The 55,659-nt window shown below is 65.5% G+C and carries 57 protein-coding genes and 1 other RNA gene (2 of these 58 running past the window's edge); 43 read left to right on the forward strand and 15 right to left on the reverse strand.

What is annotated here, in order from left to right; all coding sequences use genetic code 11:
- From QRM89_RS12965 to QRM89_RS13015, 11 genes are all read left to right on the forward strand, one after another.
- A protein-coding gene (locus QRM89_RS12965; protein WP_285448193.1) for a cysteine desulfurase crosses the window boundary here: on the forward strand, positions 1 to 630 show its 3' portion. It extends 612 nt beyond the left edge of the window; only the last 630 of its 1,242 coding nucleotides appear in the window; its start codon lies beyond the left edge, outside the window; it ends in the stop codon at positions 628 to 630.
- Between the two features lie 149 nt (positions 631 to 779).
- Positions 780 to 1,319, forward strand: a complete 540-nt coding sequence (locus QRM89_RS12970; RefSeq protein ID WP_285448194.1) for a GNAT family N-acetyltransferase — start codon at positions 780 to 782, stop codon at positions 1,317 to 1,319.
- Positions 1,316 to 1,645, forward strand: a complete 330-nt coding sequence (locus tag QRM89_RS12975) for a non-heme iron oxygenase ferredoxin subunit (protein ID WP_014508448.1) — start codon at positions 1,316 to 1,318, stop codon at positions 1,643 to 1,645. Before QRM89_RS12970 ends, QRM89_RS12975 begins: the two co-directional genes overlap by 4 nt.
- A 343-nt stretch (positions 1,646 to 1,988) precedes the next feature.
- Positions 1,989 to 4,307 carry a TonB-dependent siderophore receptor gene (locus QRM89_RS12980; protein WP_285448195.1) on the forward strand — a complete coding sequence of 773 codons (2,319 nt, stop codon included), beginning with the start codon at positions 1,989 to 1,991 and terminating at the stop codon, positions 4,305 to 4,307.
- 48 nt (positions 4,308 to 4,355) lie between these two features.
- The gene (locus tag QRM89_RS12985; RefSeq protein ID WP_228944678.1) at positions 4,356 to 5,042 is read left to right on the forward strand and encodes a Fe2+-dependent dioxygenase; all 687 of its coding nucleotides are present in this window, start codon (positions 4,356 to 4,358) and stop codon (positions 5,040 to 5,042) included.
- Positions 5,035 to 5,793 (forward strand): tetratricopeptide repeat protein, encoded by a 759-nt coding sequence (locus QRM89_RS12990; RefSeq protein WP_285448196.1) that lies wholly within the window; start codon positions 5,035 to 5,037, stop codon positions 5,791 to 5,793. Before QRM89_RS12985 ends, QRM89_RS12990 begins: the two co-directional genes overlap by 8 nt.
- Before the next feature lie 5 nt (positions 5,794 to 5,798).
- Positions 5,799 to 6,443 (forward strand): PepSY-associated TM helix domain-containing protein, encoded by a 645-nt coding sequence (locus QRM89_RS12995; RefSeq protein WP_274347324.1) that lies wholly within the window; start codon positions 5,799 to 5,801, stop codon positions 6,441 to 6,443.
- A gap of 21 nt (positions 6,444 to 6,464) precedes the next feature.
- Entirely contained in the window at positions 6,465 to 6,980 is a 516-nt protein-coding gene (locus tag QRM89_RS13000) for a DUF2271 domain-containing protein (RefSeq protein WP_070690327.1), read from the forward strand.
- A gap of 151 nt (positions 6,981 to 7,131) precedes the next feature.
- Positions 7,132 to 7,935: a DUF4198 domain-containing protein gene (locus QRM89_RS13005; RefSeq protein ID WP_285448197.1), complete on the forward strand. Its 804-nt coding sequence runs from the start codon at positions 7,132 to 7,134 to the stop codon at positions 7,933 to 7,935.
- A gap of 218 nt (positions 7,936 to 8,153) precedes the next feature.
- Positions 8,154 to 9,128, forward strand: coding sequence for an FAD:protein FMN transferase (locus QRM89_RS13010; RefSeq protein WP_285448198.1), 975 nt, complete (start codon positions 8,154 to 8,156; stop codon positions 9,126 to 9,128).
- On the forward strand, positions 9,125 to 10,729 hold the full coding sequence (locus tag QRM89_RS13015; RefSeq protein WP_285448199.1) for a sulfite reductase subunit alpha: 1,605 nt from the start codon (positions 9,125 to 9,127) through the stop codon (positions 10,727 to 10,729). The genes QRM89_RS13010 and QRM89_RS13015 overlap by 4 nt, the downstream gene beginning before the upstream one ends.
- Positions 10,730 to 11,242: 513 nt before the next feature.
- Here the strand turns inward: QRM89_RS13015 and QRM89_RS13020 are convergent.
- Positions 11,243 to 11,839, reverse strand: coding sequence for a HutD family protein (locus QRM89_RS13020; RefSeq protein WP_228418916.1), 597 nt, complete (start codon positions 11,837 to 11,839; stop codon positions 11,243 to 11,245).
- Positions 11,840 to 12,077: 238 nt separating this feature from the next.
- On the opposite strand from QRM89_RS13020, the gene QRM89_RS13025 reads away from it, so the two are divergent.
- The 6 genes from QRM89_RS13025 (at position 12,078) to QRM89_RS13050 (ending at position 17,084) form a co-directional block, all read left to right on the forward strand.
- Positions 12,078 to 12,404: a hypothetical protein gene (locus QRM89_RS13025; RefSeq protein WP_285448200.1), complete on the forward strand. Its 327-nt coding sequence runs from the start codon at positions 12,078 to 12,080 to the stop codon at positions 12,402 to 12,404.
- Positions 12,405 to 12,449: 45 nt separating this feature from the next.
- On the forward strand, positions 12,450 to 12,986 hold the full coding sequence (locus QRM89_RS13030) for a hypothetical protein (protein WP_285448201.1): 537 nt from the start codon (positions 12,450 to 12,452) through the stop codon (positions 12,984 to 12,986).
- Between the two features lie 483 nt (positions 12,987 to 13,469).
- Complete coding sequence (locus tag QRM89_RS13035; protein WP_285448202.1) at positions 13,470 to 14,033, forward strand: hypothetical protein; 564 nt, start codon at positions 13,470 to 13,472, stop codon at positions 14,031 to 14,033.
- 186 nt (positions 14,034 to 14,219) lie between these two features.
- Positions 14,220 to 15,629 carry an Ig-like domain-containing protein gene (locus QRM89_RS13040; protein ID WP_285448203.1) on the forward strand — a complete coding sequence of 470 codons (1,410 nt, stop codon included), beginning with the start codon at positions 14,220 to 14,222 and terminating at the stop codon, positions 15,627 to 15,629.
- An 83-nt stretch (positions 15,630 to 15,712) separates the two neighbouring features.
- On the forward strand, positions 15,713 to 16,186 hold the full coding sequence (locus tag QRM89_RS13045; protein WP_153064896.1) for a hypothetical protein: 474 nt from the start codon (positions 15,713 to 15,715) through the stop codon (positions 16,184 to 16,186).
- A gap of 424 nt (positions 16,187 to 16,610) precedes the next feature.
- Positions 16,611 to 17,084: a hypothetical protein gene (locus tag QRM89_RS13050; RefSeq protein ID WP_285448204.1), complete on the forward strand. Its 474-nt coding sequence runs from the start codon at positions 16,611 to 16,613 to the stop codon at positions 17,082 to 17,084.
- A 218-nt stretch (positions 17,085 to 17,302) separates the two neighbouring features.
- Here QRM89_RS13050 and QRM89_RS13055 read toward each other — a convergent pair.
- Together QRM89_RS13055 and QRM89_RS13060 are read right to left on the reverse strand one after the other, a co-directional pair.
- A protein-coding gene (locus QRM89_RS13055) for an IS3 family transposase (protein ID WP_272910642.1) occupies positions 17,303 to 18,411 on the reverse strand; the annotation gives its coding sequence in 2 pieces (ribosomal slippage) (positions 17,303 to 18,150 and positions 18,150 to 18,411; 1,110 coding nt in all).
- Positions 18,412 to 18,694: 283 nt separating this feature from the next.
- On the reverse strand, positions 18,695 to 19,069 hold the full coding sequence (locus tag QRM89_RS13060) for a helix-hairpin-helix domain-containing protein (RefSeq protein WP_008572623.1): 375 nt from the start codon (positions 19,067 to 19,069) through the stop codon (positions 18,695 to 18,697).
- A gap of 157 nt (positions 19,070 to 19,226) precedes the next feature.
- Between QRM89_RS13060 and QRM89_RS13065 the strand changes: the two genes are divergently transcribed.
- From QRM89_RS13065 to murU, 4 genes are all read left to right on the forward strand, one after another.
- A complete protein-coding gene (locus tag QRM89_RS13065) occupies positions 19,227 to 20,720 on the forward strand; it encodes a M20 family metallopeptidase (protein ID WP_285448205.1) in 1,494 nt (497 codons plus the stop codon).
- A gap of 163 nt (positions 20,721 to 20,883) precedes the next feature.
- The gene (locus QRM89_RS13070; protein ID WP_011037910.1) at positions 20,884 to 21,156 is read left to right on the forward strand and encodes a GlsB/YeaQ/YmgE family stress response membrane protein; all 273 of its coding nucleotides are present in this window, start codon (positions 20,884 to 20,886) and stop codon (positions 21,154 to 21,156) included.
- A gap of 55 nt (positions 21,157 to 21,211) precedes the next feature.
- Positions 21,212 to 22,249, forward strand: a complete 1,038-nt coding sequence (locus tag QRM89_RS13075) for a phosphotransferase (protein ID WP_225042137.1) — start codon at positions 21,212 to 21,214, stop codon at positions 22,247 to 22,249.
- Complete coding sequence (murU, locus tag QRM89_RS13080; RefSeq protein WP_285448206.1) at positions 22,246 to 22,956, forward strand: N-acetylmuramate alpha-1-phosphate uridylyltransferase MurU; 711 nt, start codon at positions 22,246 to 22,248, stop codon at positions 22,954 to 22,956. Before QRM89_RS13075 ends, murU begins: the two co-directional genes overlap by 4 nt.
- 17 nt (positions 22,957 to 22,973) lie before the next feature.
- On the opposite strand, the gene hda is transcribed toward murU, so the two are convergent.
- From hda to QRM89_RS13095, 3 genes are read right to left on the reverse strand one after another with little or no spacing between them, the layout of a single operon-like run.
- On the reverse strand, positions 22,974 to 23,675 hold the full coding sequence (hda, locus tag QRM89_RS13085) for a DnaA regulatory inactivator Hda (protein WP_057671876.1): 702 nt from the start codon (positions 23,673 to 23,675) through the stop codon (positions 22,974 to 22,976).
- Complete coding sequence (locus QRM89_RS13090; RefSeq protein WP_012437783.1) at positions 23,672 to 24,838, reverse strand: AI-2E family transporter; 1,167 nt, start codon at positions 24,836 to 24,838, stop codon at positions 23,672 to 23,674. Before QRM89_RS13090 ends, hda begins: the two co-directional genes overlap by 4 nt.
- Entirely contained in the window at positions 24,835 to 25,947 is a 1,113-nt protein-coding gene (locus tag QRM89_RS13095; protein ID WP_042598094.1) for a DUF2066 domain-containing protein, read from the reverse strand. The genes QRM89_RS13090 and QRM89_RS13095 overlap by 4 nt, the downstream gene beginning before the upstream one ends.
- 129 nt (positions 25,948 to 26,076) lie before the next feature.
- Here QRM89_RS13095 and purM point away from each other — a divergent pair, with 129 nt between their 5' ends.
- The 5 genes from purM (at position 26,077) to QRM89_RS13120 (ending at position 29,813) form a co-directional block, all read left to right on the forward strand.
- Positions 26,077 to 27,102 carry a phosphoribosylformylglycinamidine cyclo-ligase gene (gene purM / locus QRM89_RS13100; protein ID WP_285448207.1) on the forward strand — a complete coding sequence of 342 codons (1,026 nt, stop codon included), beginning with the start codon at positions 26,077 to 26,079 and terminating at the stop codon, positions 27,100 to 27,102.
- 16 nt (positions 27,103 to 27,118) lie between these two features.
- Positions 27,119 to 27,577: a hypothetical protein gene (locus QRM89_RS13105; RefSeq protein WP_115577410.1), complete on the forward strand. Its 459-nt coding sequence runs from the start codon at positions 27,119 to 27,121 to the stop codon at positions 27,575 to 27,577.
- 34 nt (positions 27,578 to 27,611) lie between these two features.
- Positions 27,612 to 28,265, forward strand: a complete 654-nt coding sequence (gene purN / locus QRM89_RS13110) for a phosphoribosylglycinamide formyltransferase (protein WP_285448208.1) — start codon at positions 27,612 to 27,614, stop codon at positions 28,263 to 28,265.
- Positions 28,266 to 28,328: 63 nt separating this feature from the next.
- On the forward strand, positions 28,329 to 29,126 hold the full coding sequence (locus QRM89_RS13115; RefSeq protein WP_011037919.1) for a DUF3108 domain-containing protein: 798 nt from the start codon (positions 28,329 to 28,331) through the stop codon (positions 29,124 to 29,126).
- Positions 29,127 to 29,129: 3 nt separating this feature from the next.
- Complete coding sequence (locus tag QRM89_RS13120) at positions 29,130 to 29,813, forward strand: DUF3108 domain-containing protein (protein WP_285448209.1); 684 nt, start codon at positions 29,130 to 29,132, stop codon at positions 29,811 to 29,813.
- 294 nt (positions 29,814 to 30,107) lie between these two features.
- Here the strand turns inward: QRM89_RS13120 and QRM89_RS13125 are convergent, their stop codons facing one another.
- From QRM89_RS13125 to QRM89_RS13135, 3 genes are all read right to left on the reverse strand, one after another.
- Positions 30,108 to 30,431, reverse strand: coding sequence for a hypothetical protein (locus QRM89_RS13125; protein ID WP_014508471.1), 324 nt, complete (start codon positions 30,429 to 30,431; stop codon positions 30,108 to 30,110).
- A complete protein-coding gene (gene murA / locus QRM89_RS13130) occupies positions 30,428 to 31,702 on the reverse strand; it encodes a UDP-N-acetylglucosamine 1-carboxyvinyltransferase (protein ID WP_011037922.1) in 1,275 nt (424 codons plus the stop codon). Before murA ends, QRM89_RS13125 begins: the two co-directional genes overlap by 4 nt.
- Before the next feature lie 114 nt (positions 31,703 to 31,816).
- Positions 31,817 to 32,044 carry a BolA/IbaG family iron-sulfur metabolism protein gene (locus tag QRM89_RS13135; RefSeq protein WP_011037923.1) on the reverse strand — a complete coding sequence of 76 codons (228 nt, stop codon included), beginning with the start codon at positions 32,042 to 32,044 and terminating at the stop codon, positions 31,817 to 31,819.
- A gap of 53 nt (positions 32,045 to 32,097) precedes the next feature.
- On the opposite strand from QRM89_RS13135, the gene QRM89_RS13140 reads away from it, so the two are divergent.
- From QRM89_RS13140 to QRM89_RS13210, 15 genes are all read left to right on the forward strand, one after another.
- Positions 32,098 to 33,099 (forward strand): KpsF/GutQ family sugar-phosphate isomerase, encoded by a 1,002-nt coding sequence (locus QRM89_RS13140; protein WP_075285486.1) that lies wholly within the window; start codon positions 32,098 to 32,100, stop codon positions 33,097 to 33,099.
- A 48-nt stretch (positions 33,100 to 33,147) separates the two neighbouring features.
- Complete coding sequence (locus QRM89_RS13145) at positions 33,148 to 33,696, forward strand: HAD hydrolase family protein (RefSeq protein WP_075285485.1); 549 nt, start codon at positions 33,148 to 33,150, stop codon at positions 33,694 to 33,696.
- Entirely contained in the window at positions 33,693 to 34,268 is a 576-nt protein-coding gene (lptC, locus tag QRM89_RS13150; RefSeq protein WP_014508474.1) for an LPS export ABC transporter periplasmic protein LptC, read from the forward strand. Before QRM89_RS13145 ends, lptC begins: the two co-directional genes overlap by 4 nt.
- The gene (gene lptA / locus QRM89_RS13155) at positions 34,246 to 34,782 is read left to right on the forward strand and encodes a lipopolysaccharide transport periplasmic protein LptA (RefSeq protein ID WP_011037927.1); all 537 of its coding nucleotides are present in this window, start codon (positions 34,246 to 34,248) and stop codon (positions 34,780 to 34,782) included. The genes lptC and lptA overlap by 23 nt, the downstream gene beginning before the upstream one ends.
- A complete protein-coding gene (gene lptB, locus QRM89_RS13160) occupies positions 34,782 to 35,501 on the forward strand; it encodes an LPS export ABC transporter ATP-binding protein (protein ID WP_011037928.1) in 720 nt (239 codons plus the stop codon). Before lptA ends, lptB begins: the two co-directional genes overlap by 1 nt.
- A gap of 39 nt (positions 35,502 to 35,540) precedes the next feature.
- Complete coding sequence (locus tag QRM89_RS13165; protein ID WP_115540718.1) at positions 35,541 to 36,977, forward strand: RNA polymerase factor sigma-54; 1,437 nt, start codon at positions 35,541 to 35,543, stop codon at positions 36,975 to 36,977.
- Positions 36,978 to 37,064: 87 nt separating this feature from the next.
- The gene (gene raiA, locus QRM89_RS13170) at positions 37,065 to 37,382 is read left to right on the forward strand and encodes a ribosome-associated translation inhibitor RaiA (protein ID WP_011037930.1); all 318 of its coding nucleotides are present in this window, start codon (positions 37,065 to 37,067) and stop codon (positions 37,380 to 37,382) included.
- A 21-nt stretch (positions 37,383 to 37,403) separates the two neighbouring features.
- On the forward strand, positions 37,404 to 37,862 hold the full coding sequence (locus QRM89_RS13175; protein WP_011037931.1) for a PTS sugar transporter subunit IIA: 459 nt from the start codon (positions 37,404 to 37,406) through the stop codon (positions 37,860 to 37,862).
- Positions 37,859 to 38,809 (forward strand): HPr(Ser) kinase/phosphatase, encoded by a 951-nt coding sequence (gene hprK, locus QRM89_RS13180; RefSeq protein ID WP_016904610.1) that lies wholly within the window; start codon positions 37,859 to 37,861, stop codon positions 38,807 to 38,809. The genes QRM89_RS13175 and hprK overlap by 4 nt, the downstream gene beginning before the upstream one ends.
- A complete protein-coding gene (gene rapZ, locus QRM89_RS13185) occupies positions 38,806 to 39,678 on the forward strand; it encodes an RNase adapter RapZ (RefSeq protein ID WP_014508477.1) in 873 nt (290 codons plus the stop codon). Before hprK ends, rapZ begins: the two co-directional genes overlap by 4 nt.
- Positions 39,679 to 40,178: 500 nt before the next feature.
- Positions 40,179 to 40,571: a hypothetical protein gene (locus QRM89_RS13190; RefSeq protein ID WP_011037933.1), complete on the forward strand. Its 393-nt coding sequence runs from the start codon at positions 40,179 to 40,181 to the stop codon at positions 40,569 to 40,571.
- Positions 40,564 to 40,833 carry an HPr family phosphocarrier protein gene (locus QRM89_RS13195; RefSeq protein ID WP_011037934.1) on the forward strand — a complete coding sequence of 90 codons (270 nt, stop codon included), beginning with the start codon at positions 40,564 to 40,566 and terminating at the stop codon, positions 40,831 to 40,833. Before QRM89_RS13190 ends, QRM89_RS13195 begins: the two co-directional genes overlap by 8 nt.
- 58 nt (positions 40,834 to 40,891) lie before the next feature.
- Complete coding sequence (gene ptsP, locus QRM89_RS13200; protein WP_019237442.1) at positions 40,892 to 42,622, forward strand: phosphoenolpyruvate--protein phosphotransferase; 1,731 nt, start codon at positions 40,892 to 40,894, stop codon at positions 42,620 to 42,622.
- 143 nt (positions 42,623 to 42,765) lie between these two features.
- The gene (mgtE, locus tag QRM89_RS13205; RefSeq protein WP_011037936.1) at positions 42,766 to 44,127 is read left to right on the forward strand and encodes a magnesium transporter; all 1,362 of its coding nucleotides are present in this window, start codon (positions 42,766 to 42,768) and stop codon (positions 44,125 to 44,127) included.
- A 98-nt stretch (positions 44,128 to 44,225) separates the two neighbouring features.
- Positions 44,226 to 45,020, forward strand: a complete 795-nt coding sequence (locus QRM89_RS13210) for a prolyl oligopeptidase family serine peptidase (RefSeq protein ID WP_285448210.1) — start codon at positions 44,226 to 44,228, stop codon at positions 45,018 to 45,020.
- 268 nt (positions 45,021 to 45,288) lie between these two features.
- Here QRM89_RS13210 and cydB read toward each other — a convergent pair whose 3' ends face one another.
- The 4 genes from cydB to QRM89_RS13230 form a co-directional block, all read right to left on the reverse strand.
- Positions 45,289 to 46,305, reverse strand: coding sequence for a cytochrome d ubiquinol oxidase subunit II (gene cydB, locus QRM89_RS13215; protein ID WP_011269599.1), 1,017 nt, complete (start codon positions 46,303 to 46,305; stop codon positions 45,289 to 45,291).
- Positions 46,305 to 47,702 carry a cytochrome ubiquinol oxidase subunit I gene (locus QRM89_RS13220; RefSeq protein WP_115006134.1) on the reverse strand — a complete coding sequence of 466 codons (1,398 nt, stop codon included), beginning with the start codon at positions 47,700 to 47,702 and terminating at the stop codon, positions 46,305 to 46,307. The genes cydB and QRM89_RS13220 overlap by 1 nt, the downstream gene beginning before the upstream one ends.
- A 362-nt stretch (positions 47,703 to 48,064) precedes the next feature.
- Positions 48,065 to 49,450 (reverse strand): amino acid permease, encoded by a 1,386-nt coding sequence (locus QRM89_RS13225; RefSeq protein ID WP_042598072.1) that lies wholly within the window; start codon positions 49,448 to 49,450, stop codon positions 48,065 to 48,067.
- 433 nt (positions 49,451 to 49,883) lie between these two features.
- Positions 49,884 to 50,945, reverse strand: a complete 1,062-nt coding sequence (locus QRM89_RS13230; protein ID WP_285448211.1) for a pectate lyase — start codon at positions 50,943 to 50,945, stop codon at positions 49,884 to 49,886.
- 1,040 nt (positions 50,946 to 51,985) lie between these two features.
- Between QRM89_RS13230 and QRM89_RS13235 the strand changes: the two genes are divergently transcribed.
- Positions 51,986 to 52,059: non-coding RNA, sX9 sRNA (locus QRM89_RS13235), on the forward strand.
- A gap of 97 nt (positions 52,060 to 52,156) precedes the next feature.
- On the opposite strand, the gene QRM89_RS13240 is transcribed toward QRM89_RS13235, so the two are convergent.
- Complete coding sequence (locus QRM89_RS13240) at positions 52,157 to 53,098, reverse strand: proline iminopeptidase-family hydrolase (RefSeq protein WP_115530840.1); 942 nt, start codon at positions 53,096 to 53,098, stop codon at positions 52,157 to 52,159.
- A gap of 439 nt (positions 53,099 to 53,537) precedes the next feature.
- Positions 53,538 to 54,302, reverse strand: a complete 765-nt coding sequence (locus QRM89_RS13245) for a LuxR family transcriptional regulator (protein ID WP_014508487.1) — start codon at positions 54,300 to 54,302, stop codon at positions 53,538 to 53,540.
- A gap of 190 nt (positions 54,303 to 54,492) precedes the next feature.
- On the opposite strand from QRM89_RS13245, the gene QRM89_RS13250 reads away from it, so the two are divergent.
- Positions 54,493 to 55,659, forward strand: the 5' portion of a protein-coding gene (locus tag QRM89_RS13250) for an APC family permease (RefSeq protein WP_228418888.1). 213 nt of this gene lie beyond the right edge of the window; 1,167 of the gene's 1,380 nt are visible here — the first part of the coding sequence; its start codon is at positions 54,493 to 54,495; its stop codon lies off the right edge, out of view.

Here is a 55,659-nt window from a genome sequence, read left to right on the forward strand (position 1 = left end):
GTAGTGGACGGCTCGCAAGCCGCACCGCACCGCCGCGTCGACGTGGCCGGCATCGGCTGCGATTTCTACGCCATCACCGGCCACAAGATGTGCGGCCCCACCGGCACTGGCGCACTGTGGGCGCGCCGCGAACATCTGCAGGCCATGCCGCCGTTCTTGGGCGGCGGCGAGATGATCAAGGAAGTGAGCTTCGAAGGCACCGTATTCAACGACGGCCCGCACAAGTTCGAAGCCGGCACGCCGAATATCGCTGGCTTCATCGGCCTGGGCGCGGCGGTGGACTATCTGGACGCAGTCGGCCTGGCGCACGTGGAAGCGCGCGAGACCGAACTGCTCGCGCACTTCACCGAAGAGCTGCAGCGCATCGACGGCCTGCGCATCTTCGGCACCACGCCGGACAAGGCCGCGGTGGTGTCGTTCCTGATCGAAGGCGCACATGCGCACGATCTGGCCACCCTGCTCGACCTGGAGGGCGTGGCCGTCCGCTCCGGCCAGCACTGCGCCCACCCGCTGCTGCAGTACTACGGCGTGGCCGCCACCTGCCGCGCCTCACTGGCGTTCTACAACACGCATGACGAGATCGAGCGTTTTGTTGCCGCGTTGGTGAAGGTGCGTCAGCTTTTGGGCTGATTGACTGCGGGAATCGGGAATGGAGGATCGAACAAGCGGCTCTCCCACATGCTGTCGCTGGTCGACAGAGGGGAAGTAGCTCATTGAGCGGCGTAACGCTTTTCCCGATTCCCGATTCCCGATTCCCGATTCCCGATAAACTGTTCCACATGCAGACCACCACCTTCCGCACCGCCACCGTCGACGATATCGATTCCATCGTCGCGCTCGTCACCTCCGCCTATCGCGGCGACAGCAGCCGCGTCGGCTGGACCACCGAAGCCGACATCCTGGACGGTGCGCGCATCGACCCGGCGGTGTTGCGGCAGGACATCCTGCGCGACCGCAGCCTGGTGCTACTGGTGGAACAGGACGGCGCCCTGGTAGCCTGCGCGCATGTTGCCGACGAAGACGGCGCCGGTTACTTCGGCATGTTCTCGGTCAGCCCCACCCTGCAGGGCGGCGGTATCGGCAAGACCGTGCTCGCCGAAGCCGAACGCATTGCTGCCACCGAGTGGGCCTTGCCGCTGATGCGCATGACCGTGATCGACGTGCGCAACGAACTCATCGCCTTCTACGAACGCCGCGGGTATCGCCGCACCGGCGTGTCCAAGCCTTTCCCCTATGGCGACGAGCGCTTCGGCGTGCCGTTGCGTCAGGACCTGCGCTTCGAAGTGCTGGAGAAGCCGCTCGGCGAGGCCGCGTTGTGAGCGACAGCTGGACCTTTGTCTGCGCCAGCGGCGAGTTACTGCCGGGCGAGCTGAAGACCGTGTGGGATGAAGTGACCGATGCGCCGATCGTGGTGTTCAACCTCGACGGCGCGCTGTACGCGCTGGAAGACCGCTGCAGCCACGAAGATTACGAACTCTCGCCCGGCACCTTCGACGCAGCCGCCGGCACCATCGAGTGCCTGCTGCACAGCGCGCGCTTCGATATCCGCGATGGGCGTCCTCTGTGCGCCCCGGCCTACTCCGCAGTGCCCAAGTTCCCGGTGAAGCAGGAACACGGCGGTATCTGGACCCGCGACGACCGCTGAGCGCAGTGCCCAGCCGCCAACGGCAGCGCACCGCAAGGCCTCAATCTTTCAGCCGTATGCCATCCATCGGCAAAGATTGCAAAGAAGAATGATTTGCATTTAAGATCGCAGCCCTTCAGGCCTTCTTAACAACTGGCCTTCCTGCGATCCCATGCGCCTGCCCGTGTCCATGCCTTTTTCTTCCTGGTGTTCGTCCGCCCTGTGCCATTTGGCGCAGCGCTGCCGCGTGCCCGGACGCCGGGCCTGGCAGCAGGCGGCATCGGACTGACAGGCGCGCATTCCCTTCCCGCATCCGCCGAGCCATCGCCAGGCCGAAGCATCGCTTCCCTCTTCGAGACGTCCCATGACTCCCAGGATTTCCCCGCTCACTTCGGCCGTGTTGCTGACGCTGTCCGCTCCTGCCTTCGCCCAGCCTGGCGACGCGCCGGCACCTCCGGGCGCAGTGGATCTGGATGCGGTCCGGGTGCAGCAGGAACGTGCGCAGAAGCCGTCCTCGCCCAAGTACACCGAGGCGCTGCGCGACACCCCGCAGACCATCACCGTGGTCACCAAGCAGACCATGGACCAGCAGAACCTGCTGTCGCTGCGTGATGTGCTCAGCACCCTGCCCGGCATCACCTTTGGCGCGGGCGAAGGCGGCGGCGGCTATGGCGACAGCATCAACCTGCGCGGCTTTACCGCCAGCAGCGACATCACCACCGATGGCGTGCGCGACAGCGCGCAGTACAGCCGCAGCGACACCTTCAACCTGGAAGCGGTGGAGCTGATCAACGGCGCCAACTCGGCGATGTCCGGTGCCGGCTCGGTGGGCGGCAACATCAACCTGGTGACCAAGACCGCCGGCCAGGGCGACTTCACCAACGTGCTGATCGGCGGCGGCAGCGACCGCTACGGCCGCCTCACCGTCGACAGCAACTACGACTTCGAAAACGGCACCGCGGTGCGCTTGAACGCCATGGGTCACACCCAGGACGTGCCGGGCCGCGATGAGGAATTCCGTCATCGCTGGGGTTTTGCGCCGTCGGTGGCGTTCGGGCTGGGCTCGGACACCCGCTTCACGCTGAGCTACCTGCACCAGCACGACAACAACCTGCCGCAGTACGGCGTGCCGTTCGCGCTCAGCCCGTTCAACGATGGCCCGCTGCCGGGCGTGGACCGCGAAACCTATTACGGCTATCGCAATGTGTCGCGTCAGGAAATCGACGTGGACATGCTGACCGGCGTGCTGGAAATGGACTTCGACGACAACGTCAAACTGCGCAGCCTGGCGCGTGTGCAGCGCGTGGACCAGACCACCACGGCCACCGCGCCGGAAGGCACCTGGTGCCTGCCCAACAATACCAACGCCTACACCGGCCGCGCCTGCGTCGGCCAGCCGCCGTCCACCTGGAACCCGAACAGCGGCCCGCGCGGGCTGGTGCGCGACACCGAGAATTTCATCGCCCACAGCCAGACCGACCTGACCGCCACCCTGCACACCGGCGCCATCGAGCACCGCGTGGTCGCCGGCGTGGCCTTCAGCAAGGAAGATTTCGAACTCGATAGCGGCAGCATCTTCCGCAATGCCGACGGCTCCACCACCGGCATCACCTACCCGCTGCAGACCTTCGACAATCCGTACAACATCTGGACCGGCCCGCAGAACTATTTCCGCACCGGACGCAGCAAGGGCAGCCTGACCAATCAGGCGGTGTACCTGTTCGACACGCTGCAGTTCAACGAGCAATGGATGCTCAACCTGGGCGGCCGTTACGAACACAACGAAGGCGACAGCACCACCTACACCGTCAATGCCACCGGCGGCGTGACCGGCGTCACCCCGGGGTTCCCGGCAGGCAGCGAGGAGGATCTGTTCTCCTACCGCGCCGGCCTGGTGTTCAAGCCGGTCGACAACGCCAGCCTGTATCTGTCCTACGCCAACAGCAAGACCCCGTCCAAGGCCTCGGTCAATGGCTCGTGCACGCCGATCGCCACTGCCACCGCCGGCGCCAACTGCAATGTGGAGCCGGAAAGCGCGGTCAATATCGAACTCGGCGGCAAGTGGGACGTGTTGAACGAGCGTCTGGCACTGACGGCGGCGGTGTTCCGCAACGAGCGCGAAAACTACAAGGTCAACAGCGGCGACCCGTTGATTCCCGAGCAGGTGCTCGACGGCAAGGCACGCGTGGATGGCATTGCGCTGGGCGCGGCCGGCTACCTGACCGAGCGTTGGTCGGTCTTCGCCAACTACACCTTCCTGGACAGCGAAGTGCTGCAGAGCGTCTCCAACCGCACCGCCAGCCTCACCGGCGACCCGATTGCCGGACGCGAACTGGTGCAGACCCCGCGCAACGCCGGCAATCTCTGGACCACCTATCAGCTCAACGAGTGGACGTTCGGTTACGGCGTCAATTACCAGGGCAGCTTCTATCCGAACAACACCTCGACCGCGGTCTACCGCAAGACCGACGCATACTGGGTGCACCGTGCGATGGTCGGCCTGCGCGTCAACGACTGGCTCAGCCTGCAGTTGAACGTCAACAACCTGTTCGACGAGGAGTACTACACCAGCATCCGCAACAACCTCACCGTCAACGCCGCGGGCACCGTCACCGCCGGCAGTGGCTGGGCGTTGCCGGGCGATGGCCGCTCGGCGGTGTTGAACGCGACCTTCAGTTTCTGATCCATCAACGCGCCGTCCGCAGTCCGCGGACGGCGTGGAGACCACTGCATGTTGTTGCCCATTCCCGACGTCCTGACGCCCGCCCAGCTGAGCCAGCTGCGTGAGCGTTTGGACGCGGCCGACTGGGCCGATGGCCGCATCACCGCCGGCCATCAGTCCGCGCAGGCCAAGGACAACGCGCAGTTGCCCGAAGACAGCCCGATCGCGCGCGAGGCCAGTGCGCTGGTGCTCGACGCGCTGTCACGCAGCAGCACGTTCTTTTCCGCCGCGCTGCCGCGCCGGATCTATCCGCCGCTGTTCAATCGCTACAGCGGCGGGCAGTCGTTCGGCTACCACGTCGACAATGCGGTGCGTTACGACCGCAGCCGCGGTGGCGCCGATCCGGTGCGCACCGACGTCTCCGCCACACTGTTCCTCAGCGACCCCGAGAGCTACGACGGCGGCGAGCTGGTGATCGAAGACACCTACGGCACGCAGTCGGTGAAATTGCCGGCCGGGCATCTGGTGATCTACCCCGGCACCAGCCTGCACAAGGTGCTGCCGGTGACGCGTGGCACGCGCATGGCGTCGTTCTTCTGGATCCAAAGCATGCTGCGCGACGATGCACAGCGCCGCCTGCTGTTCGAGCTGGATGTCTCGATTCGCCGGCTTACCCAAGACACTCCCGGCCACCCTTCGCTGATCCAGCTCACCGGCGTGTATCACAACCTGCTGCGGCAATGGGCCGATGTCTGAGCCGGTGCTGGACACCGCGCAGGTGATCGCCGCACTGCGTACGCAGCCCGCGCAGGCGGTGGCGTTGCTGCGCAAGGCGGCCGATCGCCAGGACGTGGCCGCACAGCTGCTGCTCGCACAACTCTACGCAGAAGGGCGCGGCGTCGCGGCCGATCCGATCCAGGCGATGCTGTGGTACGAAGTGGCCGCCAATGCCGGGCATCCGGAAGCGATGAACCAGCTTGGGCGCTGCCACGAACTGGGCTTCGGCACGCCCTGCAATCTGGAACTGGCGGCGCTGTGGTTTCGCCGCGCCGCCGCGCATGGCCTGGACTGGGGCATGTACAACCTGGCGCACCTGTACGCCTCCGGCCGCGGCGTCGCGCAGGACCACAGCCAGGCGTTGGCGCTGTATCGCCGCGCTGCCGAACACGGGCACGCCAAGTCGATGAACTTTGTGGCGCGCTATCTGGAGCAAGGCCTGGCCGGCGCTGCAGATCCGCACGCCGCCCGCGACTGGTACCGCCGCTCCGCCGAGGCCGGCGATTTCCGCGGGCAAGCCGGTTTTGCGACGGTGCTGGCCGACGACGGCGACATCGATCAGGCCGAAGCCTGGATGCGCCGCGCCATCGCCGGCGGGCATGCCGGGTTCCTGCGCCAACTCACCCCGCTGTTGGCCGCCGCTTCACAGCCCCGCCTGCGCGCATTGCTGAGCGAAGTGCGTGCGCGGCAGTTGCCTGCGCCGCCCGCTGCCACCACGGCGGCGGCCTGACCCACATGACGCCCGCCTCCTCCACCGATCAGCTCGGCGCCGCGCAACAACGGCGCGGCTTCTGGCTGCGCATGCTGCACCAGTGGCACTGGATCAGTTCGGCGGTGTGCCTGATCGGCATGCTGCTGTTTACCGTCACCGGCCTCACCTTGAATCACGCCGCGCGCATCGAAGCCACTCCTTCGACCGAGCACCGCACGCTTACGCTGCCTACCGCGTTGCTACAGGCCTTGGGCGCGCGCCAGGAAGGCAATGCGCCACTGCCGCCACACGTCGCACAGTGGCTGGGCCGCGAACTGGACATCAGCGTCGGCACGCGCGAGGGCGAATGGTCGCCGGAGGAAATCTATCTCGCACTGCCGCGCCCCGGTGGCGATGCCTGGCTGAGCCTGGACCGCAGCACCGGCGCGGTGGAATACGAACGCACCGGGCGCGGGGCGATCGCCTACCTCAACGATCTGCACAAGGGCCGCAACGCCGGGCCAGCCTGGGGCTGGTTCATCGACGTGTTCGCCATCGCGTGCCTGGTGTTTTGCATCACCGGCCTGTTTTTACTGCACCTGCACGCGCGCCAGCGGCGCATGACCTGGCCGCTGGTCGGCCTGGGTTTGCTGATTCCGCTGTTGCTTGCCCTGTTGCTGATCCACTGACCCTCGCCTCCGGAGACGACCATGCGCGCCACCTTGACCATCGCCCTGAGCGGCCTGCTCGCCATGCCGGCGTATGCGGCCACGCTCGATATCAACGTCGAGATCCCCAAGCTCAATGTCGCCGAATACCACCGCCCGTACGTGGCGATCTGGGTCGAGGGCGCCGACCAGAAGGCCGCTGCCAATCTGGCAGTCTGGTACCAGTCCAAGGACACCGCCGAAGGCCATGGCACCAAATGGCTGCCGGACCTGCGCCAGTGGTGGCGCAAGAGCGGGCGCACCCTGGAGGTGCCGGTCGACGGCGTCACCGGCCCGACCCGCCCCGCCGGCGCGCACGCGTTGTCCTTCACCGATACCAAGGGTGCGCTGAAGTCGCTGCCGGCCGGCCAATACACGCTGGTGGTGGAGGCCGCGCGTGAAGTGGGCGGCCGCGAGTTGGTCAAGGTGCCTTTCACCTGGCCGGCCACCGCTGCACAGACGGCCAAGGCCAGCGGCAGCAGCGAACTGGGCACGGTCAGCCTGGTCGCAAAGCCCTGACCGTGCGCTGCGCGCGGTCGCTTGCACGCGCTGAGTGCGATGCGAGCCCCCCACACGCACGGCGTTATTCGATCTTCCACGCATTCACGCGGCGCAGCTGTGCGCTGACCAGACACGCGACCACCGCCCTCATCTTCTGCAAGGAGTTGCCATGAAACGTCCTCTCGTCCTGATCGCCCTGCTCGCCGCACTGCCGGTCACCGCCCTCGCGCATAAGGCCTGGTTGCTGCCTTCGCAAACCGTCATTGCCGGCGAAGCACCATGGATCACCGTCGATGCCGCGGTGTCCAACGACCTGTTCTATTTCAACCACGTGCCGCTGCGGCTGGACAACCTGACCATCACCGCGCCCGATGGCAGCGCGCTCAAGCCGGAGAACCCGGCCACCGGCAAGTACCGCAGCGTGTTCGACCTGCAGCTCACCCAGCCCGGCACCTACAAGCTCAGCATCACCAATGCCGGCCTGTTCGCCAGCTGGAAGGAAGACGGCAAGCCCAAGCGCTGGCGAGGTAACGAAACCAGCTTTGCCACCGAAGTGCCGAAGAACGCGCAGGAGCTGCAGGTCTCCCAGTCGCTCAATCGCGTGGAAACCTTCGTGACCCGCGGCGCGCCCACAACGACCGTGTTCAAGCCCAGCGGCAAGGGCATCGAGCTGATTCCGGTCACTCACCCCAACGACCTGGTCGCTGGTGAAGCCGCGCAGTTCACCCTGCAGCTGGATGGCAAACCGGCGGCCGGCCTGGAGATCGAAATCGTGCGTGGCGGTACCCGCTACCGCGATGCGCAGAACGAGATCAAGCTCAAGACCGACGCCAAGGGCGGCTTCAGCGTGACCTGGCCGGAGCCGGGCATGTACTGGCTGGAAACCACCACTGAAGACACCAAAACCTCGCTGCCGCAGGCCAAGCAGCGCCGCCTGGGCTATGTCGCCACGTTGGAAGTGTTGCTGCAGTAATCACCGCACGCGCGCCACTGCATTGATCCGATGACCAAGGCAGTGGCGCTGTTGAGGCGGCACATGCTATCGGCGTGTACCGTCTGCCGCGTGCGCAGCGCACGCGGCACCAACCGACGCATCCTCTGCTGCTTCAAAGACACGCCGCGTGATGCAAACGGCACGTTCGCGCGTCACCCTGGCTGCCTCAAGGCAGCGCCTGCTCGAGCGGTCCACACATGCACCCAGTTTCTTCCGCAGATGACGCCGTTGCCACGCTGGGCGGCCGCAGCATGGGCACCACCTGGAGCGTGAAGCTGGTGGCGCCGCGCGTGCGCGACCTGCATCCGTTGCATGCGGTGATCCAGGGTGCGCTCGATCGCGTGGTCGCGCAGATGAGCACCTGGGACGCAGACTCGGACATCACCCGCTTCAACCGTGCCGCCGCCGGCACCTGGCAGCGGTTGCCGGACGCGTTCCACCGCGTGCTGACGACGGCGCTGGAGATTGCGCGTGCCAGCGATGGCGCGTTCGATCCAACCGTGGGCCCGATGGTAGACCTGTGGGGCTTCGGTGCCGCCGGTGGGCCGCGCAAGGTGCCCAGTGCCGAGCAGATCGCCCTTGCCCGGCAGCGCTGTGGCTGGCAGCGCCTGCACCTGGACGCAGACCGCGCGCTGCAACCCGGCGCGCTTGCATTGGATTTGTCGGGCATCGCCAAGGGCTTCGGTGTGGACTGCGTGCAGCGCGCGTTGGCGCAGGCGGGCATCGCCAGCGCGTTGATCGATGTCGGCGGCGAGCTGTTTGGATACGGCCGCAAACCCGATGGCAGCGCATGGCGTGTCCTGGTGGAATCAGCGCCCGACGAAGACGCAGGCACCGCACTGCCCGCGCGCGTGCTGGCACTGGATGGCCTAGCCGTGGCCACCTCCGGTGACCGCTGGCACCGCTTCGAGGCCGGCGGCGTACGTTACGCGCATACCTTCGACCCACGCCTGGGCGCGCCGGTTGCGCAGGCAGCGGCCGCGGTCACCGTGCTGGCGCACGATGCGATGCATGCCGATGCCTGGGCAACCGCAATGACCGTGCTCGGTGTTGACGCGGGCCTGGCTTATGCGACGAACGCAGGGCTGGCGGTGCGCTTTTTGCAGCGCCGTGGCGCGGGTTTGCAGGAATCCATGAGCCCGGCGTTTGAAACGCATCTGGCCGCCGCATGAGCCTCGCCTCCCCACGCGTGTGGCTTGGCAACGGCGTCATCCTGCTGGCCTTGGCGGTACTGGCCGCCTGGTTGGGCAGCCTGCATGCGGGCCCGTGGTGGAGCGCCCCCGCCCCACACCGTTGGCAATGGGCGGGCCTCAGCCTGGCGGCTTACGCCATCGTCTGTTTCGGCCTGTGGCTGCGCGGGCGTCCACGCGTTGCGGCTGCGCGCGGCGATGACAGCAACCTGCTGATCGCCTGGGCGAGCCAGACCGGGTTCGCGCGTGAATTGGCCGAACGCAGCGCCACTGCCCTGCAGCAGGCCGGCGTCGGTGCGCATGCATTGCCGCTGGACGCGTTGGATGCCAATCAACTGTCGCGCGTGCCGCGCCTGCTCTGCATCGTCAGCACCACCGGCGAAGGCGATGCGCCCGATCACGTACAAGCAGCAGAGCGCACCTGGCTGGCCGGCAGCGATACCGATCTGGCCGCGCTACGTTACGCGGTCCTGGCACTGGGCGACCGCCGTTACGCGCAGTTCTGCGCATTCGGGCGGCGTCTGGATGCACGCTTGCAGGCGCAAGGTGCCACGCCCTTGTTCGCACGCATCGAGGTCGACAACGCCGAGCCGCAGTCCCTGCAGCAGTGGCAGCAACGGCTCGCCGAACTCGCACCGGCGCTGGCGACGCAGGCGGATTGGAGTGTGCCCAGTTATGCCGACTGGCAGCTGCAGCAGCGCGTGCATGTCAATCCGGGCAGCGCGGGCGCCGCGGTGTATCGCTTGCGCCTGATCCCGTGCGACGGTCATTTGCCGCAGTGGAGCGCGGGCGACATTGCCGAAATCCGCCCGCAGCATTCGCCACAAGTGGTGGAGACCTGGCTGCAGCGGCATCTGCTGGACGGCACCCTACAGGTGCAGGGGCGTTCGTTGCACGCCTGGCTCAGCGGCGCGACCCTGCCTGACGACAGCCCCGACATCACTTCGCTGGATGCATGGGTACACACGCTGGCAGCGCTGCCACACCGCGACTACTCGCTGGCCTCGCTCCCCGAAGAAGGCCATGCCGAACTGCTGATCCGCCAACACCTGCATGCCGACGGTACGCCCGGCCTGGGAAGCGGCTGGCTTTGCCGGGCGGCTCCAATCGGCGCGCGCATCGCGCTACGCGTGCGCACCAATCCCGGCTTCCACCCGCCCGCCGCCGCGCAACCGATGCTGCTGATCGGCAATGGCACCGGGATCGCCGGCTTGCGTGCACACCTGCGCGCGCGCATCGCCTCCGGTGCGCGCCACAACTGGCTGCTGTTCGGCGAACGCAACGCAGCCTACGACACGCTCTATGGCGCGGAACTCGAACACTGGCAGCGCGATGGCTGGATCGAACGACTGGACCGCGTCTATTCCCGCGACAGTAGCCAGCCGCATCGCTACGTTCAACACGCCTTGGCCGCCGCGGCGGCGGACGTGCGCGCATGGGTTGCGCAAGGCGCCTGCGTGTACGTCTGCGGCAGCCTGCGCGGCATGGCCCCGGAGGTCGATGCCGCCCTCGACAGCATTCTGGGAACCGACCTGAAACAGGCATTGCTCAGCAGCGGGCGGTATCGCCGCGACGTGTACTGATGGTCGTTGTTCCAAGCGAAACTCAACTGCCCGCAGGTCGATGCCACCCTCGACAGCATTCTGGGAACCGACCTCAAACAGGCACTGCTCAGCAATGGGCGGTATCGCCGCGACGTGTATTGATGGTCGTTGTTCCAAGCGAAACTCAACTGCCCGCAGGTCGATACCACCCTCGACAGCATTCTGGGAATCGACCTCAAACAGGCACTGCTCAGCAATGGGCGGTATCGCCGCGACGTGTATTGATGGTCGTTGTTCCAAGCGAAACTCAACTGCCCGCAGGTCGATGCCACCCTCGACAGCATTCTGGGAATCGACCTCAAACAGGCACTACTCAGCAGCGGGGGGTATCGCCGCGACGTGTACTGACGGTCGTTGTTCCAAGCGAAACTCAAATGCTGTACGGATAGGTTGCGCTTTACTTGCCGGCCGCAGTGCAGCGGCTCCCGTGGATCTGCAGATGCAACTGCCCTGTGAAGCTGCACCTGCATCTGCACCTAAAAGTCCGCCACCTCAACCAGCCGGGCTCACCCGGATCGCCAGCAGTTCGCCGCCGCCATCCAGCACGAAGCGGCTGCGCGTTTGCGCCGACAACCACGCGGTGTCACCGGCCAGCAACGGCGGCAACCCACTGTCACGGCCAAAATTGGCCTGCCCGGTAAGTAGATGGATCGCCCAGGCACTGCCGGGGTCGGCAAAGAACAGCATCGTGCCCACCAGCGGGCGGTGCAGCAGCTCGGTCTGCAACACAGCGCGCCGCCACATCAGGTTGAAGTCCTGCGTCGGCCCGTCGCTCAGCACGGCAGTGACCGCCTCCTCGCCCGCGAACCGCAGCCGCTGATACGGCGGCAGCAAGCTGTGCTGCCGCCCGTCGCCAAACTGCAGCTGCATGCCATTGCCACGCAGCAACACCAGCTCGCGGTCGATCCCGGGAAACGCGGAGAACGCCGCGTCCTGTTCGATCTCGGCAATCGAAAGCCGCAGCGCCCAGGCATCGTCGGGCTCTCCCAGCCGCAGGATCTCGCGGGTCCAGCCCAACTGGTTGCGCCACCGCTCACGGCGGTACTCGGTGGCCGGGATCACCCGGCTGCTCAGGTCTGTCAGCTGCATCGGCGCATTGTGCACGAAGCGCTAGAGCGTGGTCCCGGCTCCGTGCACGTTTGCCGTTTGCCGTTTGCCGTTTGCCGTTTGCCGTTTGCGCCGGCATTCAACATGCCATGCGACAAATCTGCACGACCGCCGCAGCTTCATGAAAAACCGTGTGGGCCGCCGACAACCCGTTGATCTACACAGCCGAAGCGGACTTCGTCGGCACCCACACCGTCACCCACTCGGTCACCGATGCAAGATGACGGCCAGTACGAGCATCAGCCTGGTGGTGTCCAAGAACCCGCCCCAGGACAATGCGATGAGCATTATCGTTGGTACGTCGGCCTCCACCGGAAGCGTCCAGGCCGGTGGCTACATCGTGATCAACCTGGGTGCGTCCAGCCAGCCCGTGATCGACTGGACGGCGACGGCCGGAACGTACCCGACAGGCCTGGGGAATACGGGATGGACCGCGCTACTGGGCGGCGCGGTGTCGGGGATCGCGATCTGCTGGTTGCGCAAACAGGTTTGGTGGTGCGACGCGACTGAGCGATGGCCGCCGCCTCCGATGGGCGGCGGCCGTTGAAATCGTCATATTGGGCAAGATGTCCCAAGAACCGGAGAACGCTGCATGCAAGCCCGTCGATTGATCCTGATCGCCACCATGACCCTGGGATTATTGATGAACCACTCATCCGCCGCGCAAGGTCGTCCTTCCGTTACCAAAGTGCCTGATGCCGGCACGTCGCAGCAGATCCCCGAAGGTCGGCCCATTCCTCAACAGTGGCCTCATATCGGCATGTCGATGCGGGCGCTGGAACGCGCTTACATCGAATCCTATGAGCAGTCTGGATTCCGCCTGGCAAACCGCCACAGGCGGTCGTATCCCAAAGGCATTTGGAATATCGAGCTCGTGTTCCAGCTGAAGACTGCGCCGAAGGGATCTGACGCACCTGGCACTACGCTCAGTATCTTGATCAGTCGGCCGGACACATGTGGCTGCTCCGTTACGAGAGAAAGTTTCGTAGGGCCCGATGCCTATAGTCCGGATCCGACATTAGTCGCACGGGGAACGCGTGCGCTCATCAAAGCCGATACGGCCGCTTTGGCAAAGGTCCGGCAACGGTTGGGAATGAGCTTGCCTGCTATCGATACGCTTACACCCTGACACTACTGCCTCCGCGACACGCGCTGTCCCTCCGCAGCAATAGTGAATACCAGTGACGACGGCTTAGCCGACTCAGGCCGCCTGGGACATTTCACGCCCACACCTTGGCATACGTCTCCAGCGTTATGGGCTGCAGTCTACTGGCAGCTCGCAAACCCCTTGCGCGTTGCCGGCACCTGTCGAGTCTCGGTGCGTCGGCCTCTGCCCGAAGCGTCCAGGGCGGTGGCTACGTCGTCGTCAATCTGGGCACTTCCAGCCAACTGCGATCGACTGGACGGCCACGGCGGAAAAGTACCCGACGGGATCGGGAGCGCTGGATGATGGGCCGCACTGCTGGACAGCTCGGCGTCGGGGATCGATCTGCTGGTTGCGCAGACCGGCTTGGTGGTGCGGCGCGACAGAGCTGTAGCCGCCTCCTTACCGGGAGGCGGCCATTGAAATTCATATCAGGGGCAAGATGTCCCAAGAACCGGAGACCGCTACATGCAAGCCCGTCGATTGATCCTGATTGCCACCCTGACCCTGGGGTTACTGGTGAACCACCTATCCGCCGCGCAAAATCGTCCTTCCGTCCCCGCAGTGCCTGATGCCGGCACGTCACAGCAGGTCCCGGAAGGTCGGCCCATCGTCCCGGAGTGGACTCATCTCGGCATGTCGATGCGGGCGCTGGAGCGCGCCTACATCGAATCGTATGAGCAGTCCGGATTCCGGTTGGCCAGCCGCCATGTGTCGCCGCCGCCAGGCGACTGGTTGATCGAGCTCGTGTTCCAGTTGAAGAGTGCGCCGAAGGGACCCGGCGCGCCTGGCACCACGCTGCGCATCGCTGGCCCCCGATGCCCATGCGGCGTGAGCAGGCTAGACTTCACGTGGGCTGACTACGGTAGTTCCGATCTGGCGGCGTCCGCACGCGGACAACGTCTTCTCATCAAAGCCGATACCGCTGCGCTGGCAAAGGTCCGGCAACGGTTGGGGGTAAGCTTGCCCCGTATTGATATGCCCACACCTCCAGACTCACACAAGAGCACTGCATCGCCGCTCGCCGAGTGATGCTGGCGTCCACCTGACCCCGGCGTTTCTCATCCACAGCGCATCTCGCGGCACAAATTTGGTCAGAAAGCGAGACAGTCGGCGGCACGCCTCATACCGGCACGTCGCCGCGAGCCCTGGAACGCGCCGGCCACTCCGTGGACTGTTTCTTTACCGGAACCGACACGTTCACCTATGTGGTCAACGATGGCAAAAGCCACTTCCAACACCGCGACGGTCACGGTCACGGTGTTGGGCCCGAACCTGCCGCCGCTTGCGTTCGACGATGTGGTGGACCTCAAGGAGAACGGTTCGGTACGGATCGACCCAACCGCCAACGACTGGGATATCAACGGTGACGACCTGAAGGCCATGCTGGTCTGCGGCCCGAGCCACGGTCGCCTGTCGCTCAATCCGGACGGTACCTATACGTACACACCGGATGCCAACTGGTACGGCCTGGACGGCTTTACCTATCAGGCGTTCGACGGTCAGTACCGCTCGAACCCGGCAATGGTCTGGATCCGCGTGGCGCCTGTAAACCAGGCGCCGGTCGCAGCCGCGGATGCCTTCACCGTACGTGCCGGCGTGGCAACGCGCCTGGACGTGCTCGCCAACGACAGCGATGTCGACGGCGACGGCCTGACCGCGAAGCTCGCCACCTCGCCGAAGAACGGCACGCTTACCCGCAACCGCGACGGCAGCTTCAGCTATACGGCCAAGTCCGGCTTTATCGGGACCGACACGTTCACGTACGTTGCAACCGATGGCGCACTCGACTCCAGGCCGGTCACCGTCAGCATCACGGTACTGGCGCCGAACCGTGCGCCCGTGGCCAAGGACGACAAGGCCACCACCATGGCCGGTGCCGCCGTGCGCATCGATGTGCTCGGCAACGACACCGATGCCGACGGCGACCGCCTCGCCGCCCTGCTGGTCTGCGCACCGTCCCACGGCAAGCTGTCGTTGAATGCCGATGGCAGCTATACCTACACGCCCGACAAGGGCTGGTACGGCACCGACAGCTTCAGCTACCGGGCGACCGACGGCGATGCGCAGTCGGGCGTAGCCATGGTGAACATCACGGTGCAGAAGGTGAACCGCGCACCCACCGCCCAAAGTGCCTCGTACCAGGTGCAAAAGGACGGCAGCGTTCGGATCGATTTCGACTGCCTGGTCAACGACCCGGACGGCGACGCGCTGACGCTGAGCCTCACCAATCCGTCGAAGGGTTCACTGACGCGCAACCGCGATGGCAGCTATACGTATCGCCCGAAGAGCGGCTTCGTCGGTACCGACACGTTCACCTACTCGGTCAGCGACGGCAAGCTGACCGCCAGCGCGAGCATCACCCTGGTGGTGTCGAAGAACCCGCCCCGCGACAATGCGATGAGCATTGTCGTCGGTGCGTCAGCCTCTGTCGGAAGCGTCCAGGGCGGTGGCTACATCGTCGTCAACCTGGGAGCGTCCAGCCAGCCGGTGATCGACTGGACGGCCACGGCCGGAACGTACCCAACGGGACTGGGAAATACTGGATGGGCCGCGCTACTGGGCGGCACGGTGTCGGGGATCGATCTGCTGGTTGCACAGACAGGTCTGGTGGTGCGGCGCGACTGAGCGATGGCCGCCGCCCCCGACGGGCGGCGGCCATTGAAATTCATATCGGAGGCAAAGATGTCTCAAGAACCGGAGAACGCCACATGCAAGCCCGTCGATTGATCCTTATCGCCACCCTGACCCTAGGATTATTTGTGAACCACCCATCCGCAGCAGTTACTCCCGTTGGCGAAGTGCCTCATAACGGCATGTCACCGCAGGCTCTGGAACGAGCCTACGTCGAATCCTATGAGCAGTCTGGATTCCGCCTGGCAGGCCGCGACAGGCAGGTGGATCCCGGCGGCACCTGGACGATCGACCTCGTGTTCCAGTTGAACAGTGCACCAAAGGGACCCAACGAGCCTGGCACCACGCTTCGTCTCTCGGGCAGTCAACAAACCATATGCGCATGCGACCTGAGAAGGCAAAGCTTCGTTGGGCCTGATGCCGAAAGTCCCGATATGGCGGCATACGTTCGGGGACTACGTGTTCTCATCAAAGCTGATACGGCGGCGCTGGCAAAGGTACGGCAACGGTTAGGGGTGAGCTTGCCCACTGTGGATATGCCCATACCCTGACGCTGCTGCTTCTAAGATTCACGCTATGCCTGCGCAGCCATGGGAATAAACGGGCGGCCAGTGACAACGACTTAGCCGAGTCAGCCCGCTTGGAGAGCTCACTTCCCCATCCTGGCATGCCTCTCCAGCGTCCCATGGACTGCAGCCCGACAGCAACTCGGAAAACCCATAGCGCGTTGACGCCACCGGTCGAGTCTTGGCGCTTCGGCCGCTGTTGGACGGCCACGGCGGGAACGTACCCGACTGGACCGGGCAGCAGTGGACGGTCCGCGTTGTTAGGCGAGCCGCTGTCGGGAATCGATCAACCGGTTGCGTAGACCGGTGTGGCGATGCAGCGCGAGTGAGCAGCGGCAGCCAGCTACATGGGCGGCGGCAATTGAAATCCATCTTGAGATCAAGATGTCCCAAGACCGGAGACCGCTACATGCAAGCCCGTCGATTGCTCGTTATTGCCACCTTGACTCTGGGGTTACTGATGAACCAGCCATCCGCCGCGACTAGTCCCGCCTATAGAGGAACATCACACGTCGGCATGTCGCGTAATGCTCTAGAACGCGCTTACATTGAGGCTTACGAACAATCTGGATTTCGGCTTGCCAGCCGCAAGGAGTATTCGAATCGGTCCGGCTTTTGGAGCACCGTACTTGAATTTCAATTGAGCAGTGTACCGAAGGGGCCGAATGCTCCCGGCTCTACGCTGGTCATCTCGGGCTATGAACCTGGGTGTCCATGCGAGGTGAGCAGGAAAACTGTCAGGGGCCTCGATGCTGATAATCCCGACCCGAAAGCACGCCTCCGGGGATTTGGTGTTGTCATCAAAGCCGAAACAGCTGCATTGAGAAAGGTTAAAGAACGGTTGGGGGTAAGCTTGCCCGAAATGGGTATTCCCACACCCTGACGATACGGCTTCTTGAATACGCGCTATCTCCCGGCAGCAATGGAGATGCATGGGTTGCCAGTGACAAAGGCTTAGGAGAGTCTGGCCACCTGGAGCATTTTAGTTCTCCATTCTGGCATGCGGTTCCAGCTTTGTTGGGCTGTAGTCCGACGGCAGCTCTGTCCCTGAGGTACCTCATACCGGCATCGACGTCCCCCCGCCCTGAGTCGCGGCCTGGTTTAGAGTCCGGGGTTGATGATATCGGTGTTTGCCAGATGTTGGGCATAAGCAGCCGGCGTCATGCCGCCGATTGCTTTCTTGGGTCGGTCCTCGTTGTATTCGCGTCGCCAGCGTTCGATTTCGGTGCGCGCGTGCAGTAACGTCGGGAACCAGTGCTCGTTGAGGCATTCGTCGCGCAGTCGGCCGTTGAAGGATTCGACGTAGGCGTTCTGGTTCGGTTTGCCTGGCTGGATGAGCCGTAGTTGCACATCACGGGCATGCGCCCAGGCGACCATCGCCTTACCGCAAAACTCCTTGCCGTTGTCAGTACGGATCACCTTCGGCAAACCGCGACTGTGCGCCAGTCGGTCCAGCACGCGCGTCACGCCGTGCCCGGAGATCGCGCGCTCCACTTCGATGGCGACCGCTTCGTGGGTTGCATCGTCCACGATCACCAGACACTTGATCACCCGGCCTTCGGCGGTGCGGTCGAACACGAAGTCCATCGACCACACCTGGTTGGCCTGCGATGGCCGCAGCAGCGGCTGACGCTCGCCCATTGGGACCTTCTTGCGCTTGCGGCGGCGCACCTGCAGCTGCTGCTCGCGGTACAACCGCTCCACACGCTTGTAGTTCACGATGCGTCCTTCCTGTCGCAGTTTGAGATATATCATCCCCACGCCATAGCGGCGATGGCGATGTGCCAACGCACAGATGCGTTCGCGCAGTTCGCCATTGCGATCTTCGCGCGGGCAATACCGCAGTGCACTGGCGCTCATACCGATCACTGCCAACGCACGACGCTCGCTGACACCACGCCCGATCCATTCGCGCACCAGCGTCCGACGCGCCGGTGCGCTTACCACTTTTTTCGCAGTGCATCCTTGATCAGGTCGTTCTCGAACAGCTGCTCGGCTAGCAACTTCTTCAGCCGCGCGTTCTCGGACTCAAGCTCCTTGAGCCGCTTGGCATCGGGCACGCTCATCCCACCGAACTTGCTGCGCCACAGGTAGTACGAGGCCTCGCTGAAGCCATGCCGCCGGCACAGGTCCTTAATGGCGACGCCGCTTTCGACTTCGCGCAGGAAGCCGATGATCTGTTCTTCGGTAAAGCGCTTCTTTACGTCCAATCTCCTCGGGGTAGGGAATTGGACTCCAAACTGAGGCGCTACTCAAAATTGGGGGGACGTCGCGCCTGCCTCCGCTGTGTTCCGTGCAGTGCCTTTCACTACGGCAGCATCATGGTGAAGGCCGCTCAGATCCACCCAAACGAAAAACGCCCGGCTGCACATCCAAGTGCAACACCGGGCGATTTCACGTCCTTGTCGGCTTCCAGCCATCCCCCAGACATCCTGTCCAGTTAGGTTGCGGCCACGCATCCTCGCGTCGAACCGTATCTCGGATCCCTTCCCCTTAACGCCGTCCCACCGGCTTCACCGCTGCCCCCTTGGCAGCCTTCTTGGCGGGAGCCATCGTGGCGCCCACTTCGATCAGGTCTCGATTCCGTTCGACCGTCTTGAGTCCGATGCCCTTGACCAGTGCCAGTTCCTCGGCACTTTTGAAGGGACCGTTTGCCTGACGGTGCTCGACGATTGCCTCGGCTTTTGATCGCCCGACATTCATCAGCACCTTGTCCAATTCCTCAGCAGACGCGGTGTTGATATCGACCTTGTCGAGTGCATACGCATTCGAGGACAACAACAACGCCAGTAGCAGGGACTTCAGGACTACGGTAAATGACTTCATTGCAACGCTCCTTGTGGCTTGGGTGATGGTCCTAGCCAGCATTCCTGCCGGCGGAGCCAGTGTCCCGCGCCACATGCAGCAATCCTATCGCCAACGAACTTTTCACACAGCCGGTGAACTGCGCGGTGCCTTGTAGGGAAATCCCTACCCCCTGACTGCGGCGTAGAATGTGCCATTACGTCACGCATTCGGAGCCCGTATGGATAGCGCCAAGATCGACCAATTCGTCAGCGACACGTGGGATCGCGAGATCGTCCCGCAACTGGTCGATTACATCCGCATCCCCAACAAGTCGCCGATGTTCGATGCCGACTGGGTCGCGCATGGCTATATGGAACAGGCCGTCACTCTGATGGAAACCTGGGCACGCGCCCAGGCCATCAACGGCATGCAGGTCGAAGTGGTGCGCCTGGAAGGCCGCACGCCGTTGATCTTCATCGAGATCCCGGCCACCGGGCCGGAGTCTGGCGAGGACACCGTGCTGTTGTACGGCCACCTGGACAAGCAGCCGGAAATGACCGGCTGGGATGCCGATCTCGGCCCCTGGGAGCCGGTGCTGCGCGACGACAAACTGTATGGGCGCGGCGGCGCGGACGATGGCTACGCCATCTTCGGATCGCTGGCCGCGGTAATGGCGCTGCGTGCGCAAGGCTTGTCGCATACGCGCTGCGTGGTGCTGATCGAGGCCTGCGAGGAATCGGGTAGCTACGACCTGCCCGCCTACGTGGACCACCTGGCCGAGCGCATTGGCAAGCCGTCGCTGGTGGTGTGCCTGGATTCGGGTTGCGGCAACTACGAGCAGCTGTGGTGCACGACCTCGCTGCGCGGGCTGACCGGCGGCAACCTGACCGTGAAGGTGCTGGAGGAAGGCGTGCACTCGGGCGACGCGTCCGGCGTGGTGCCGTCCAGCTTCCGCCTGCTGCGCCAGCTGCTGTCGCGGATCGAGGACGAAACCAGCGGACGCATCCTGCTCGATGGCCTGCACGTGGACGTGCCCGCCGAGCGACTGGCACAGGCCCGCAGTGCGGCGGCAACGCTGGACACGGCCATCTTCGACAAGTTTCCGATGGTGGACGGGCTGGTGCCGATGCACGAGGACCTCACCGAGCTGGTGTTGAACCGGACCTGGCGCCCGGCCTTGTCGGTCACGGGTGTGGATGGCATGCCGCCGCTGGCTTCGGCCGGCAACGTGCTGCGTCCGCAGACCGCGGTGAAGCTGTCGCTGCGCCTGCCGCCCACTGCTGACGGCAAGGCCTGCGGCGAGCTGCTCAAGCAGGCCTTGCTGCGCGACCCACCGAACGGCGCGCAGGTCACGCTGGAGCTGGAAAAGGCCTCCTCCGGCTGGAACGCGCCGGGCATGGCGCCTTGGCTGGAGAAAGCCATCGACGACGCCAGCCGCGCCTTCTTCGACAAGCCGGCGATGTACATGGGCGAAGGCGGCTCGATCCCGTTCATGGGCATGCTGGGCGAGAAATTCCCCGGTGCGCAGTTCATGATCACCGGCGTGCTCGGCCCGCATTCCAATGCGCATGGCCCGAACGAATTCCTGCACATCCCGATGGGCAAGCGCGTCACCGCCTGCGTCTCGAAGGTGATCACCGAGCACCACGCCGCCTGCATGCGTGGCGAAACCAGCGGCTCGCCGGTGGCAGCGGACAGCGGCACCCGACATGGTGGACACGGCTGCTGCTGAGGCAGCGCGCTGCGACGATCGTCCGGCCTGGCGCACTGCGGGCCGGCCGGCTGTCTTGACCGCACGGCTGCAAGCGCTCCGTGCAATCACCCCGCGTCGATCTGCACATGGCGTCGGTGACGCGCAATGCTAGTCTGCCGCTCTTCTTCCCGCTGGTGCTGCAATGAACAACCTGTTTGGTAGCGACAGTTGGCTGTACATCATCCTGGTCGGTTTCGTGGTCGGCCTGCTGGCACGTTTCATTACGCCCGGCACGCAACGGCTGGGCTGCCTGCTGACCATCGTGCTGGGCATCGCCGGTGCCTTGCTGGCCAGTTGGTTCGGCCGCTACATGGGCTGGTACCACGCCGGCGAACCGGCAGGCTTCCTGGGCGCGTTGCTGGGCGCCATCGCCATCCTGGCACTGCTGCGCCTGTTCAGCGGCAGCAAGCGCTAAGACATCCCTCCTTTCTGCGGCGTGCGCTGCGCGCCGTTTCACTGTGCGCCATGCCATGACTTCATCACTTTCTTCCGATACCTCGCGTGACAGCCAGCGCCTGCAGTGGGCGCGACAGGCACTGGGCGATCCACAGGCCACGCTGCAGCGTGCGTCGGTGGATGCCGGTTTTCGTAGTTACTGGCGCAGCCGCAGCGCCGGGCCGGATCGCATCGTGATGGATTCGCCGCCGGATCTGGAAAATGTGGCGCCGTGGCTGCGCATGCGCGATCTGCTCGAGCAGCACGGCGTGCGCGTGCCGCAGGTGTTGGCGCGCGACCTGGATGCAGGCTTGCTGTTGCTCGAAGACCTGGGGGTGCCGACGCTGGCACAGGTGCTCACCGATTCCACGGCTGATGCTCTGCTTGAGGCGGCGATCAGCCAACTGCTGTTGCTGCAACGCATTCCGCCGCCCGACGGCAGCGGTGTGTTTGGCGAAGCGCTGCTGCAACGCGACGCTGGCCTGTTCGAGGAATGGTTTCTTGGCCGCCACCTCGGCCTGCAGCTGGACTGCGCGCACGCGGAGCAATTGCAGCTGGTGCAGCGCCGTCTGATGGATAACGCGCTGGCGCAAGCTCGCGTGTTCACCCATCGCGACTTCATGCCGCGCAACCTGATGCCGGTCGCGGACGGCCCGGCGGTGCTGGACTTCCAGGACTGCGTGATCGGCCCGATCGCCTACGACCCGATCAGCCTGTTCAAGGACACCTCGGTGAGCTGGCCACTAGCGCGTGTGGACGCGTGGCTGGCGCAATACCACGCACGTGCGCAGGTGGCCGGTTTGCCGGTGCCGGCGTGGCCGCAGTTTCTGCGCGATGCGGACTGGATGGGCGTGCAGCGGCATCTGAAAAACCTCGGCATTTTTTCGCGGTTGAGTTACCGCGATGGCAAGCACTGGTACCTGGACAACGTGCCGCGCTTCATCACCTACCTGGACGAAGTGTTGCCGCGCCATGCCGAATTGGCACCCTTGATCGATTTGCTCGACCAGCAGATCAAACCCGCACTGGCCGCACGCATGGCACACGGCAACGCCAATGGAACCGCCGCATGAAGGCGTTGATCTTTGCTGCCGGATTCGGTGAGCGCATGCGTCCGTTGACCGAACACACGCCCAAGCCGCTGTTGTCGGTGGGCGGCACACCGTTGATCGTCTGGCATCTGCGCAAGTTGGCTGCAATGGGCGTGGACGAGGTGGTCATCAATACGTCGTGGCTGGCTGCGCAGTTTCCGCAGGTGCTGGGCGATGGCAGCGCCTTCGGGCTGCGTCTGACCTATTCCTACGAAGGCAGCACCCCGCTGGAGACCGGCGGCGGCATGCTGCACGCGTTGCCGTTGCTCGGCGATGCGCCCTTCCTGCTGGTCAATGGCGACATCTGGAGCGACATCGACTTCGCCACGCTCGACATCGCACCCGACAGCCTGGCAACGCTGGTGCTGGTCGACCCGCCAGCGTATGCGGCACGCGCGGATTTTGCGTTGACTGACGAGGGCAAGGTGAGCAGCACGGCAATGCCGACGCTCACCTATGCCGGCATCGGCCTGTATCGCCCTGCCCTGTTGCACGCGTGGGAACGCGTGATCGGGCCGCTTCCCAGCGCCGGTGAGGCGCCGCCGCGCTTCCCGCTGGCACCGATCCTGCGCGCGCAGATGGCCGCTGGCCGGATCGATGGCGTGCACCACCGTGGTCGCTGGACCGATGTAGGCACACCACAGCGGCTAGCCGAGCTGGATGCACAATTGACTCAGCGCCGCGACTGAGCGCGGCAGCGCCGTCGTCAGGACGTGCGGTCGCCGAGCACGCGGCGCAGGAACGGCACCGTCACCCGCCGCTGCGCAGCCAGGGATTCACGGTCCAACCGGTCCAGCAAGGCAACCAACCCGGCCAGCTCACGCTCGCTGTGGGTCAACAGCCAATCGATCGCAGCCTCGTCCAGCGCCAGCCCGCGTCGCTGCGCGCGGTCGCGTAAGACCGCTGCGCGTGCAACATCGTCCAGCACCGGCAAACTGATGCGGACGCATTGCGACAAGCGTGAGCGCAGGTCGGGCAACACCAGCGCCAGGCCGTCGGGCATCTGGCGGGCGGTGTACAGCAGCGTGATCCCGGCAGCGCGCGCACGGTTGTGGAAATCGAACAGCGCCACTTCGTCCTCGCGCTGGCCGGCAATGCTGTCCACGCCGTCCAGCGCCACCAGGCTGCGCCCTTCCAACGCTTCGAGCGCATCGCGCAAGCGGCCAGCCGCCGCCTGCAACGGCAGGTAGGCCGAGCTGCGCCCGGCCTGCTCGGCCGCCGCGCAGACCGACAAGGCCAAATGGGTCTTGCCGGTGCCGCTTGGACCAGCCAGATACAGCCAGTCGCTCAGCTGGCCGGCGGCGAACGCCTGCAGTTGCGCGATCAAACCGTCCGGTGCGGCGATATAGCTGTCCAGTCGCTGGTCGGAAGGCGCACGCAACGCCAACGGCAATTGCGGCACGCTCACGACCGATCCGCGTCCTTGCTGGCGTCGATGATCACGCTGCGCTCGGGCCCGGATTGCAACACGATGCCGGCACGCTCGCCGGCATACAGATCGCTCTGGGTGTAGCGCTCATGCGCATAGCGCAGCAGCACGTTGGCCACCGCCGCCACCGGCAGCGCCAGCAGCATGCCGAGGAAGCCGAACAGCTGGCCGCCGGCCATCACCGCAAAGATCACCGCCACCGGGTGCAGGCCGATCTTGTCGCCGACAATGCGCGGGGTCAGCACGTAACTTTCCAGCAACTGGCCGACGGTGAACACCACGCCCACGCCGATCAGCAATTTCAGGTCGAACCCCTGCGCCTGCACGATCGCTGCCAGCAGCGCCAACACGATGCCGGTGGTGGCGCCCAGGTACGGAATGAAGCTGATGAAGCCGGCGATGATGCCGATCAGCAAGCCCAGGTTGAGCCCGATGATGGACAGGCCGGTGGCATAGATGGCGCCCAGCGCCAGCATCACCAGGAACTGGCCGCGAATGAAACCGCCCAGCACGTCGTTGGACTCCAGCGCGAGCCGGCTCACGGTGCCGATGTAGGCACGCGGAATCACCGCCGCCACGCGCTCCACCATGCGGTCCCAGTCGCGCAGGAAATAGAACGCCAGGATGGGCAACAAGGCCAGGTTGATCACCCAGGTGACCATTGCAAAGCCCGAGCGTGAGACATAGCCGAAGAAGGTCTTGGCAACGCCGCCCGCCTGCTCCCAGTGGCTGCGGATCCACTCGATCAGGCGTTCCGGGTCCAGCCAGCCCATCAGCTCCACGCCGGTGCGACGCTCCAGCCAGGGAATGGCGGTGCCGATCGCCCAGTCGCGCATCTGCGGCAGCGCATCGATCAAGGTCATGATCTGGCGCTCCATCATCGGCACCAGGATCATCAGCGCCAGCACCACCAGCAGCACCATGAGAATGAAGACCAGGGTGACCGCCATGTTGCGCGAGCGCCCGGCACGTTCGATGCGGTCCACTAGCGGGTCGCCCAGCCAGGCCAGCAGCAGCGCCAGCACGAACGGGGTGAGGATCGGTGACAGCAGCGACACCACCCACAGCACGCCGACGATCACCGCCGCCCATTTGAGGCGGCGCAGGAACTGGGCGATTTCCGCCTCGGGGGTCAGGATCATTTGAGGCGGTACTCGGCGTGCTCGTTTTCGAGAATGATGGGGCCTTCGGTCGGCACGGAAACCGAGATCAGCGGGCTGTTGTCGCCGAGCATACGGTTGAGCCCGGAAATGCCCGTGAGCAGCTCCAGGTCAAGCTCCATGCGATCGCCATTTGCGCTCACCGGGCGGATGCTGCGCACCACCGACACGCCCTGCAGCGCGGCGGAAACGCGCAGGTAGTCGTCGGCGCTGCTGATGCCGGTGATCACCACGCGGTAGACCCCGGGCACGCCCGAGTCCACCCGCTTGGCGTAGCGCTTCACCAGTGCATCGGCGGCGCCGTCGGCACCGGCGGCCATTGCGCGGCGGGCATCGCCGTCGCTGCTGGTCCAGCTGGAGAGCACGTTGCCGTTGTCCACGAACACCCAATCGGCGGTCCAGCCGGCATCAGTGCGGTAGAGCTTGCCGATCAACTGCATCGGCGGGCTGTACTTGGCCGACGCGCGCGCAACGGCGGCGGTGTCCTTGCGCCAGATGGCGCCAGCCAGGGCCTGTTCGGCGGCCGCGCCACCCGGCAGGCCGAGCCGGTAACCACGCTCGATCGCGCGGTCGAGCACGCTGCGCGCAGCGTTGGCCTGCGCGACGCCGACCAAACGCGGGCCGCTGCCGTCGTCGATGGCCAGCCACAGCACCGGTTTCGGGCGCGGCTGCGGCCACACCGGCAGGCCCAGCGCGGCGATCAGGCCGTCGACGTCGGATTGGCGGAAACGGGCCACCAGCACGGTGCGGAAGGTCGGCGCGCCACTGCGCGAGGTGCCCTGATCCTGGCGGTAGTCGTAGTGATCGACGTAGTTGGGCGCATTGCGCAGCGCCTGCGGCACGCCGGGGCGGCTCATGACGCTGCGGTCGCCGGACACCTTGCCCAGCACCGCCCCCAGAGCACGCGCCAACGCGCCGGGGCGATCGGACTCGCTCTGGCTGTTGACCGGCACTTCGGCATCGTAGGCGCCCTGCGCCTTGGCGACGTCGCCTTCGGTGCGCAGATCGGCCTGGGCGTAGGCCGGCAACACGGGCATGGCGACCACGAGGGCGAGAAAGAAAGCGAGACTGCGGCGCATCGACGGTTCCATGACGTAAGCGTATCCGGGTGAATTGTTGCCCGAATGGGACGCTAGCGCCAACGTGGCTGTTAAAATCGCCGCCTTTACCGCCGAGCCACCCCACCCGTGACCAGCCCAACGCCTTCCAATCCCTCGCCCATGACCTACCGTGACGCGGGCGTCGACATCGATGCCGGCAATGCGTTGGTCGAACGCATCAAACCCCTGGTCAAGCGCAGCTTTCGACCGGAGGTGATGGGCGGCCTGGGCGGCTTCGGTGCCTTGTTCGACCTGTCCGGCAAGTACAAGGAGCCGGTGCTGGTCTCCGGCACCGACGGGGTGGGCACCAAGCTCAAACTCGCCCAGCAGCTCGGCCGCCACGACACCATCGGCATCGACCTGGTCGGCATGTGCGTCAACGACGTGCTGGTGCAGGGTGCCGAACCGCTGTTCTTTCTGGACTACTTCGCCACCGGCAAGCTGGATATCGACACCGCCGCGGCGGTGGTCGGCGGCATCGCGCGCGGCTGCGAGCTCTCCGGCTGCGCGCTGATCGGTGGCGAAACCGCCGAGATGCCCGACATGTACCCGCCAGGCGAATACGACCTGGCCGGCTTCACCGTTGGCGCGGTGGAAAAATCGCAGCTGCTGGACGGCGCGCAGGTGCGCGAGGGTGACGTGCTGATCGGCATCGCCTCCTCCGGACCGCATTCCAATGGGTATTCGCTGATCCGCAAGATCTACGAGCGTGCCGGCTCGCCGGCCGATCTGGTGCTGGACGACGGCGTAGCGCTGATCGACGCGCTGATGGCGCCGACCGCGCTGTACGTCAAGCCGATCCTGGCCCTGCTCAAATCGCACAGCGAGGCGATCCACGCCATGGCGCATGTCACCGGCGGCGGGCTGACCGAGAACATCATCCGGGTGATCCCGGACGGCCTGGGCCTGGACATCGACGCCACGGCATGGACCTTGCCGCCGGTGTTCGCCTGGCTGCAGCGCGAAGGCGCGGTGGCCGATGCCGAAATGTGGCGCACCTTCAATTGCGGCATCGGCTTCGTGCTGGTCGCCGCACCGGCGCAGGCCGCCGCGCTGGAACAGGCACTGGACGCACAGTCGCTGGCGCATTGGCGCATTGGCCAGGTAGTGACGGCACAGGGCGACGAACGCGTCCGGATTGGTTGACCCAAGGAGCACCCGCATGGAAGCCGCGCCCGTTTACGTGTCTACAACTGCCACCGCCGAGGATCTGCAGCAGCTGAAGTTGCTGTCGATCTTCCATTACGTGCTGGCCGGCATCACCGGGCTGTTTTCGTTATTCCCGTTGATCCACCTGTTCATGGGGCTGGCGATCGTCACCGGCCACCTGCCGATGACCACGACCAATGCCGACGCGCCAGAGATGGATCCCCGCTGGTTCGGCTGGTTCTTCGTGGTGTTCGCGGCAGGCTTCATCGCCTGCGGCCTCACACTGGCCGGCTTCATGGCGTATGCCGGTCGTTGCATCGCCCAGCGCAGACGGCATCTGCTGTGCCTGATCGTCGCCGGTATTTCCTGTTCGTTCATGCCGTTCGGCACCGTGGTCGGCGTGTTTACGCTGGTGGTTCTGCTGCGACCGCAGGTCAAGGCGTTGTTTGTCTCCAACGCGGCAGCCGCTTGAGCTGCGTCTGCGATACAACGATGGGCGTGATTGTATGAGCCTGCGCCTTGCCGTCCTGGCCTCCGGGCGCGGCAGCAATCTGCAGGCCATCCTCGATGCGATTGCCGTCGGGCAGTTGGCGGCTGAGGTGGTCGGTGTGTTTTCCGACCGGGAACAGGCGCCGGCCTTGCAGAAAGTGGATGCGTCGCGACGCTGGAGCGCCAGCCCACGCGCGTTCGCCGACCGCGCGGCGTTCGACAGTGCATTGGGCGACGCCATCGCCGCAGTCCAGCCGGATTGGGTGATCTGCGCCGGCTACATGCGCATCCTGTGCGAGCCCCTGGTGCGCCGCTTCACCGGGCGCATGCTCAACATCCATCCCTCGCTGCTGCCCAAATACCGCGGCTTGCACACGCATGCGCGGGCGCTGGAAGCCGGCGATGCCGAGCACGGTGCCAGCGTGCATCTGGTGGTGCCGGAACTGGATGCTGGCCCGGTGATCGCCCAAGCCCATGTGCCGGTGTTGCCGGACGACACCGCCGAGTCACTGGCGGCGCGGGTGCTGGACCGCGAACACCCGCTGCTGCTCGCGACGCTGCGGTTACTGGCCAGCGGCCGGGTCACCACGCCCGACGGGCGCGTGCATATCGACGGTCAGTGCCTGTTTACACCACTGCGACTAGAGTCCGCTGGCATCGCGCTTGTTTAGCGCGGACACGCGCCCCTCATTCCCTCTCGGACATCCTTGCGGCCCCGTGCCTCGCTCCCGCGCATGAAAGTCCTCCCCTTCGCTGTCGCGTTGTTCACCACGGCCCTGCTTTGCCAGGCCGGTATCGGCCGTGCGCAACAGGCCCCGGCCGCCGCGCCCGTGCCCGCGCAACCTGCCGCTCCGGCCTTGCCGGCCAGTAGCTGGACGCCGCCGGCGCTGGAGCCATTCGTGGCGACCTACCAGGCGTTCTACCGCGGCAAGGAAGCCGGCGACGCCACCATGCAGGTCAGTCACGGCGACGGCAACCAATGGCGTATCGACATGGCCGTGCGCGGGCGCAAGGGCTTTGCCAGCATCCTGGGCCTGAACCTGGAGCAGAGCACCGTGTTCCGGGTCGATGGCGACACCTACGTGCCGCTGACCCAGAGCACCGTGCGCAAGGCGATGTTCTTCGGCAAGAAGGTCACCGGCGTCTACAACTGGCAGGCCGGCACCGCGCAATGGGACGGCGACCTGAAGAAAGAGCGCCAGCAGCCGATTCCGTTGCAGCGCGGCGACCAGAGCGCGCTGTCGCTCAATCTGTCGCTGATGCGCGACGCACAACCCGGCCGCAGCCTGAGCTACCGCTACGTCGATGTCGGCCGGGTGCGCCAATACGATTACCGCGCCGCCGATGCCACCGAAGTGGTGCAGGTGGGCGACCTCAGCTACGACGCGTTGCGCGTGTACCGTGTCAACAGCGGCGACAACGAAACCATCCTCTGGATTGCCAATGGCGTACCTACGCCGGTCCGCATCCTGCAACGTGACAAAGGTGAGGATCAGGTCGATCTGCGCCTGGTCGAATACCAAGGAGCCTGACCCATGAAGACGTTCTCCCGTACCAGTTCGTTGATTGCCGCAGCGGCCCTGGCGGTTGCCAGCCTGCCCGCGCTGGCCGTGCAGCCGTTCCAGGCCGATTACTCGGCCAATTACATGGGCATGCAAGCCAACGGCACCATGACCCTGGTCGCGGCCGGCGCCAACCAGTGGCGCTACACGCTCACCATCCAGAACCAGCTGGCCAACCTGACCCAGAGCACGGTGTTCGAAGAAGCCAATGGCCAGCTGCGCCCGGTCAGCAGCAACGACACCTCTTCGATGATGGTCAAGCGGCGCAACGTCACCGCCAACTACGATTGGAAGACCAGCCAGGCTACCTGGAGCGGCGACATCAAGCCGGACCGCCGCGGCCCGGTCAAGCTGCAGCCGGGCGATATGGATGCGCTGTTGATCAACCTGGCCATCACCCGCGACCTGGCCGCTGGCAAGCCGCTGAACTACCGCATGGTGGACGAAGGCCGCATCAAGCCGATGAGCTACAAGGTGGTGGGCAAGGAAACCATCACCGTCAACGGCAAGCAGGAGCAGGCCACCAAGGTGTCGCGTGTGGACGGCGACAAGGAATTGATCGCATGGGTGGTCAAGGACCTGCCGGTGCCGGCGCGCTTGCTGCAGAAGGAAAAAGGCCAGGACGCGCTGGATCTGACCATCAAGGCACTGCGCTGACGACTCGCCAGGCCGCCGCCCGATCTCAGGTGTGCGGCCGGACGTAGGAGCGCGCTTGCGCGCGATGAGGCGTTATCGATAAAGCCCCATCGCGCGCGAGCGCGCTCCTACGAATGAAGATGGTGCATCTGCGCGTTCATTGCGCTGCGCATCGACCATCAAAAAGCCCGGCAGCGTGCCGGGCTTTTTTGTGTCTGCATGTGTCTCGTCCCAGCTCGCACATGGCACGACTCACCTCGCAGATCGAGGCATATGCGAGACGCGTAAGGCTCTCAACGCCCTTACGCACTCACCTCACGGCTTGGCCGCCGCCTTGTCATCGCCGGTACTGAACACCGTGCGGCAATCCACGCGAATCTGCGCTTCGGTTGAGCGCCAATAAAACAGATCGCAATGGCGCTTGCCTTCGACGGTCTTTTTGACCGCCACCGCGTAGAACGATTGCGCGATTTCCTCGCGGCTGGCCGTGCCGTCGCCGTTCCAGTCCATGTCCTTGAACTCGACGCCCTGCGTGATCGCCATGCCGACCGACCAGGCGTAGACCAGCCACGCCAGGATCAGCACGATCACGCCCAGCAGCACCTTGCGGCGGGTGGTGAATTGGCCGCGCAGGATCATGCGATGCGCCGGATGGTCGCGCCCAGCGCCCCCAGCTTCTCCTCGATGTTTTCGTAACCACGGTCCAGGTGGTAGATGCGATCGATGGTGGTGTCGCCGTCGGCGACCAGGCCAGCCAGGATCAGCGAGGCCGACGCACGCAGGTCGGTGGCCATCACCGGCGCGCCGCTGAGGCGTTCGGCGCCGCGCACGATCGCGGTATGCCCTTCCACCTGGATATCCGCACCCAGGCGCAGCAGTTCGTTGACGTGCATGAAGCGGTTTTCGAAGATCGTCTCGTTGATCACGCCCACGCCGTCGGCCACGCAGTTGAGCGCCATGAATTGCGCCTGCATGTCGGTGGGAAACGCCGGGTACGGCGCGGTGGTCAGGTTGACCGCGCGCGGGCGCTTGCCGTGCATGTCCAAGGTGACGCTGTCGGCGGTGGTGGTGATCGTCGCGCCGGCTTCGGTGAGCTTGTCCAGCACCGCGTCCAGGGTGTCCGGGCGCGCGCGGCGCACGGTGACGCTGCCGCCGGTCATCGCTGCGGCCACCAGGAAGGTGCCGGTCTCGATGCGGTCCGGCAACACCGCATGGTGGCCGCCGCCCAGGCGCTCGACGCCCTGCACCGTGATGCGCGGCGTGCCGGCGCCTTCGATCTGTGCGCCCAGCGCGATCAGGCAGTCGGCCAGGTCGGTGACTTCCGGCTCCATCGCCGCGTTTTCCAGCACGGTAGTGCCTTCGGCCAGCACGGCGGCCATCAGCACGTTCTCGGTGCCGGTGACGCTGACCATGTCGAACACGTAACGTCCGCCCTTGAGCCGGCCGTTGCTGGTGGCCTTGATGTAGCCGTTTTCCACGCTGATATCTGCGCCCAGGGCCTGCAGGCCCTTGATGTGCTGGTCCACCGGCCGCGAGCCGATCGCGCAACCGCCGGGCAGCGACACTTCGGCGGTGCCATAGCGCGCCAGCAGCGGGCCCAGCACCAGGATCGAGGCGCGCATGGTCTTGACCAGCTCGTACGGCGCGATCTGGTGGGTGACCGAACGCGGGTCTACCAGGATCGAGCGCCCCTTGGCCAGCGTGCCTTCATCGATGGTGACCTCGGCGCCCAGCTCGCTGAGCAGCTTCACCGTGGTGATCACATCGTGCAGGTGCGGCACGTTGCTGATCTCCACCGGCGCATCGGCCAGCAGGGTCGCGCACAGGATCGGTAGCACCGCATTCTTGGCGCCGGAAATATGGACCTCACCGTGCAGCGCTTGGCCGCCGGTCACTACGATTTTTGCCATGGGAACTCAGGGAATCCGAAATGAAGTCAGGGGAATGCGGAGGCGGTCAGGCGCGCGCTGGAGGCTGGCGGTCAACGCGCAGGGGCGCCCGTCCAGCCAGGTGTTACCAAAGGCTCAGGCCTCGTCGGGGGTCAGCGTCTTGAGCTGCAGCGCGTGGATCGCCCCGCCCATCAGCTCGCCCAGGGTGGCGTAGACCATGCGGTGGCGGGCCAGCGGCGCTTTCCCGACAAAGGCCGGGCTGACCACGGTCGCCTCGAAATGCACGCCATCCTCGCCCTGCACGTCGACGCGGGCTTCAGGCAAGCCGGATTCGATGAGTTTACGGATGGTTTCGGCGTCCAAAGGGCGTTTCCTCATAAAATGAGCGCACATTCTACTCTTCACCCGAGCCCTGCATGGCCGTCTCGCACCTGCCCTCCGCCACCGTCAGCGACGCCAGCCTGGTCGCCAGCGGGCAGCGCGTGCTCGAGATCGAGCAGGCGGCCCTGGCCGCGCTAGGCGCGCGCATCGGTGCGCCGTTTGCCGCCGCCTGCCGGCTGGTGCTGGCCTCGCGCGGGCGGGTGGTCGCCACCGGCATGGGCAAATCCGGGCATATCGCGCGCAAGATCGCCGCCACCCTGGCCTCCACCGGCACCCCGGCGTTCTTCGTGCACCCGGGCGAGGCCGGGCATGGCGACCTGGGCATGATCACCGAGGCCGACATCGTGCTGGCGCTGTCGTATTCGGGCGAATCGGACGAAGTGCGCATGCTGCTGCCGGTGCTCAAGCGCCAGGGCAACCCGATCATCGCCATGACCGGCCGCCCGGCCTCCACCCTGGCGCAGGCCGCCGACGTGCACCTGGATGTCAGCGTGTCTGCCGAAGCCTGCCCGCTGCACCTGGCGCCGACCTCCAGCACCACCGCCTCATTGGCGATGGGCGATGCACTGGCGGTGGCCCTGCTGGACGCGCGCGGCTTCACCGCCGACGACTTCGCCCGCTCGCATCCGGCCGGCAGCCTGGGCCGCCGCCTGCTGCTGCACATCACCGATGTGATGCATGGCGGCGACGAGCTGCCGCGCGTGCGCGAGGACGCCAGCCTGAGCGAGGCGCTGATGGAGATGAGCCGCAAGCGCCTGGGCATGACCGCCGTGGTGGACGCGCAGGAGCGGCTGATCGGCCTGTTCACCGACGGCGATTTGCGCCGCGCGCTGGACAGCGACATCGACGTGCGCACTGCCGGCATTGCCGAGGTGATGACCCGCAACCCCAAGACCATCGGCGCCGACCAGCTGGCCGCCGAGGCCGCGCGGCTGATGGAGGACTACAAGATCAATGGCCTGATCGTGGTCGATGCGCAGCAGCGCGCGGTCGGCGCATTGAACATTCACGACCTGTTGCGCGCCAAGGTGGTTTAACAGGTTCAGTTTTCAACCGCCGGACCCCGTTCTCACCGATTCGTGCCGATGCCCTATTCCCCCCTGCAAGACCTTCCTGCCGAACTCATCGACCGCGCCGCCCGCGTGCGCCTGGCGTGTTTCGACGTCGACGGCACCCTGACCGACGGCCGCCTGTATTACGACCACGCCGGCAACGAGAGCAAGGCCTTCAATGTGCTCGACGGCCAGGGCCTGAAGCAGCTGGAGCATGCCGGCATCCACGTGGCGCTGATCACTGCCCGCGCCAGCCTGTCGGCGGAAAAACGTGGCCAGGATCTGGGCCTGCATGTGCAGATCGGGGTCAAGAACAAGCGCCTGGCAGTGCTGGCGCTGTGCCAGGAGCACGGGCTCTCGTTGGACGAAGTGTTGTTCATGGGCGATGACCTGCCCGACCTGCCGGCGTTGCTGGCAGTCGGCCTACCGGTCGCGCCCGCCAACGCGCACCCGTGGATTGCCGAACGCGTGCAGTGGCACACCCGCGCACGGGGCGGCGAAGGCGCCGCGCGCGAAGTCTGCGACGTGGTGCTGGCCGCGCAGGGCCAGGTCGACAGCATCATCGCGAGGTTCTCGGCATGACCTGGAATTGGCGCACCACGCTCGGCGCCGTGCTGCTGGCGGCGGCGATCATCAGCGGCTGGTCGGCCTGGCAGCAGCGCGCGCGTCCGGTCGCTGCGGCGGTGGACGATTCCAAGGCCGACTACGTGCTGCGCGACTTCGAGTTGATTGCCCTGGACAAGGAGAGCGGCAAGGAGTCGATGACGCTGCGCGCGCCGGAAATGCACCGTAACCGCGCCGACCAGACCTCGGAGATCACCACGCCGGTGTTCCTGCTACCCGACAACGCCAACAACCCGTGGACGCTGCGCTCCAAGACCGGCTGGATCAGCCCCAAGGGCGATGAAATGCGCCTGCGCGGTGACGTCGCCGGCGACAGCCCCACCACCGGCAATACCCCGCCCACCACTTTCCGCACCGAGAGCCTGGACGTGTTTCCGCAGCAGAACCTGGCCAAGACCGCCGCGCCGGTCACCATGCGCCGGCCGGGTATCATGCAAAGCGGGGTCGGCTTCGAGGCCGATCTCAAGACACGCCAGTACAAGCTCCTTTCCCAGGTCAAGACCCGCTATGAACCGAATGCTGCCCGCTAAACTGGCGTTTGCCGCACTGCTGCTGCCCGCATTGGCGATGGCCAAGACCAGCGATCGCAATCAGCCGATGACGATCGACTCCAACAGCAACGATTGCAACATGCTCGATGACAGCGGCAAGTGCCGCTTCAGCGGCAAGGTGGTGATCACCCAGGGCACGCTGGAAATCCACGCCGACACCGCCGACATCTTTCAGAAGAACGGCCAGACCGATCGCGTTGTGCTCAACGGCAAGCAGGCCACGCTGAAGCAGGAGATGGACGACGGCGCGATGATGAATGGCCAGGCCGACAACATCGAATACAAGGTCGCCGACGAAATCATCATCCTCACCGGCAATTACAAGGTGGATTCGCCCAAGGGCACCAACGCTGGTCAGCGCATGGTCTACAACACCAAGACCGGCAACATGCAGAGCGGCGGCGACGGCAGCCGCGTGCGCACCATCATCCAGCCCAAGACTGCCGCGCCCGCCGCGGCGCCCGCACCGGCCAAGCCGCAGGGGAAGAAGTAATGCTGGTCGCCACCGGTCTGCGCAAGAAATACAAGCAGCGCGAAGTGGTCAAGGAGTTCGGCCTGACCCTGGAGGCCGGCGAAGTGGTCGGCCTGCTGGGCCCCAACGGTGCCGGCAAGACCACGTGCTTCTATATGATCGTCGGGCTGGTCGAGGCCGATGCCGGGCGTATCGAACTGGACGGCCGCGACCTCACCGCCGAGCCGATGTACGCGCGCGCCAAGCTCGGCGTGGGCTACCTGCCGCAGGAGCCGTCGGTGTTCCGCAAGCTCAGCGTGGCCGACAACATCCGCCTGGTGCTGGAACTGCGCGACGACCTCGATGGGCCAGGCCAGGAGAAAGAACTGGCCTCGCTGCTAGAAGAGCTGCAGATCACCCATGTGGCCGACCAGCTGGGCGCCAGCCTGTCCGGTGGCGAGCGGCGCCGTTGCGAGATTGCCCGCGCGCTGGCCGCCAAACCGCGCATGATGCTGCTCGATGAACCGTTCGCCGGCGTGGACCCGATTTCGGTCGGCGAGATCCAGCGCATCGTCATTCACCTCAAGGAACGCGGCATCGGCGTGTTGATCACCGATCACAACGTGCGCGAGACCTTGGGAATCTGCGACCGCGCGTATATCCTCGCCGAGGGGGGCGTGCTGGCGCAGGGGGCACCGGACGCTTTGCTCAACAATCCCGACGTGCGGCGCGTCTATCTGGGGGACACCTTCCGCCTTTGAGCGCGTCGCCGCGCCATAGGTCATCCAGCTAGTGTCCGCATGAAAGCCCGGCTCCAGACATCGTTAGGACAGCAGTTGGTCATGACGCCGCAATTGCGTCAGGCGATCAAACTATTGCAGATGTCCACCACCGAGCTGGAAGTGGAAATCGCCGAAGCGGTGGAGACCAATCCACTGCTGGAGTGGGCCGACGAAGCCGCACATGCGGCCAGCGAGGCGCCGGTCGAACCGTCGCCCTCCGCCTCCAACGAAGAACGCCAACGCGACGAGCCGGCGCCTGCCGAGCGCGACGACGACTGGTCGCAAGACGAGCTGCAGTGGACCGGCACTGGCAGTGGCGGCAGCTTCGACGACGACGACAACGGCGACGCCGCCGAACGCGTGGCCGAGTCCGAAACCCTGGCAGACCACCTGTTGTGGCAGTTGCACCTGTCACCGCTGTCGCCAAGGGACCGCCAGATCGGCGCGATCCTGATCGATGCCCTGGACGAAGACGGCTACCTGCGCGAGCCGCTCAGCGCGATTCTGGAGACGCTCAACCTCGGCAACGTGGACGAGGCCGAAGTGCTCACCGTGCTGCACCAGATCCAGCGCTTCGACCCGGTGGGCATCGGTGCGCGCTCGCTGGGCGAATGTCTGGCGCTGCAGCTGCAGGTGCTCGATCCGGCGACGCCGGCGCGCGAGCTGGCGCTGCAGATCGTGGCCGGGCCGCTGGAACGGCTGCCGCGCAGCGGCATTGCCGGCCTGGCTCACGAACTCAAGCGCTCCGCCGCCGATGTCGAGCAGGCCGTGCAGCTGGTGCGCTCGCTGGACCCGCGCCCGGGCAAGCAGATCAGCGCGCTGTCGCAGGACACCTACGTGGTGCCGGACTGTGTGATCTGGCGCCAGCGTGGCGTCTGGCGCGCCGCCCTGGCCGGCCGCGCGCAACCCAAGGTCACCATCCACCGCGGCTACGAGCAACTGATCCGCAGCTGCGGCGAATCCGACGCCGGCTACCTGCGCGGCCAACTGCAGGAAGCGCGCTGGCTGCTCAAGAGCCTGGAGGCGCGCGGCGAAACCCTGCTGCGGGTGGTGCGCTGCCTGCTGCAGCACCAGGCCGGGTTCCTGGAGTTCGGCGCGCAGGCGCTGCGCCCGCTGACCCTGCGCGAGATCGCCGGCGAGCTGGGCCTGCACGAATCGACGATTTCGCGCGCCATCGCCCGCAAGTACGTACGCACGCCGCGCGGCACCATCCCGCTGCGCTCGTTCTTTGCCTCCGGCATCGACACCGACAGCGGCGGCGAGGCCTCCAGCACGGCGATCCAGGCGATGATCCGGCGCCTGATCGATGCGGAAAACCCGCGCAAACCCTTGTCGGACGCCAAGTTGGCAGATCTGTTGAAAACTTCCGGCGTACCAGTAGCGCGCCGAACCGTTGCGAAGTATCGTGAGGCCATGAACATTTCCGCCTCCCACGAACGCGTGCGCATCGCCTGACGTTGCAACCACCGCAACGCCGGCCTGTGCCGGGTTCGCCGGACCACCGGAAAGGTTCATTGGCCCACCGACCAATGGAGGTATCCGATGCGTATCGAGACGTATGGCCACCAGCTTGAAGTGACCCCCGCCCTGCGGGACTACGTGGCAAGCAAGCTGCAGCGCCTGCAGCGCCACTTCGACCAGCACTGTGAAGTCCGAACCCAGCTGGCCGTCCGCAAGCCAGACCACCATGTGGTCGCCACCGTCAACCTCCCCGGCCGCACCCTGCACGCCGATGCCAGCGGTTCCACCATGTATGCCGCCATCGACCTGCTGGTCGACAAGCTCGACCGCCTGGTGCTCAAGCACAAAGAGAAGAAATGTAACCACCACGCCCGCGAGGTGCGCGACAATCCCGCATGACGCTTCTCGCTTGATGCCCTCATGCCTTTAACCGATCTGATGGCGGCCGTGCGCACCATGGTGTCGCCGGCCGCCGATCGCGACACCGTCCTGCATACCGCCGCCGAGCTGCTGTCCTGCCGCCAGGCCGGTACCGACGAACTATTTGCCAACCTGTGCGAGCGCGAAGCCCTTGGCAGCACCGCCATCGGCCACGGCATTGCCATTCCGCACGGGCGCTGCCCCAACCTCACCGAACCACGCGGCGCCTTGCTGCGGCTGCAGACGCCGGTGGAGTTCGGCGCCGAAGAGGCCGTGGACCTGGTGTTTGCGATGGCGGTGCCGGCGCACTACACGCATCAGCACCTAATGCTGTTGTCGGAACTGGCCGAGCGTTTTTCGGACAGCCATTTTCGCCAGCAGCTGCGCGCCGCGCCCGATGCGCAAGCGCTGATGGCGCTGCTGACCGAGGTACCGCCCCCACACGCGAGCGCCGCATGAATACCAGCATCACCGCACGTGAGCTGTTCGACCAGCAGCGTGACAAGCTGGCGCTGCGCTGGGTCGCCGGGCAAAAGGGCGAGCACCGCGAAATCGAAGCCGGCAGCAATAATGCGCGCCGCCCCTCGCTGGCCGGCTACCTCAATGTGATCTACCCAAACAAGGTGCAGATCCTCGGTACCGAGGAGTTGGCGTGGCTGGATTCGCTGGATGCGCGGCAACGCTGGGAGACGATCGAAAAGATCATCCAGGTGCAGCCGCTGGCACTGGCGATCAGCAAGAACCAGTCCTGCCCGGAAGACTTGCGCGCGGCGGCGGATGAATCCAATACGCCGCTGTGGATCTCGCCCAAGCGCGGCCATGAGCTGCTCAATCATCTGTCCTACCACCTGGCGCGCACGCTGGCGCCGCGGGTCACGCTGCATGGCGTGTTCATGGAGATCTATTCGATCGGCGTGCTGATCACCGGCGAGGCCGGCTCGGGCAAGAGCGAGCTGGCGCTGGAACTGCTCAGCCGCGGGCACCGCCTGGTGGCCGACGACGCACCCGAGTTCACCCAGATCGCGCCCGACGTGCTCGACGGCACCTGCCCCGAGCTGCTGCAGGATCTGCTGGAAGTGCGCGGCCTTGGCGTGTTGAACGTGCGCGACATGTTCGGCGACACCGCGGTGAAGAAGAACAAGTACCTGCGCCTGATCGTGCACCTGACCCGGCCGATGACCGAGCCCACACCTTCCGGCTACGAGCGCCTGACCGGTGATTCTGGCAGCCGCCACGTGCTGGATCTGGACGTGCCGCTGATCACCCTGCCGGTGATGCCCGGCCGCAACCTGGCCGTGCTGACCGAGGCGGCTACCCGCCTGCACATCCTGCGCACCAAGGGCATCGACCCGGCGGCGATGTTCATCGCCCGCCACAGCAACCTGCTGGAGCGACGCACCCCATGAGCATTGCCGCGTCCACCTTGATGATCGTCAGCGGGTTGTCCGGGTCCGGCAAGTCGGTGGCGCTGAAGACCTTCGAAGACCTCGACTATTACTGCTCGGACAATCTGCCGGTCGAGTTGCTGCCGGACTTTGTGCGCAGCCGGCTGCGGGGCAACCCGCTCGGCGACCAGCGCCTGGCAGTGGGCATCGACGTGCGCAGCCGCAGCGACCTGACCCAGCTGGCGCAGTGGCGGCAGGCCGCGCAGGAATACGGCATCGAGGCACGCCTGCTGTTTTTCGAAGCCAGCGACGAAGCCCTGCTCAAGCGCTATGCCGATACCCGCCGCCGCCATCCGCTCAGCCAGCTCGGCCTGGCGTTGCCGGAAGCGATCACCCGCGAGCGCGAATTGACCGCGCCGCTGCGTGCGCAGGCCGATGCCATCATCGATACCAGCGCGCTCAACGTCCACCAGCTGCGCCGGCGCGTGGTCACCGAGTTCGCGCTGGGCAATAGCGACCGCTTGTCGCTGCTGTTCGAATCCTTCGCCTACAAGCGCGGCGTGCCGGCCGAGGCCGACTTCGTGTTCGATGCGCGTGTGCTGCCCAACCCGCACTGGGACCCGGAGCTGCGCCCACTCACCGGCCGCGATGCCGGCGTGCGCGATTACCTGGACAAGGAGCCGGACGTGATCCGCTATTCGGCGCAGATCGTGGACCTGCTCGATACCTGGCTGCCGCGCCTGCGCAACGACACCCGCAGCTACGTCACCATCGCGTTCGGCTGCACCGGCGGCAAGCACCGCTCGGTGTATCTGGCCGAGCGCATGGCGCGCCATGCACGCGAACAGGGCTGGCCGGAAGTGGCGACGTTTCATCGCGAGCAGGATTGAGGTTCGGGATTGGGGAATCGGGATTTGGGAATCGTTGAAGCGGTGTGATGCGGTCTGCGGCGCGGCTGGTCAGCGAGAGGGAACCTTGCGTTTGGTTGATGCGACTACTGTGCGCGCTTGATGTGATTGGGCGTTGTTGTCGCTGAGCAGGGCGTGGCCGACGCACTTATTGCATTGCTCCATCTCCACGCGGAAGGTGCCTGTCGAGCGCACTGAACCAAGCGCTATACGTCGGCACGCATGGCGAATTGGGAACACGGCAAAGGCGTCGCCAAGTCACGCGCGCTATGAGCATCGCCACTGATCAATCCACTGCAGCGCTCGCTTGCCGCGATACCGGTGCAGACGCAACGGACGTCACATCGTCACGCTGTCAGCGGAGCGCACATCGCCTGCAATCCACGCCCAATTGCAGCAGGCTAAACGCCCATTCATTTCGCAACACATCGGTGCCCGGCAAACGCTATCGCGTGGTCATGCTGACCTGTTAACGTTTCGGCATGGCCTGTGGCATTCTCCTCATTACTCATCCCGGCATCGGCGCAGCGTTCTTGGACGTGGCGACGGGGCTGTTGCGGCATTTGCCGTTGAAGACCGAATCCTTCGAGGTTCCGCTCGATGCAGACCTGGACGCGTTATTGCCCCAGGCCTCGGCAGCGATGCGTCGGGTCGACAGCGGCGACGGCGTGTTGGTCATGACCGACCTGTACGGCGCCAGCCCCAGCAATCTCGCCAGTCGGCTGGCCAAGCTGGGCACCCCGGTTCGCCGTGTGTCTGCGCTCAGCCTGCCCATGCTGCTGCGGGTGATGAATTACCCCGAACAAGGTTTGCAGGAGCTGCCCGCCACCGCGGCGGCCGGTACCCGCAACGGAGCGATCATCGACGATGCTTGAACGCGAACTCATAGTTTCCAATCGGCTGGGACTGCATGCGCGGGCAACCGCCAAGCTGGTGCAGACGCTGTCGTCCTTCCGCGCCAACGCCACGCTGGCGGCCAAGGGCCGCGAAGTGAATGCCAAGAGCATCATGGGCGTGATGCTGCTGGCTGCTGGCCAGGGCACCAGCGTGATGGTGCGCCTGGATGGCGAAGACGAGGCCGAGGCGCTGCAGGCGTTGGTGGACCTGTTCGAGCGCCGCTTCGACGAGGACAGCTGAGCATGCGCTGCGTCGGTGCCGTGCTGACCGACACGGCGCGGCTGCGCCAAGGCCGCGCATGAGTCTGCGCTTGCGCGGACATGCCGCCTCGCGCGGTAACGCATTGGGGCGCGCCCGCGTCCGCCAGAGCCACACGCTGGAGGTGGCCGAGCAACGCGTGCCGGCCAACCAGGTCGAAACGCAGCTGCAGCGTCTGCATGCGGCCATTGCCGCCGCACGCACCGAGATGCAGCAACTGCGCGACCGCCTGCATGGCGCGCTGGCCCGCGAAGTGGGCGAATTCCTCGAACTGCACGCGCTGTTACTGGACGACCCGGAACTGCTGCAGGGGCTAGACGATTTGATCCGCACCCACCGCTACAGCGCCGATTACGCGCTGCGTGTGCAACGCGATCGCTTAGCGGCCGTGTTCGACGGCATGGAAGATGCCTACCTGCGCAGCCGCATGGACGATCTGGACCATGTGATCGGCCGCATCCATGCGTTTTTGCACAAGCGCGCGCCCGATCTCAAGGGCGTGGCCGGCGAGATCCTGGTGTGCGACAACGTGGCTCCGTCGGAGCTGGCGCAGCTGCAGGCGCAAGGCGTGGTCGGCATCGTCACCACCGCCGGCAGTGCGCTCTCGCATAGCGCGATCCTGGCGCGCAGCTTGCACCTGCCCTTGGTGGTTGGCGTGGCCGACGCGGTGCAGCGGGTCAACGATGGCGACGTGCTGATCGTCGATGCCGGCTCCGGCCAGGTCATCGTCGACCCCACGCCCGAGCATCTGCGCGACTACCGCGAGCGGCTGCGCACGCTGGCCAAGGAACAACGCGAACTGGGCCGGTTGCGCTCCAAGCCGACCCGCACGCGCGACAACGTCGACATCACCCTGCTGGCCAATGCCGAGTCGCTGGAAGACGTGGCCAAGGCGCATGCGCTGGGCGCGAGCGGGCTGGGGCTGTACCGCACCGAATTCCTGTTCCTGCAGCGCAACGAGCTGCCGGACGAAGACGAGCAGTTCCACACTTACCGCGACACCGTGCTGGGCATGAGCGGCCGGCCGGTGACGATCCGTACGCTGGATCTGGGCGCGGACAAGGCCGACCGCACCGGGCTCACCCTGAGCGATGAGGACAACCCGGCGCTGGGCCTGCGCGGGGTGCGCCTGTCGCTTGCCCGGCCGGCGGTGGCCCAGGCACAGCTGCGCGCGATCCTGCGCGCGTCCGGCTACGGCCCGGTGCGCATTCTGGTGCCGATGGTCAGCGGGCGCGAGGAAATCCTGTTGGTGCGCAAACAGCTGAAAAAGCTCACCGCGCAGCTGCGCGACGAAGGCCACGAGATTGCCGAGCACATTCCGCTCGGCGCGATGATCGAGGTACCGGCGGCGGCATTGGCGCTGGACTGCTTCATCGACGATATCGACTTTTTGTCGATCGGCACCAACGACCTGGTGCAATACCTGCTGGCGGTGGACCGCAACAACGAGGCGCTGGGCGAGCTGTATTCGCCGTTGCATCCGGCGGTGCTGCGATTGATCGCGCAGGTCATCGCCACCGGGCGGGCGCACAACAAGCCGGTGGCCGTGTGTGGCGAAATCGCCGGCGACCCGCGCTTCGTCGCGATGCTGCTGTCGTTGGGCCTCACCGAGTTCAGCCTGCATCCGGCCACCTTGCTGGAGGTACGCCGCGCGGTGCGCGATCTGCATCTGGGCCAGTTGCGCGTGCATGGCGAAAAACTGCTGCGCGCGCGCGACCGCAAGGGCATCGAAAAATGGCTGGCAAGCGTGGCGCAAGGCCTGCTGCACTGAGTTGCGCCACACCCACGCCCACCGCGCGCGGGCACCGCTGCACATGCACTGTATGTTTCGTCACCGTGCGCAAGCGATAATGCCCTGCTGATCCAGCACCGCGGCCTCCGAAGAGACGCGTTCACTCCACCAGGGAGCCGCGCATGGCCGAAGCCGTCCGCCACGACAAGACCGCGCGCCAGCTACGCCTGCTGTCCGACGCGCTGGACAGCGGGCGTCTCGGGCCGGTGCGCCGGTTGGTCAATACGTTGGCGCCGGCGGAGATCGGCAACCTGCTGGAATCACTGCCGCCGGGCAAGCGCGAGGTGGTGTGGGGGCTGGTCGACCCGGAAGACGATGGCGAGGTGCTGCTGCATGTGGGCGATGAAGTACGCGAGAGCCTGCTCGCCGACATGGACCCGGACGAAATCGTCGCCGCGGTCGAAGACCTGGACATCGACGACCTGGCCAACCTGGTCGAGGACCTGCCCGATACCGTCATCGACGAAGTGCTCAAGTCGATGGACCGCGAGAACCGCGAGCGGCTGGAGCAGGTGCTTTCGTATCCGGAAGACACCGCCGGGCGCCTGATGAACCCGGACGTGGTGACGGTGCGCGCCGACGTCAACGTGGACGTGGTGCTGCGCTACCTGCGCCTGCGCGGCGAGCTGCCCGACCACACCGATCACCTGTACGTGGTGAGCCGGCGCCACCAGTATCTGGGCCGGGTGCCATTGGCGGCGCTGGTCACCCATGAAGACAGCACGCCGGTCAATCGGCTGATCGACGACGAGCAGCCGGCGATCGATGTCGGCGATGGGTCGGACGAAGTGGCGCGCCGCTTCTCCGACCACGACTGGATCTCCGCTCCGGTGGTGGACGACAACAACATCCTGCTCGGCCGCATCACCATCGATGACGTGGTCGACATCATCCGCGAGCAGGCCGAGCACCAGGCGTTGAGCGCCGCCGGTCTGGACGAGGACGAGGACATGTTCAGCCCGGCGCGGCGCGCGTTCCGCCGCCGCCTGATCTGGCTGGGCATCAACCTGTGCACCGCGTTCCTGGCCTCCAGCGTGGTCAGCCAGTTCGAAGGCACCATCGAAAAACTGGTCGCGCTGGCGGCGTTGATGCCGATCGTGGCCGGCATGGGCGGCAATGCCGGTACCCAGGTGCTGGCACTGATGGTGCGCGGCCTGGCGCTGGGGCAGATCGGCTCGTCCAACGTGATGACCTTGCTCAAGAAGGAACTGACCGTGGCGCTGATCAACGGCATGGTGCTGGGCATCGGGCTGGGCGTGATTGTGCTGGTGTGGTTCCGCCAACCGATGCTGTCGCTGGTGATCGGCACCGCATTGACCTTGAACATGCTCACCGCCGCGTTTGGCGGCGTGCTGGTGCCGGTGACGCTGAAGCGGCTGGGCTTCGACCCTGCGCTGGCGGGCGGCGTGATCCTGACCACGCTGACCGATGTGATGGGCTTTTTGAGCTTCCTCGGCCTGGCCACCTTGATCCTGTTGCGCTGAGCCAATGACGCGCGCCGCGCCCTCGCCGCAACGCGACATGCCGCAACACGCGTTGGCGGCGATACTGCAGGCCTGTCTTTGCCAGGGAGTGCTGCGTGATGCGTCGTTGTCTTTTGCTGGTGGTGCTCGCGCTGCTGCTGGCCGGCTGTTCCAGCTTGGTTGACCGGCACCAGGACACCCGCCGCGGTCACTTCGTGACGCGCTCGCTGGAGATCGAAGGCCGGCACTATCAGTACCAGGTGTTCGTGCCGGTGGGCACGTCGCCGCAGCCGCGGCCGATCGTGCTGTTCCTGCATGGCTCGGGCGAGCGTGGCGACAATGGCCGTAACCAGGCCGAGGTGGGCGTTGGCCCCTACCTGAGCGAACACACCGCCGACTTTCCCGCGCTGGTGGTGTTGCCGCAGGTGCCGGACGACGAGGAATGGCTGGGGATCAATGCGCGCATGGCGATTGCCGCGCTGGATGCCACCACTGCTGAATTTTCCGCCGACCCGCAGCGCACCTACCTCACCGGCATTTCGATGGGCGGCTATGGCGCCTGGGAAATCGGCCTGATGCAGCCGCAGCGTTTTGCCGCCATCGTGCCGATCTGCGGCGCGCTCAAGGCCCCGCGCGATGAGCGCCGCACCTTGTACGTGAGCCTGGTGGCGCAAGAAGCCGACCCGTACACCGCGGCCGTCACGCGCCTGAAGCACGTGCCGATCTGGATGTTCCATGGCGCCAAGGACGAGGCGGTCCCGCCGCACGACGACCGCGCGTTGTACCGCGCCGCCAAGGGCGTGGGCGCCAATGTGCGTTACAGCGAATACCCCAACGGCAACCACAACGCCTGGGACGCCACCTACGCCGATCCGGCGATGTGGGACTGGATGTTCAAGCAGCGCCTGCGCTAGCTGGCTGGGAAGACCTCGCCCTGGCGAACGATGGCGCAGCGGCGAGGCCGGCATTTCTGCGTGGTCTTGCTGCCCTGGCTGCACCTGCGGTTGTAGAGCGGCAGATCGCGCTGCGGCCCACTGGTCACCACAGCGGCAAGGCCGTTGTGGCGCTTTAGCGCTGCATGCAACCGCCCTGCCCTGGCAGGCTCGCAGCCCTGCCGTCGCTGTTCGTGCTCGCAGCGCGCTACGCGCACACGGCGCGCTACGCTGCGTACGCCCGCAGCCTTCAGTGGTGATAGCCAGTCTCGGCGGTGATCTTGCCGCGGAACACGCGGTACGACCACACCGTGTAGCCCAGGATCAGCGGGAGCAGCAGCACCAGGCCGACCAGCGCAAACAGCTGCGAAGACGGCGGCGCGGCGGCCTGCCAGATCGTATAGACCGGCGGCACCAGGTAGGGCCACATGCCCAGCACCAGCCCGAGGAAGCCGAGCACGAACAAGGCCATCGCCAGCAGGAACGGCGGCGTGTCCGGCTGGCCGGCGTCGGTGGCGCGCCACAACGCCACGCCCACCACCGCCACAAGCACCGGGATCGGCATCAGCCACAGGTAGTGCGCGCCTTCGAACCAGCGCTCCATCACGTGCGATTGCAGCGACGGCAGCCACGCACTGACCAAGCCGATGAACACCAGCACCGTCAACGCGAGTGGCCGCGATAGCTGGCGCGCCAGTTGCTGCACGTGGCCGTCGGTCTTGAGGATCAGCCAGGTGCTGCCGAGCAGTGCATAGCCGGCCACCAATGCCGCGCCGGTGAGCATCGCGAACGGGCTGAACCAGCCCCAGATGCCGCCGACGTACCGGTCGTTCTCGATCGGCAAGCCCTGCACCAACGCACCCAGGATCACGCCCTGCGCAAAGGTCGCCAGGATCGAACCGGCGGCAAACGCATTGCTCCACAGCCGCCGCGAGCGATGCGCCTTGAAGCGGAATTCAAACGCCACCCCGCGAAACACCAGCGCCATCACCATCAGCAGCACCGGCAGATACAGCGCCGACAGGATCACCGCATACGCCTTGGGAAACGCGGCGAGCAGCCCTGCCCCGCCCAGCACCAGCCAGGTTTCGTTGCCGTCCCAGATCGGCGCGGCGGTGTTCATCATCAGGTCCAGCTGCGCTTCGTCCTTGCGAAACGGCGCCAGGATGCCGATGCCGAGCACGAAGCCATCCAGCACCACGTACATCAACACGCCGAAACCGATCACCGCGAACCACGCCACCGGCAGGAAGGTCGTCATGTCCATCAGGCAGCTCCATCGATCGGTTCGTCGGCGGCCGACAGCGGCCGTGCGGGCGTGTGTTCGCCGTGATCCAGTTGCGGCGCATCGTGCGGGGTGGGCCCGAGCTTGCCGATCTTGACCAGGTACCAGATGCCCCAGCCGAACACGAAGGCGTAGCCGGCCACATACACCGCCAGCGAGATGGCGGTCATCAACGTCGACTGCGGGCCCACCGCATCGGCGGTACGCAGCAACCCATACACCACGTACGGCTGCCGGCCCATCTCGGTCACGAACCAGCCCGACACCAGCGCGATGAAGCCGCTCGGCAGCATCCAGCGCCAGGTGGCCAGCAACCAGCGCCACTGCACCAGCTTGCCGCGCCACCAGGCAAACGCCGACACCCAGGCCACCACCAGCATCAAGCTGCCCAGCCCGACCATGATGCGGAACGCGAAGAACACCGGCAGCACGGGCGGACGATCGGCGGCCGGCACCGTGGTCAGCGGCGCGATGCGGCCATCCAGGCGATGGGTGAGGATCAGACTGCCCAGCCGCGGAATGGCGATCTCGTAATCGTTGCGCTCTTTCGCCGCGTTGGGCACCGCGAACACCACCAGTGGGAAGCCCTCCCCCGGCGCTTCGTCGTGCCAGTGCGCTTCCACCGCGGCGATCTTCATCGGCTGGTGCTCGAGCGTGTTCAAGCCATGCATGTCGCCAACAAAGATCTGCAGCGGCACGGTGATCGCCGAAAACGCCACCGCCAGCTTGAGCATGCGCAGGCCTGCCTCGCGGTGCACGCCACGATGCAGATACCACGCACCCACCGCGCCCACCACGAAGCAGGTAGTGATGAACGAGCCCAGCGCCATGTGCGCCAAACGGTACGGGAACGACGGGTTGAAAATGATCTTCAGCCAGTCCACCGGATGCACGATGCCGTTGACGACCTCGTAGCCGGCCGGCGTCTGCAGCCAGCTGTTGGACGACAGGATCCAGAACGTGGAGAACAGCGTGCCCAGCGCGACCATGCAGGTGGCGAAGAAATGCAGGCGCTCGGAAATCCGGCCCCAGCCGAACATCATCACGCCCAGGAAGCTGGCTTCCAGAAAGAACGCGGTGAGCACTTCATAGCTGAGCAACGGACCGATCACGCTGCCGGCAATGCGGCTGAGCTCCGGCCAGTTCGCACCGAACTGGAAGGCCATGACGATGCCGCTGACCACGCCCATGCCGAAGGACACGGCGAAGATCTTCTGCCAGAAGAAATACAGCTCGCGCCAGACCGGCAGGCGGGTGCGCAACCAGCGCCATTCCAGAAATGCCAACAGGCTGGACAAGCCGATGGTGAACGCGGGAAACAACACGTGGAACGCGATGACGAACCCGAACTGGATCCGTGACAACAGCAGGGCGTCCATGGAGAAAGCTCCAGGAAAGTGGGGATGACCGCCAGCGCGCAGGCTGCGGATCGATCGCCGAGGAATCCCTGTGATGTGCGAGCAGATCCTTCGTGCGACAGGATCATGATAGGGACGCGTGCGCCCGTTCCCGATGCGACACGGCGTCGCACTGCGTCAACGTGTCGCGTCGCAATTGCGTTGAATCAAGGCATCTGGCTGCGTTGCAGCGCCGTAACGGGCGACTGCGAACGCGCAGCATCGCGCTATCGCGCAGATATCACGCGCCTGCCATCGGCTGCCAAAGCATACGGCCACGTGAGCGCCGTTCGCCACGCTGCTGCTAGCGGCGCACGTGGGCGCCGCCTGTCAGCCAATACGGTTTAGCGCTTGCGCATCCGCCGCGCCAGCTCGCTGACCAGCGCGATGCCGGCGGTGAGCCCCACCATCGACAGGAACTGTGCGCGGGTGTCGGCCGAAAATGCCAGCAGCACGAAGATCACCGCCAGGATCGCCAACGCCAGCAGCGTCAGCACCGGGTAGCCACGCATGCGGAACGGCAAGGCGATGCCGGCGCGGTCGGCGCGTGCACGCAGGATCAGCTGCGACAGCAACGAGATCGTCCACACCAGCAAACAGGTGGCACCGACGATATTCAGCAGCATCGGCAGCACCTTGCCGGGATACAGCAACTCCAGCACCGCGGCGGCAAAGCCGAACAACACGCTGGCGATCACCGCCACCAGCGGCACCTGCTGGCGGCTGGTGTTGCCCAGCCAACGCGGCGCTTCACCGCGCTGCGCCAGCGAGAAGATCATGCGCGAGGCACCATAGAGATTGGCATTGAGCGCCGACAACAGCGCCACCACCGCCACCAGCGTGATGCCGGTTGCCGCACCAGGAATGCGCGCCACTTCCAGCACTGCGGCAAACGGCGAACTCAGTGCATCACTGGTCCACGGCACCACCGCGACGATGACGCTGATCGAGCCGATATAGAACACCAGGATGCGCCAGGCCACCGTGCGGATGGTGCGCGCCAGGCTGCGCCCGGGGTCGGCGGTTTCAGCTGCCGCCACCGCCACGATCTCGGTACCGCCGAAGGCGAACACCACCACCAGCAATGCGGTGCCGATGCCGGCCAGGCCCTTGGGCGCGAATCCACCGTGCTGGGTGAAATTGGAGAGCCCCGGCGATGCCACACCCGGCAGCAGACCCGCCAGCAATGCACCGCCAATCATCAGGAAGATCAGGATCGCCACCACCTTGAGGATGGCGAACCAGAATTCGAACTCGCCGAAATTGCGCACGCCCAGCAGATTGATCACGGTGAAGGTGGCCATGAATACCGACGCCAGCATCGGCACCGGCAAGTCCGGCCACACCGTGGCCAGCAGGCTTGCTGCGCCCACCGCCTCGGCGGCGATCACCACCACGATCTGCAGCCACCATAACCAGCCGACGGTGGCGCCGGCGGTCGGCCCCATGGCATCGGCCGCGTAGACCGAAAACGCGCCGCTGGCCGGCTTGGCCGCAGCCATTTCACCGAGCGCGTTCATCACGATGATCACCAGCGCGCCGGCGATCAGATAGGACACCAGCACGGCCGGGCCGGCCGCGTGGATGCCGACCCCCGAGCCCAGGAACAAGCCTGCGCCGATCGCCGTGCCCAGGCCCATCATCATCAATTGCCGGGGTTTGAGCGCATGACGCAGCGCAGGCGCAGCGGACGAAGCAGTCTCAGCAACAGGATCGGTCGGAAGCGGCATGGACAGGATCGACGATGACGGGAACGCGACACGATACCGCGTCGCGGGCTCCGCCGCGCCTCTTGACGGCGGCACCGCCACCGCACTCCGGTCGCGAGCCCTGTCGCGGCGTGCGCGGTGCAACGGCGGCCACGCACGTGCAGGCCCCGCGTACCCGTGCGCTCCTTGCTGCAGCAGTGCGGACATCGCCACGGACACGCATGACATGCTGAACCACGCACCTGGCAGGCGGCGACCGAACAGGCCGCGCGCCATGCGGTGAGCACCGCGCGTCGTCCTCGTCCCTCCTCGCCCGCAACGCATCGCCCTCGGTTAGCGCCTCGCAGGCCCAGCGATGCCGGTGGGTGCAACGGGCACTTCGCTTGGCGAACCGCTTGAAAAAGAAACCCCGACCAAGGCCGGGGTTTCAGTCATACAGGGTGGCGCCGCGCCCTTATTCGGCCAGGTTCTTGCCCGCCCCTGCGGTGGCGATCACCTTGGCCTTGACCTGCGCGGCCGGCGTGACCGTGTAGATGTAGCCCAGCGATTCGGGGAACACCTTGGTGCTGATCCAGTTGGTGGCATTGGCGTAGGGCTTGCTGCCGTCGGGCGTGCCCCAGGTGATACCGCTGCCGACGTAGTTGTTGATCAGGTCCCAGTAGCCGATCTCGCTGCTGTCGCGCGAGGTCACCGGGTTCTTGATGTTCTCGAAGTAATTGGACTCGATCTTGGCAATGCCACCCATGCGTACATTGATGCCGGAGGTGGTGACGTTGTTGAAGTAGTTGTTGTAGATGTGGCTCAAGCCACGGCGCTGCAGCGGCACGCGCGATTCCACGTTCTCGAAGCGGTTGTGGTGGTAGGTGGTACGCGCGGCCGAGTTCTTGGTGTCGCTGTCGCTGTAACCGTTCAACGCCACCTTCTGGTAGTTGTAGACATAGTTGTAGGACACGGTGACGTGATGCACGCCCTTCTTCATGTCGATGCCGCCATCGAAGGAGGCATCACCGGCGCCGGAGCACTTGGTGAGCGAGGCGAATACCGTGTTGTGGTCGACCCAGATCTTGGACGGCTCGCCACTGGAGTTGCCTTCCAGCGAAATCGAATCGGCATCTTCGCCGCCCTGCAACAGACCGATGGTCATGTTCTGGATGATCACGTTGTGCGCATTGCCCACCACGCGAATGCCGAAGTTGGCAGCCGAGCCGTTGGCACCCTTGATGGTGACATCGCTCTTGTTCTTGATCTGCACGGTCTTGGCGGGCAGCTTCCACTGCGCGCAGACGTCCTTGATGGTGCCGAAGTCGAACTTGCCGGTGTAGTTCAGCACCAGGCCGCCGCTGCCGGAGTAGCTGTCGATGGCCGACTGCATCGCCTCGAACGTGGCCACATTCACCGGAACCTTGTTGCCGCCGCCGGTGGTGGCGGCACCGTAGCCGACCGGACCTGCGATCGCGCCCGCAGCGCAAACAGACAGTGCAAGCGCGAGTGCGCCCTGAAGCGTTTTGCTAATCATGCAGCCTCTCCCAATGAAATTCGAAAACGCTGCAGGGCGTCAGCGAGTGCATGACGACGGCAACGCGGTGCGTGGGGGCGTGCATTCTTCGCGCGTCTTGAAACAGAAAACAATTATCCAGTTATGAAAATTTGACAGACCGCGGCATTCGCGCAGAGAGACACGCAAAAGAGACAGCAATGGACAGCGGAGACAGGACACCGTGCCACTGCGCTGCAACATGTCTTGTGCGTGCGATTGCTGCATGCTGCGATGGCATGCCGTTGCGCATGCGCTACTGCGCGATGCAGCGCGCCGCGCGGCAATGCAGCGAAGCGAGCAACACTTCAACGCGACGCGCCACGGCCGCGCTTGATCACCACGCAGCCACATCACGCTGATGATCAGCGGATCAGTTTGGCGGGAAGTTCAGGCCTAATGCGCGGCTGCCGCATCAATCACGCGCGCGTGCATCGCCGCTGGAGCATCCGTGGCGTTGCGTTTCTGCAAGCTCTTGCAAACCGATCATTGATACAGCTTGCAGATGCGCGACGGCAGCAGCGGCGCGTTCGCCCAGAGTCTTACGAATGGCGCATGGGTCAATGCTGCGCACGCGATGATCGACTGAGTCGGCCAAGCGAAAGCAACTACGGCTGAGCATGCACGAGTGGCGCGATCACACGCCTCGGTCGTTGCTATCGAGCGCGGCGGCAAGTGCTCCGCACAGTTGTGGGGGATGCAGTGCAACGTAGTGCGCAGCACTACCAGACAAGGCCGCAGCACGATATGTACGCATGCTCGGCACGACGGTGTGGGCTTGGCCGGCCGGACCGGCGGCGGCCATCAAGACGGGCCGAAGGCGCGCATGGCTCAACACCGCAACGTGCATGGAGGAACCAACGCAGAGCTGCCCATCATTCCGGTGTCGTGTGCGTGGCCATGAACACGCTGCCACGCGCGCGCAAGACGCTGGTGTGGCTCGGTAACTGATGGCGTCGGGCTAAGAGCGGCTATCAAAACGGCTGCGCAGCCGCCAGGCGAGCGCGGCCGGCGAAATCGGCACGTACCCCACACACTCCGGTTCCTCCGCGCCGTCCGCACTCACCTGACGACTGCTCGCTACGTTTTGTGAGCCGCTCAAAGTGCTCAAGCGCACCAGTCTGCGGAACCGCGCGGGCATCAGCATGTCTGTCAAGGCCAGCAACCCGCAGCCCTGCAGCGTTACACCCCGCTCAGACGGCGCGATTGGCCAGCGCCGAGGTGCGGGTCAGTTGCCCGCCTGGCCACGGGCTGTGGTCGTCGAGGAAGTTGCCGACCAGGCGCATGCAGGGCTCGCGCTCTTCCACATGCGGCATGTGGCTGGAGTTGGGGAAGACATGCCAGCGCGCGTCCGGAATCAATCGCGCGTAAGGCTCCACGGTTTCCGGCGTGGCTTCATCGTATTTGCCGGACAGCACCAGCGTCGGCGCGGTGATGCGGTGCAGGCGTTCGATGATGCTCCAGTTGCGCAGGCTGCCCACGACGTGGAATTCGGTCGGGCCGTTCATCGCGTGGTAGACGGTGGGATCGGCATCGATCGCGGCAAAGGTGCGCGCCACCTCCGCAGGCCAGGGCAGCACCCGGCACACGTGCTGTGCGTAGAACGCCTGCGTGGCGGCGCGGTAGGCGGGCGAATCCAGGGTGCCGGCGGCTTCATGTTCGTCCAGGGCGGCCTGTACCGGTTCGGGCAGGCGCGCGCGCAGGCGCAGCGCGGCGGCCCGCCACAAGCCCATCGACGCGGGCGAGTTGGCGATGACCAGTGCGCGCAGTCCTGCAGGGCGGCGCACCGCGTGTTCGGCGGCCAGCATGCCGCCCCACGACTGGCCCAGCAGCGCGTATTGGGCCAGTCCGAGATGGCTGATCAGCGCGTGCAGCTCATCCAGGAACAGTCCGACCGTCCAGAAGCTGGGGTCGGCATTGGGCAGATGGGTGGAATGCCCGTTGCCCAATTGGTCGTAGTGAATGACCGCGCGGCCGCTGCCGGCCAGATCGGTAAAGCTGTCGACGTAGTCGTGCGTGCAGCCCGGGCCGCCATGCAGCACGATCAGCGGGCACGCATCGCTGTGCAGGTCGCCGGTGATGCGGTACCAGGTGCGATAGCCGCGAAATTCGACGAAACCCTCGGTGCACTGCATGACCTGCGCCCACTTACGGCAATGAGAGCGGCGAGCCTACCCAGCGCAGCGGGTCGGGATAACTGGCAAATTTGCCAGGTTAGCCATGCATATAGGGGCATAACAGATCCGCGGACGCCGTCTGCGCTGCGAATGCCCGCGCCCTTGGTGCCTGGGCCAAATAGGTTGGTGCGTGCTTGGTCAGTTGCACTGATTGCCTGCACCAATCGCATTCACCACGGATTGTTTCAACTGGCGATGGAGACCGTGTGTCGTCAGCATCCACGTTAAGTGCGATGACACCGGTCGGCAATCGCGAAACGCGCGAATTGCGACACCGGCGTGTGTGCGATGTGCGCTGAGGTCGGCATGCGAACACCGGTCTGCCAGCGCTCCCCGAACATGAACAACCACGCCCGCGCCAACTACGCGGCCGACAAACCCGACCAACCGAGTCTTCCTACAATTCCAGCAGCCGGTAATGCATGCCGCGCACCACCGCTTCCACGCGATTGCGTGCGCCCAGTTTGCGGGCGGCCGAATTCAGATGCAGGTTCACGGTGGCCGTGGAGCGGTTGAGCGTGGCGGCAATGCTCTTGGCAGTCATGCCCTTGGCCGAGTACTGCAGGCATTCGCGCTCGCGGCGGGTCAAGGCGATGTGGTGGCAGCGGCGCTCCTGCGGATCGAGCAACTCCTGCGCGCGTGCCTGAAAGGCGTGCGCCAGCAGTAGGAATGGCGGCAGCTGGGCTTCGGCCAAGCGCGGAGCCTCGGCCTGGGTGGCGTTGACTGCCGCGCTGAAGGTCGCAAACGCGCCGCCGGGCAGGTGCAGTGGCACGGTGACACCGGTGCCCATATCGCTGTCGCACAAGTAGCGGGTGACCTGCCGGTGCTGGTCGCCCACGTATTCCACGCCCTCGGTGCGGCCTTCGGTGCGGTACGACCATACGAACGGCGTGGTGCGGCGGGTGGCGCGCTGCTGCACCGGGTCGTTCTGGTAATAGCCGTGTTCGCACCAGACGTTGTGCATGTCGTCGGGCGCATTGCGCTGCAGGAACACCGAGGGGGTGATCAACGCGCCCTCCATGCTCAGCGGCACCGGGGCGTAGTCGTACACCAGCGACTGGAATCCCAGCGCACAGACATCGCGAAACACCCGGTCCAGGCAGGCATTGAGCGTCTCGCGGGCCTGGAGATCGCGGCCCAGGCTGGCCAATGTGTCAAACATGGTGCATGTCCTTCGGTGCCGGCGACTGCCACTGGATGACATCCAGCATGGAAAACCTAGCATTTTTACCAATGGATGGGCTCGCCGGGCGCTTTATGTTCACAATGCCGGGCAACACCCGCCCCCACGGCACTAGCCGCGCGCCAGCGCCGCCAGGCACCGCCCGGCCCTCCCCTCAGCGGATATCTGCATGACCGACACCCCAGGCCGCAGCGACGCGGCCACGCTGGAACGCTTCGGCTACGCCCAGGAACTCAAGCGGCAGCTCAGCCTGAAGGACCTGCTGATCTATGGCCTGGTATTCATGGTGCCGACCGCGCCGTTCTCGATTTTCGGCGGGGTGTTCGACATCAGCGCGGGAATGGTGCCGCTGACCTATCTGGTGGGCTTCGTGGCAATGCTGTTCACCGCACTGAGCTACCAGCAGATGTCGCAGGCCTTTCCGGTGGCCGGTTCGGTGTATGCGTATGTGGGGCGCGGTTTGAGCGGCGGCATGGGATTTCTGGCCGGCTGGGCCATCCTGCTGGACTATCTACTGGTACCCACCCTGCTCTACGTGGTCGGCGCCAACGCCATGCACAACGTGCTGCCCCAGGTGCCGCAACCGGCGTGGATCGCCTTCTTCGTGGTGCTCAACACGGTGGTCAATCTGCGCGGCATCGAGACCACTGCGCGCGCCAACCGCTTCTTCCTGTATGCGCAGCTCATCGTGCTGGCGCTGTTCGTGGTGCTGGCGACACTGGCCATCCAGCGCGGCGTCAACGGGGCGCAGTGGACCCTGCGCCCGTTCTACAACCCGCAGGCGTTTTCGCCGCAGTTGATCTTCAGTGCGCTGTCGGTGGCGGTGGTGTCGTTCCTGGGCTTCGATGCGATCTCCACGCTGTCGGAGGAGACCCGCGGCGGCAACCGGGTGGTCGGACGCGCGACATTGTTGGCGTTGGTGCTGGTGGCCGGCCTGTTCGTGCTGCAGACCTGGCTGGCGGCGTTGCTGCAGCCGCAGTTGCAGCGCTACCCCAGCGCGCAAGCGTCCAACGATGCGTTCTTCGAGATCGGGCGGCTGATTGCCGGGCCGTGGATGCAGATTGTGATTGCGCTGACGGTGGCCATCAGTGCGGCGATCGCCAATTCGTTGGTGGCGCAGGCGGCCACCTCGCGGCTACTGTTCGCAATGGCACGCGACCGCCAATTGCCCGCGTTCCTGCGCTATATCCATCCGCGCACTGGCGTGCCGCAGCGGGCGATCCTGCTGGTGGCGGCCCTGAGCATGGTGCTGGGGGAAGTGTTCGTCGGGCAGATCGCGTTGCTGTCCTCGCTATGCAATGTGGGCGCGCTTACGGCCTTCGTGCTGCTGCATGTG

It is taken from the genome of Xanthomonas sp. LMC-A-07 (assembly GCF_030208825.1).
Classification (GTDB): Bacteria; Pseudomonadota; Gammaproteobacteria; order Xanthomonadales; family Xanthomonadaceae; genus Xanthomonas; species Xanthomonas campestris.

Excerpts from the sequence above, each read along its gene's own strand:
- QRM89_RS12970 (WP_285448194.1), top strand. The coding sequence starts at position 780 with ATGCAGACCACCACCTTCCGCACCGCCACCGTCGACGATATCGATTCC.
- QRM89_RS12980 (WP_285448195.1), top strand. The coding sequence starts at position 1,989 with ATGACTCCCAGGATTTCCCCGCTCACTTCGGCCGTGTTGCTGACGCTG.
- QRM89_RS12985 (WP_228944678.1), top strand. The coding sequence starts at position 4,356 with ATGTTGTTGCCCATTCCCGACGTCCTGACGCCCGCCCAGCTGAGCCAG.
- QRM89_RS12990 (WP_285448196.1), top strand. The coding sequence starts at position 5,035 with ATGTCTGAGCCGGTGCTGGACACCGCGCAGGTGATCGCCGCACTGCGT.
- QRM89_RS12995 (WP_274347324.1), top strand. The coding sequence starts at position 5,799 with ATGACGCCCGCCTCCTCCACCGATCAGCTCGGCGCCGCGCAACAACGG.
- QRM89_RS13000 (WP_070690327.1), top strand. The coding sequence starts at position 6,465 with ATGCGCGCCACCTTGACCATCGCCCTGAGCGGCCTGCTCGCCATGCCG.
- QRM89_RS13005 (WP_285448197.1), top strand. The coding sequence starts at position 7,132 with ATGAAACGTCCTCTCGTCCTGATCGCCCTGCTCGCCGCACTGCCGGTC.
- QRM89_RS13010 (WP_285448198.1), top strand. The coding sequence starts at position 8,154 with ATGCACCCAGTTTCTTCCGCAGATGACGCCGTTGCCACGCTGGGCGGC.
- QRM89_RS13015 (WP_285448199.1), top strand. The coding sequence starts at position 9,125 with ATGAGCCTCGCCTCCCCACGCGTGTGGCTTGGCAACGGCGTCATCCTG.
- QRM89_RS13020 (WP_228418916.1), bottom strand. The coding sequence starts at position 11,839 with ATGCAGCTGACAGACCTGAGCAGCCGGGTGATCCCGGCCACCGAGTAC.
- QRM89_RS13025 (WP_285448200.1), top strand. The coding sequence starts at position 12,078 with ATGACGGCCAGTACGAGCATCAGCCTGGTGGTGTCCAAGAACCCGCCC.
- QRM89_RS13030 (WP_285448201.1), top strand. The coding sequence starts at position 12,450 with ATGCAAGCCCGTCGATTGATCCTGATCGCCACCATGACCCTGGGATTA.
- QRM89_RS13035 (WP_285448202.1), top strand. The coding sequence starts at position 13,470 with ATGCAAGCCCGTCGATTGATCCTGATTGCCACCCTGACCCTGGGGTTA.
- QRM89_RS13040 (WP_285448203.1), top strand. The coding sequence starts at position 14,220 with ATGGCAAAAGCCACTTCCAACACCGCGACGGTCACGGTCACGGTGTTG.
- QRM89_RS13045 (WP_153064896.1), top strand. The coding sequence starts at position 15,713 with ATGCAAGCCCGTCGATTGATCCTTATCGCCACCCTGACCCTAGGATTA.
- QRM89_RS13050 (WP_285448204.1), top strand. The coding sequence starts at position 16,611 with ATGCAAGCCCGTCGATTGCTCGTTATTGCCACCTTGACTCTGGGGTTA.
- QRM89_RS13060 (WP_008572623.1), bottom strand. The coding sequence starts at position 19,069 with ATGCTGGCTAGGACCATCACCCAAGCCACAAGGAGCGTTGCAATGAAG.
- QRM89_RS13065 (WP_285448205.1), top strand. The coding sequence starts at position 19,227 with ATGGATAGCGCCAAGATCGACCAATTCGTCAGCGACACGTGGGATCGC.
- QRM89_RS13070 (WP_011037910.1), top strand. The coding sequence starts at position 20,884 with ATGAACAACCTGTTTGGTAGCGACAGTTGGCTGTACATCATCCTGGTC.
- QRM89_RS13075 (WP_225042137.1), top strand. The coding sequence starts at position 21,212 with ATGACTTCATCACTTTCTTCCGATACCTCGCGTGACAGCCAGCGCCTG.
- murU (WP_285448206.1), top strand. The coding sequence starts at position 22,246 with ATGAAGGCGTTGATCTTTGCTGCCGGATTCGGTGAGCGCATGCGTCCG.
- QRM89_RS13090 (WP_012437783.1), bottom strand. The coding sequence starts at position 24,838 with ATGATCCTGACCCCCGAGGCGGAAATCGCCCAGTTCCTGCGCCGCCTC.
- QRM89_RS13095 (WP_042598094.1), bottom strand. The coding sequence starts at position 25,947 with ATGGAACCGTCGATGCGCCGCAGTCTCGCTTTCTTTCTCGCCCTCGTG.
- purM (WP_285448207.1), top strand. The coding sequence starts at position 26,077 with ATGACCTACCGTGACGCGGGCGTCGACATCGATGCCGGCAATGCGTTG.
- QRM89_RS13105 (WP_115577410.1), top strand. The coding sequence starts at position 27,119 with ATGGAAGCCGCGCCCGTTTACGTGTCTACAACTGCCACCGCCGAGGAT.
- purN (WP_285448208.1), top strand. The coding sequence starts at position 27,612 with ATGAGCCTGCGCCTTGCCGTCCTGGCCTCCGGGCGCGGCAGCAATCTG.
- QRM89_RS13115 (WP_011037919.1), top strand. The coding sequence starts at position 28,329 with ATGAAAGTCCTCCCCTTCGCTGTCGCGTTGTTCACCACGGCCCTGCTT.
- QRM89_RS13120 (WP_285448209.1), top strand. The coding sequence starts at position 29,130 with ATGAAGACGTTCTCCCGTACCAGTTCGTTGATTGCCGCAGCGGCCCTG.
- QRM89_RS13125 (WP_014508471.1), bottom strand. The coding sequence starts at position 30,431 with ATGATCCTGCGCGGCCAATTCACCACCCGCCGCAAGGTGCTGCTGGGC.
- murA (WP_011037922.1), bottom strand. The coding sequence starts at position 31,702 with ATGGCAAAAATCGTAGTGACCGGCGGCCAAGCGCTGCACGGTGAGGTC.
- QRM89_RS13140 (WP_075285486.1), top strand. The coding sequence starts at position 32,098 with ATGGCCGTCTCGCACCTGCCCTCCGCCACCGTCAGCGACGCCAGCCTG.
- QRM89_RS13145 (WP_075285485.1), top strand. The coding sequence starts at position 33,148 with ATGCCCTATTCCCCCCTGCAAGACCTTCCTGCCGAACTCATCGACCGC.
- lptC (WP_014508474.1), top strand. The coding sequence starts at position 33,693 with ATGACCTGGAATTGGCGCACCACGCTCGGCGCCGTGCTGCTGGCGGCG.
- lptA (WP_011037927.1), top strand. The coding sequence starts at position 34,246 with ATGAACCGAATGCTGCCCGCTAAACTGGCGTTTGCCGCACTGCTGCTG.
- lptB (WP_011037928.1), top strand. The coding sequence starts at position 34,782 with ATGCTGGTCGCCACCGGTCTGCGCAAGAAATACAAGCAGCGCGAAGTG.
- QRM89_RS13165 (WP_115540718.1), top strand. The coding sequence starts at position 35,541 with ATGAAAGCCCGGCTCCAGACATCGTTAGGACAGCAGTTGGTCATGACG.
- raiA (WP_011037930.1), top strand. The coding sequence starts at position 37,065 with ATGCGTATCGAGACGTATGGCCACCAGCTTGAAGTGACCCCCGCCCTG.
- QRM89_RS13175 (WP_011037931.1), top strand. The coding sequence starts at position 37,404 with ATGCCTTTAACCGATCTGATGGCGGCCGTGCGCACCATGGTGTCGCCG.
- hprK (WP_016904610.1), top strand. The coding sequence starts at position 37,859 with ATGAATACCAGCATCACCGCACGTGAGCTGTTCGACCAGCAGCGTGAC.
- rapZ (WP_014508477.1), top strand. The coding sequence starts at position 38,806 with ATGAGCATTGCCGCGTCCACCTTGATGATCGTCAGCGGGTTGTCCGGG.
- QRM89_RS13190 (WP_011037933.1), top strand. The coding sequence starts at position 40,179 with ATGGCCTGTGGCATTCTCCTCATTACTCATCCCGGCATCGGCGCAGCG.
- QRM89_RS13195 (WP_011037934.1), top strand. The coding sequence starts at position 40,564 with ATGCTTGAACGCGAACTCATAGTTTCCAATCGGCTGGGACTGCATGCG.
- ptsP (WP_019237442.1), top strand. The coding sequence starts at position 40,892 with ATGAGTCTGCGCTTGCGCGGACATGCCGCCTCGCGCGGTAACGCATTG.
- mgtE (WP_011037936.1), top strand. The coding sequence starts at position 42,766 with ATGGCCGAAGCCGTCCGCCACGACAAGACCGCGCGCCAGCTACGCCTG.
- QRM89_RS13210 (WP_285448210.1), top strand. The coding sequence starts at position 44,226 with ATGCGTCGTTGTCTTTTGCTGGTGGTGCTCGCGCTGCTGCTGGCCGGC.
- cydB (WP_011269599.1), bottom strand. The coding sequence starts at position 46,305 with ATGGACATGACGACCTTCCTGCCGGTGGCGTGGTTCGCGGTGATCGGT.
- QRM89_RS13220 (WP_115006134.1), bottom strand. The coding sequence starts at position 47,702 with ATGGACGCCCTGCTGTTGTCACGGATCCAGTTCGGGTTCGTCATCGCG.
- QRM89_RS13225 (WP_042598072.1), bottom strand. The coding sequence starts at position 49,450 with ATGCCGCTTCCGACCGATCCTGTTGCTGAGACTGCTTCGTCCGCTGCG.
- QRM89_RS13230 (WP_285448211.1), bottom strand. The coding sequence starts at position 50,945 with ATGATTAGCAAAACGCTTCAGGGCGCACTCGCGCTTGCACTGTCTGTT.
- QRM89_RS13240 (WP_115530840.1), bottom strand. The coding sequence starts at position 53,098 with ATGCAGTGCACCGAGGGTTTCGTCGAATTTCGCGGCTATCGCACCTGG.
- QRM89_RS13245 (WP_014508487.1), bottom strand. The coding sequence starts at position 54,302 with ATGTTTGACACATTGGCCAGCCTGGGCCGCGATCTCCAGGCCCGCGAG.